The sequence below is a fragment of the Sphingobacterium sp. NPDC055346 genome (genome assembly GCF_053645235.1).
The window spans coordinates 173,014-230,684 of sequence record NZ_JBSHMI010000009.1 but is presented as its reverse complement, the minus strand read 5'-3'; the positions used below and the strand labels follow the sequence as shown (position 1 = coordinate 230,684).

Here is a 57,671-nt window from a genome sequence, read left to right as displayed (position 1 = left end):
GCAAGGGCTTCTTGGGTTGCTGTTTTATAGGCATTGATCAAGCCTGGAACTCCCAATAAGGTTCCTCCAAAATAACGAACGACCACCACCAAAATATTTGTGACATCCATGGAGAGCAAAACATTCAATATAGGTCTCCCTGCAGTCCCTGAGGGTTCTCCATCGTCATTTACCCGGAACACTGCACGGTCTGGGCTAAGCCGATAGGCATAACAATGGTGGCGGGCTTTGGGGTGCATGGATTTCAATTCAGCGATAATATCCTTAAGCTTACTTTCGTCCTTGATGGGATAGGCATAGGCGATAAACTTGCTTCCCTTGTCCCTAAAAATTCCTTCTGAAGGTGCTTCAATAGTTTGGTATGTATCTTCGAATAAACTCACAGCAATGCAATTAATAAAACTGAAATAATGGCCAAAAATAGCCCAATTTTATTGTAAACGCTAAGTTTCTCCTGAAATAGTATCACTCCTGCCATCGCTCCCACCGCAATCACGCCAATATTCATCCCTGTGAAAACTAGGGATGGACTATCAGGCAGTGCTTTGTGTGCTTTCATGTAAAAGACTATGTTTCCAAAATTAAAAACGCCTAAAATAGCGCCGTAAAGGAGGGATTTTTTGTCAAAGTCCTGTTTTTTGACAAATAGGAGGTAAACTAGAAAGAGCAATGCAAATCCTAAAGCCAGGGTAAATACTATCCAAAGGGAGGACATGTAGGTTATCTGGCTGTTTAAGGCTATCTTCTTGAAAAGAATATCAATGATACCCATCCCGAAGAACACCAACAAAGGGTATATCCAAATTTGCTTTCCCTGAACTCGATCATTCTTATTCCAACCTATAGAAAACACGATAGCAACCAATCCTACTGCGATACCAATAAACTTATTGGCTGCAAATTCTTCATTCATCCAGAAATAGGCTGCTAACAATGGAATAAATAGGGATAATCGCTGAGCAACCTCCGTTTTGACAATTCCTCCATAACGGATTGAAAGGGCCAGACATATGAATATAAAGGGTAAAAGGAACCCCAAAGGAACATAGATAGCCCAAGGAAGGTTGGAAGTCCAAGGAACAATTTGGGGTTTCAGCACCAGATAGGTTAGGAAAAGTGCAATGGGATAATTCCAGACCAGGAGTTGTAAGTAGTTCACTCCACGCTGTCTGGCCAATTTGATAATGATGGCAACAGTCACTGAACAGAGAACCGAAATGAGGATATAATGCATTTTTGTACTATTCTTCGAAATGCTACAAATATATCCTTTTCTAGATAGCAAATAGAGTAGGAAAAGGATCAATCAAGCATTGAGAAATCAGAAATTGCTTCAAAACATCATTTTTTTGAATGAGAAATGAGCTGATTTTTGTTAAATTTTTAAATATTTTTTTTACCATTTTTTAGCGCTATTTTTTGGTGTATTTTATGCTTTTTTTTAGACGAATTTTATAAGTCAAAATTTTAACAAAACCACATTAATTTGTCTTTAAGGCATATTTAATAATTTAGATAGACATATTATTCATAATTTACGACTATTTTTTCGGCTATTTTTATCGTAAATTTTAATGTATATTTACGTTATTTTTGATTAGTTTTTATTGCATAAAACAATATTTTTTAAAAAATATTTTGCACTTAAATAAAGAAGCTCTATATTTGAAAACAAATAAACGGGAAATGAACATACAATATACATACACCAACTTTTGGTTCTTTTATTTTAAAGATAAGAGCTGGGACTAGTATATGGTATTTAGAAAATATTGAAGGGTCCCAGCTGAAAAGTTTGGGACCTTTTTTTTGACAAAAAAGTAAAGCATAATAAAGATAATGAGTGAGAAAATAAAGATTGCCATCCAAGGAGTAAAAGCTTCATTTCATGAGGAAGCTGCCTATAAATATTTCGGCAAGGACATAGAAACGCTTGAATGTTCATCATTTAAGAAAACATGTGACCTCCTGAAGCAAGGAAAAGCAGACTATGTCGTGATGGCGATTGAAAATTCAATTGCTGGAAGCATTCTACCTAATTACAATCTTTTAAGGGACTACCGCTTTCATATCATCGGCGAAGTTCATCTTAATATCCAACAGCATCTTTTGGCATTGCCTGGAGTTAAAATTTCAGATGTACAATTTGTCGAGTCCCACCCTATTGCCATTAGGCAGTGTGATGAGTTCCTAAGTGATCACCCTGAGTGGACCATCAAGGAAGGAATGGATACGGCAGCTTGTGCCAAAAAGATCTTGGATGAGAAATTGACCCATACCGCCGCTATCGCAAGTGAAGCCGCCGCAAAACTGTATGGTTTGGAGATCTTGGAAAAGAGAATTGAAACCAATAAAAAGAATTCTACTCGCTTCCTGATCCTTTCAAACGAATTAGAAGAGCAGAAAAATGCTAACAAAGCTTCATTATCTTTCCAGACTTCCCATGCTATTGGTGCATTAGCGATGGTCTTACAATGCTTTGCTGAACAAAATGTCAACCTGAGCAAAATACAATCCATGCCCGTAGTCGGCAGAAGAAATGAATATGATTTCTATGTGGATGTTGAATGGAAAAAACAAGCTGACTATGATGCTGCCATCCGTAAGGTCCTGAAGCACACCGTGAACTTCAGCATCATGGGTGAATACCTGAAAAACGAAAAGATCTAAATCAAAAAATAATTTAACAAGTAAATAATCAAACTAAAATACAATGAAACATTCATTAGACATTCTCCCTTTAAAATCTTGGTTGGATACAGGGGATAAACCTTTAATCATTGCCGGACCATGTAGTGCTGAGACAGAAGAGCAAGTGGTATCTACAGCACATTTATTAGCCAACACTGGAAAAGTGAATGTTTTGCGTGCAGGTATCTGGAAACCTCGTACTAGACCAGGAGAATTCGAAGGAATTGGCAGCATCGGTTTGGAATGGATGAAGAGAGCTAAAGAAGAAACCGGCTTGTTGACCGCAACAGAAGTAGCTACGGCAAAACATGTTGAGGAAGCATTGGCCGCTGGAATTGATATTTTGTGGATTGGTGCTCGTTCTACTGCGAACCCATTTACAGTTCAAGAGATTGCAGATGCATTACAAGGTGTTGATGTTCCTGTATTGATTAAAAACCCAGTGAATCCAGACCTTTCTCTATGGATTGGTGCATTGGAACGCGTAAATAGAGCTGGAATCAAGAAATTAGCTGCTATCCACCGTGGATTCTCTTCTTTCGAAAAGACAGCTTTCCGTAATGAACCAATGTGGGATATCGCTATCCAATTGAAAGCGATCGCTCCTGAATTGCCTATCATCAACGACCCTAGCCATATCTGCGGTAACCGTGAATTAATCCCTTACGTTACGCAAAAAGCAATGGATATGGATATGCAAGGTTTGATCATCGAGTCGCATATCGATCCTTCAGTTGCTTGGACAGATGCTAAACAACAAGTTACCCCTGCAGCTTTGTCTGAACTATTGGATAATGTAGCTGTTCGTAAGCCTGAATCTAACAATCCTGCATTCGAAGATAAATTAGCTGAATTGCGTGGACAGATCGATAAGTTGGATGACCAAATCATCAAACAGATCGCTGACCGTATGAAAATTGCTGAGAAAATCGGAGAGTTCAAAAGAGATAACAATGTAACGATCCTTCAGATCAACCGTTGGGATGAAATCGTTCAGAAACGTATTCAATTAGCGAAGGCCCTTAACCTAAGCGAAGAGTTTACTTCAAAATATTTAGAGTTGTTGCATAACGAATCGATTCGTAAGCAAAACGAGGTTATGAACACTAAACCGGTTGCGGAGGCTTAAGAATGACGGCGAAAAGCTTAATTTTAACCCACCCTTCGCAAGAAATTAAAGGCACGGTTCAACTTACTGGTTCAAAATCAGAGAGCAACCGTGCTCTTATTATCAGAGCATTAAGTAAAGGTGCTGTACGCGTTGAAAATCTATCTGAAGCAGCTGATACCGTAACTTTAAATGCTGCCCTGAACCAAGCTTCTAATCCTAATCCTGGAATCAACAGCATCGATATCGGTCCTGCAGGTACCGCAATGAGGTTCTTGACTTCTTACCTGAACTTGATCAAAGGAAACTTTATCTTAACGGGAACTGAACGGATGCAACTGAGACCTATCGGGATTCTCGTGGATGCCCTAAAGGACCTGGGTGCTGATATCCATTATGAAAACAAGGCGGGTTATCCTCCATTAAAAATTGAAGGTGGAATGATTCAAGGCAAAGAGCAAATTTCAATTCAAGGTAATATCAGTAGCCAGTATATTTCTTCGCTATTGCTGATCGCTCCTTCCTTAAAGAAAGGTTTGACCATTGATATTATAGGCGAATTGACTTCTAGGCCGTATGTAACCATGACTTTGGAAATGCTAAAGGAATGTGGAATCCAATACAATTTTGAAGATAATAAAATCCAAATTGCTAAACAGGATTTTTCTGAGTCAGTGATCTATGTTGAACCAGATTGGAGCGCAGCGTCATATTGGTACTCTATCGTTGCTCTTTCCCAAAACGGGGAAATTGTGTTGCCTGGATTAAAAGAACATAGTTTGCAAGGCGACATGGCAATCGTTGAAATCATGACGCATTTTGGAGTGGAGTCAAGCTTTGAAAAAGATGGTCTCCATTTGAAAAAAGTGGACAGCAAGTCTGAAAAATCTTTATTCGACTTTAAAGAATGTCCTGATCTAGCTCAAACAGTTGTCGTTATTGCTTCAGCTTTAAAAAAGGACGTTTCATTTACAGGGTTAGAAACCTTGAAAATCAAGGAAACAGATAGAATCCTTGCCTTACAGACTGAAATCGGTAAGTTCGGAGCAAAACTGATCGCAGATGGTGAAACTTATCACTTGAAGACCGCTGATGTACAAGATCCAGGAAACCTTACTATTGCAACCTATGAAGACCACCGCATGGCAATGGCTTTTGCTCCACTGGCATTAGTATTCAATCAAGTTACCATTGAAGAACCTATCGTGGTTGAAAAATCATATCCTATGTTTTGGCAGCATCTAGAAGAACATGGCTTCCAAATCACTGAAAAATAATATTATTATAAGCTAAGCAATTTTCATATCTATTTTTATATATTTACGGGCATTATCGAATTATGGCAGGAAATACTTTTGGAGATTTATTTAAGATAAGCACTTTCGGGGAATCACATGGAAAGGCAATTGGGGTGATAGTGGATGGATGCCCAGCGCTGGTTGAAATTGATGAAGAATTCATTCAATCAGAATTGGACAAACGCCGCCCTGGCCAATCCAAGATCACAACCCAAAGAAAAGAAAGCGATACTGCACAAATTCTATCCGGTACTTTTGAGGGAAAATCTACAGGCACGCCCATTGCCATCGTAATTCCAAATGAAGACCAACGTTCTAAGGACTATTCTCACATTCAAGATAAATTCAGACCCTCTCACGCAGATTTCACTTATCAAATGAAATACGGCATCCGCGATTACCGTGGTGGTGGTCGGTCATCAGCAAGAGAAACTGCAGCTCGTGTAGCAGCAGGAGCAATTGCAAAATTATTCTTGAAACAATACGGAATCGAAATAATTGCCCATGTTTCTGCCGTAGGGAATATCCAGGCTCCTAATCTGGAGCTAAATGATTTAAATGGATTGTTGGAAACCAGGGAGAGCAATATCGTAAGGTGTGCTGACCCTGCCAGTGCTTCCGAAATGGAAGAATTCATCAATCAAGTCCGTAAAAATGGAGACACAGTTGGCGGTGTTATTTCCACTGTCATCAGAAAGGTTCCAGTCGGACTTGGAGAGCCAGTATTCGACAAACTTCATGCAGACCTAGCCAAGGCAATGATGAGTATTAATGCTGTTCATGGCTTTGAATACGGATCGGGATTTGAAGGTTCAAAAATGTTAGGCTCAGAGCACAACGACATCTTTGTAAAGGAAGATAATCAAGTAAAAACATTAACCAATTTTTCAGGAGGTATTCAAGGAGGCATTTCTAATGGAATGGATATTACTTTCCGCACTGCATTTAAACCTGTTGCTACGATCATGCGTGATCAGAACACAATAAATGAAGAAGGAAACGAAACAACCATTTCAGGAAAGGGACGCCATGACCCTTGTGTTGTACCTCGTGCAGTTATTATCGTGGAAGCCATGGCTGCCCTTGTAATAGCTGACCATTTATTAAAATATAAGGCCTATTTAAAGAATGCAGAATAGCAATTATATTCTTTCATGTGATATTGGCGGGACACATATCACTTCAGCGATCGTTGAGAAGGATTCTTGGAGAATTCTTAACGAAACCATTACCCGTTCGCATGTAAATTCATTGGAAAATGCTAAATCGATTTTTCTTGACTGGACCACCAACATGAAATCCTGCCTAGAAAAAACTGATTTAGAAGTAGTTAACATTGGAATTGCTGCACCAGGCCCCTTTGATTACGATAAGGGAATTGCCCTCATGAAGGGTCAATCAAAATACGATAGTATTTATAATATCAAAGTTACTGAGCCTATTTTAGAAGGACTTGGTCAACAAGATTTCAAAATTCTATACATCAATGACGCTGCTGCCTTTCTACAAGGCGAGGTCTTTGGATGTGGATTAGACCATAAAGATAGGATTTTAGGAATTACTTTGGGAACAGGTTTAGGGAGCGCAGTTTGGAGTCAGGGAGAGAAAGCATTCGATGCTGATCTTTGGGATACGGTCTATAAGGACTCTATCTTTGAAGAATACCTGGTAACAAGATGGTTTGTAAAGCGATTTGAGGAATTAGCTGGATTTAAGGAAAGCGGATTAAGGGAGATCCTTGAAAAACATGCTGAAACCAAAGAAGTAACTCAATTGCTTTCAGAATATCAGGGACACTTATTGCGTTTTATGGAGTTTTTTAGCCAAAAGCATGATTGCAAGTCATTTGTAATTGGCGGGAACATTGTAAAGGCTTGGGACCGTATTTTTCCAGACAAATCTGTTCTGGAAGGATTTGAGGTTCAGATTGGTCAATACCAAGAGCATGCTGCGATTATCGGAGCGGCATCCCTATTCTCAAACGGTATATAATATTCAGGAACATTTCCTCCTAGAAGATAGGAGGAAATGTTGTTGGATTACTGTCAGACATCATTTGATAAGCCGTTTCCACGACATCATCAACAGCTGGTTTAGTAAAATAGTCACCATCAGAACCGTAAGGCGGACGATGAGCTTTTGCAGTCAAGGTTTTAGGTTGTCCATCCAAATGGTAATAACCACCTTGTTTTTCCAATATTTCATGGGTGATATAAGAAGAGGCTCCTCCAGGGAAATCTTCATCCACCACTAATAATCTATTTGTTTTCTTTAAGGATTCAACAGAAATCTTGTCTCTATCGAACGGTTGCAAACATTGAGCATCAATGATTTCTATGGAAACACCCAATTTATCCAATTCCAAAACAGCTTCTTGCACAATCCTAAGGGTTGATCCATAAGACACTACCGTAATATCAGCACCTTCCCTTATCTTTTCAGCTTTCCCAATCGGAACGGTAAATTCACTGATATTGACCGGCATTTTCTCTTTCAATCTATAACCATTCAGACATTCTACCACTACTGCAGGTTCATCGGATCTAAGAAGCGTATTATACATTCCAGCAGCTTGGGTCATGTTCCTTGGCACACAGATATGCATTCCTCTCAAACCGCCCAAAAGCACTGACATCGGTGATCCAGAATGCCAAATACCTTCCAATCGATGACCACGGGTCCTTACGATCAAAGGAGCTCTTTGCCTTCCTTTTGTTCTATAACTCAAACTCGCTAAATCATCGCTGAGAACAGGCATTGCGTAAATCAGATAATCCAAATATTGAATTTCAGCAATAGGCCTAAAGCCACGAACAGCTAAGCCTATCCCCTTTCCAATTATTGCAGACTCCCGAATTCCGGTATCGAAGATCCTCTGGCTCCCAAATTCTTCTTGCAAGCCTGCGAATCCTTGATTTACATCACCAATCTTACCAACATCTTCTCCGAATGCCAACAGTCGCGCATCTTTATCAAAATTAGCTTTGAAGCAAGCATTCAGTACCTCACGACCATCCACTATAGGAGAATCCTGATCAAATTCAGCAGGAACGGTTTCCACTAACAGTGGAGAATATTTAGTATCAACGAATAGCTTATCGTTGAATCGATCATGGTTAATTTTCTGTTTTTCGCGAAACCAGGATATCAATTCTTCTTTCCCTAAAACATCCACTCCACGAAGCTCCCTAATGACGCGTCTGACATTTACATAAACCTCCTTAAGAGAAGGCTCTGTAGTTGACAACAAGGTTTTTAAAGGTATTTCTGCAGCATGATGATTGATCCCTTCCAACTTAGCAATAGCTTCCTGTAGGTCCACCTGCAGCGTTTTTCTATAATCTGCCCAGGCACGTTTCTGTTCTTTCCTCACAAAATCCTTTGCTTCCGAATCGAGAGCTGCCAATTCTTCCTCGGTAGCCATTCCAGAATCTATCAACCAATCCCGCATTTTCTTATTGCAATCAAACTCGGTTTCCCATTCCAATCGTTCATGGCTTTTATAGCGTTCATGCGATCCGGAGGTGGAGTGACCTTGCGGTTGGGTCATTTCGACAACATGCACCAGGCAAGGTTTACTGTTGTTTCTGGCAAAATCCGCAGCTTTCTCATATACCTCGCAGAGACCGGCATAATCCCAGCCTTTCACGCGAAATATTTCAAATCCAGGACCTGCTTCATCCTCCTGAAAACCTCTCAGCAGAGCAGAGATATCACCTTTGGTGGTTTGGATTTCATTAGGAACGGAGATTCCATAACCGTCATCCCAAATGGAGATCACGACAGGCAGTTGCTTCACACCGGCAGCATTCACCGTTTCCCAAAACACCCCTTCCGAGGTCGCGGCGTTTCCTATCGTACAGAAAACCACCTCTTGTCCATCATTGCTAAACTTATCTTTATGGGAGAGATTAGGATTGTTTTTATAAAGTTTCGATGCCAATCCTAAACCTAGGATCCTTGACATCTGTCCACCGGTGGTGGAAATATCAGAAAAGCAGTTAACCTGCTTGGTTTGGTCGATCCACTCACCGTCCTCATTCAGAAGAGGCGTGGCAAAGTGGGCCACCATTTGTCTTCCCGCAGAAGATGGATCCGCTTCTACATCAGGATTAGCATACAATTGCGAAAAGAAATTATAGACATTGCTGATCCCTAGGGCGAACGCCAAAGTTTGGTCCCTATAATACCCTGATCGCCAATCCCCAGGCTTAAAAACCTTGGATAGAGCAATCTGAGCCAATTCCTTACCATCTCCGAAAATTCCAAATTTAGCTTTGCCTGTAAGCACTTCCTTTCTTCCCAATAGACTGACAAATCGGCTTTGAGTGGCTAGTTTATAATCTTCTATGAGTACCTGGCGGAATTCCTCGTAGCTTATTTTTGATGTATTATATTGCACTGATCGTGTCGTATTTGATTCTGACATTAAAGTGGTTCCTTTTTTAACAAAAATAAGAAAATAAACGAGTTTATCTTACCCTAATTGTCCTTTAAATCCCATCATTTTTGAATAAAACACTTTACATTAAGACAATAATCCTTACTTTTAGCCGTATTTTCAAAGGACTTATGAGTAACATACATTTTTTTGATGCTAATGCGGGATCCGGGAATTTAGGAGATCTTGAAAAAACACTAGTCATTAACAACCTGCTAACAATCCCTTTAGAAAAGAGGAACAATGATTGGGTAGCGGAGTTTATCGATAATATTGCTGAAGCAAACCTAGCGGTATCCGAACCAGAGATCATCATGAGTACGGAGGGCTTCCCCTATTTCAACCTTCGTTCGGTAGAACCGGGAGAGAACTTCCAAGCCTATGTAATTAAGAATAAATTAGGCAACCTTTTACAGAATGGTTTTGGGGTGGCATTGAATACCAGGAAAGAAAATCCTGACTGGATGTTCAGCTATGGAGATTTATTGAACTATGCCTTGCGCCATGAGTTTTATACCGACGAGCACCATTTCTCGATAAACAACCAAGATTTTGTAATCGGCAGTGATGAAGAGCTTTTGGTCGGACAACCAGCCCAAGAGATTTTACCTGATTATGCACGTCGTCAGATCCGCGAATTCCTACAGTATTCAGGAGTGAAGAACCCGATGGTCATGTTGATCGCTAGAAATTATACGGATGAAGAGAAGGTCACACAAGATCTTGTATTCAACATCACTCCAAAAAACTTTTCGAACGAAAAAGAGTACAAACAAGCGATGAATACCATTTCTTGGTTTTTACCAAAACACTACTCCTTGGTTGGCTTAGAAACAGAATCCGTGGATTCTGGTTTCCAACCATTATAATATTGATGGTGAAGGCAGGGATACCCTACCTTCACCTTTTACCAGACTCAGAATTTACAAATTACTACATCTAGATTTTGCCCCTTCCAAGGCAAGATCCAATATTTTTAACTATGTTTTTATTTAATGTTAGGGTTTATGGCATAATGATCAACGAACGTAATGAAGTTTTGATTAGCGATGAACGAACGGAGAATGTATCCTTCACTAAATTCCCTGGTGGCGGGTTGGAATATGGAGAAGGATTGATCGATGCATTAAAAAGAGAATATCTGGAAGAAACCGGGATGGAAGTTGAGGTCATCAAGCATATTTACACCACAGACTTCTATGAAAAATCAAGTTTTAATGATAGTCAAATTATTTCCATATACTATCAAGTAGAGCAAAAAAACAGCGTAGAATTAAACATTAGGACAAAATCTTTCGACTTTACCGAAAAATCCCTAGAAGGAAAACTACAAGCGTTTAGGTTAATTCCTTTAAACGAACTGCAAGAAAATGACTTAACATTTAAAACTGACCAGGTTGCGTGGGTTGAATTTTTAAAAAGTACAGATAAAATTCAATTATAATATAAATGTTGCAACTTTTATTTGATTTTATAATAAAAGGTTTTTACTTTTACAGTGGGTCTTGGAGATAGACTGAAGTCTAGTCTAAGATCTATGTTTTGAAAACACCTAGTTCTATAGGGTTTTATTAATAGTTAGTGTGATTTTAAGGCGATACTCCCCGTATCGCCTTATTTATTTATACCCCCCACACATCCTTTACTGAGCTACTTCTCCCCTAGAATCATTAAACCTTGTTACAAGAACCCAAATAAGCCTCTGGGGACACAAAAAAAGCCTTATCCATTAAATGATAAAGCTTTTTGAAAACCTTTAAAGTTTTTTAACCCGAAACTGTCTTTTTTACTTTCCTTTTTAGAACACTTTTTAATTCATTTTGGTTATTTAATCCAACATAAGGATTAGTCAAAACTAAGCGCTCCTTGAAGTTCAATGGTAGATCATTCAGGGATTTATCATCATCGATGATCAAGACTTCCTCCGGTTTTAATTTATGCCTGCTAATCCAATCAATTATCTCCGTTTTTCTACTGACCGTTGAGGTAATTATTTATAAACATACCTTGACTTGAACAGTCTTATATCCAATAACTATTCTGGACAATAGATTCCTCCAATTTCCCTTGTCAACTCTTCAAATTCTTGCAAAACAGAATAATCTGCCCACCTATCTCAACAGATAAGCCAATAATATCACTATTGCTCCGCCGATGATAATGATCCATTTATTGATCCCACCACCATGAGCACCCTCTTGGCTCTTAAATTTATAGTCCCTTTTAAATTTATTATCGTCCATGTTTTCCTTTACTTTTAATATATGATGCTTTTAATATTCAATTTACATAAAATTACTCGTGATGATAGGGTTCACCTCTCATTATCGTATAGGCGCGATAGATCTGTTCCACAAAGAACAATCGGACCATCTGATGGGAGAAAGTCATCCTAGACAGCGATATCTTCGCATTGGCGCGCTGATAGACCGACTCATCAAAGCCATAAGGGCCACCGATCATAAAAACCAAATGTGTCACACTGGAAACCATTTGCTTCTCTAGAAACGCGGAAAACTCCACGGAGGTATATTCCTTTCCTCGTTCGTCCAGTAGGATGATAAAATCCTGGTTACTGCAATTCTTAAGCAATAGCTGAGCTTCTTTCTCTTTCTGCTGGCTTTCACTTAAGTTCTTGGATTTTTTGATATCAGGGATGGTCACAATCTGAAAGTTCACATAATGTTTCAACCTTTTTGTGTAGATCTCAATCCCCTTCACAATATGTTGGTCATCTGTCTTCCCGATACAGATCAGCGTAATTTTCATTGGCAATGAATTAATTGAATTACAAAAATAAGATATTAAGTCTGTTCCCGAGGGAGAAGCTCACAAAAAAAGCCTTTGATCCATGACCAAAGGCTCTTATTATAGAATTAAATAAAATTATTTATTTGCAACTAAGGTAATGTCGAAGTTGATTTCTTTAGAGATCAAATCATCAGATTTTCCTTCATAAGTTACACCCCAATCAGCTCTAGTGATGTTGAAATTAGCAGTAGCTTTCACTGCAGTTTCAGTAGATTCAACAACTTTTGCATCAAATGTAATGTTCTTGCTAACACCTTTGATAACTAAGTTACCAGAAATGTTCAGGTCTGCATCTGTCGCACCTGGTTTAACCTCAGTGATCGTGAAAGAAGCTTCAGGGAATTTTTCTGTTGCAAAGAAATCATCAGACTTCAAGTGTCCATCCAATTTTCCTTTGAACTCACCTTCTAGGTCAGTCGATCCAATTGTAGTCATATCCAATACTACATTAGCACCAGTTAATTTACCGTTATCAACGTTTACAGTACCAGATTTAACAGTTACTGTACCTGTATGTTTACCGGTAACCTTTGTACCCGTCCATACTACTTTGGATGCAGCTGTATCAACTGTATAGGCATCTCCAGTTACTTCAGTTTGTGTGATCGAAACTGAATCCTTGGTTTCAGCTTTTTTACCTTCTGGGTTTCCAGCGCATGAAGCCAATACTAATGCCGCAACTGCTGATAATAATGTGATTTTTTTCATCTGTGTGTTTGAACAATTAATTTGAGTACAAAATTATATAGACTTAGTAGATTATCCAATTCTGATTCCTTTTTTAACAATAGGCAGACAATTCAGGTTTAATGCCCAGCTGGCTGTGCCTCAACCCTTCTGATGTCTGCACCTAATGCTTTTAGGCGTTCCTCGATATGCTGATAACCTCTTTCTATCTGCTCGATATTGTAGATTACGGACTTTCCTTGTGCCGATAATGCAGCAATTAATAATGATACACCAGCACGGATATCTGGAGAGGTCATCTCAATTCCACGAAGTTTATTTTGCTTGTTCAAGCCGATAACGGTCGCACGGTGAGGGTCACAAAGAATAATCTGTGCTCCCATATCGATTAATTTATCGACGAAGAACAACCTGCTTTCAAACATCTTCTGGTGGATCAATACATTTCCTTTGGCCTGGATCGCTGTCACCAAAACGATACTCAAAAGATCCGGTGTAAAACCTGGCCATGGAGCATCAGAAATGGTCAATATCGAACCATCGATAAAGGTGTCGATTTCATAATTCTCTTGAGCAGGGATAAAGATATCATCACCTCTCAACTCAAACTTGATTCCTAAACGGGAAAATACCGATGGAATAATCCCCAATTCCTGGAAACATACATCCTTGATGGTGACCTCAGACCCAGTCATGGCAGCTAAACCAATGAAAGAACCGATTTCGATCATATCTGGAAGCATTTTATGGCTTGTGCCACCTAATTGCTCTACACCTTCAATTGTCAACAGGTTTGAACCGATCCCAGAGATCTTAGCTCCCATCCTGTTCAACATCTTACATAACTGTTGAAGATAAGGCTCACATGCAGCATTATAGATCGTGGTTACTCCTTTAGCAAGAACGGCAGCCATCACGATATTGGCCGTACCCGTAACTGAAGCCTCATCCAATAGGATATAAGTCCCCTTCAACTGGGTTGCATCCACATTGAAGAAATGGTTCTCTGCATCATAGACAAATTTAGCCCCTAACTTTTCAAAACCTAAAAAGTGGGTATCCAGACGGCGTCTACCGATCTTGTCACCTCCAGGTTTAGGGATAGCAGCCTTTCCAAATCTTGCCAACAATGGCCCAACGATCATGATCGATCCGCGTAGGCTTCCCCCTTTTTTCTTGAACTCCTCCGATTGAAAATAATCTATATTGATATTCTTAGCCTCAAACTCATAGGTATCGTCACTGATTCTGTTTACTTCGACACCCATTGCTGCCAAAAGATCGATCAGTTTATTGACATCCTTAATGTCGGGGATATTGCTAATGGTCATTTTCTCAGCAGTCATTAGTACTGCAGAGATAATTTGTAATGCTTCGTTTTTTGCTCCTTGCGGAACGATTTCTCCTTTTAATGGTTTGCCACCGTAAATTTCAAATGCATTCATAGTTTTTTCATATCAACCATACCTCAGGAATGATTATGCCCAAAGGTCTGTTCAATTCATATCAATCCCACATGAAAAAAGCAATTGTCCCGTTGCGATTCAATTGCTTTCTTCATCCGGTCTTATTTATAACTTTTTTTCTGTCTGTTATTGTTGTTGTTATTGTTGTTCGAGGGCCTCTTATTGTTATTGTTGTTGTTATTGTTGCTCCTCTTGTTGTTATAGCTGTTTTGCGGCTTGTTCTGCTGCTGATGGCCAGTGCTGCTGCCTGAGGATTTAACACGGTTCCCTGGAGGCGGAGTTTTGAAGTCTAGCTTGGTCAGGACAGTATCGCCCGGAAGAACCAATTCTCCATGCGACAATGTTTTCAGGTCCTGAAGGATTTGATCATCCGATACAGAATCTTTATTCCAAGTCAGGTATGCCATTTTCATGAAATTGGCAATGCTCAGGGTCATTTTCAATCTAGCTTCTGGATTGCTGATGTTCAATGTTTTATTGATCATGTCCTCCACCGTATGACCATAATGTTTGAACCTGATATTATGGTTCGGGTATTTTAGAGGCTCCGGTTTATGGTGGATATTTTCCTTGGTAGGAATGGGATATGGGGAATCCACATCGATCTTAAAGTCCGAAATAATATAGAGATGATCCCAAAGTTTATGCTTAAAATCAGATACATCACGTAGATGCGGGTTCAATACCCCCATCATATCGATGACAACCTGGGCTAAGCGGTTTCTTTCTTCCCTATCTGACAGCGTACAGATATAGTCGACCATATTCTGTACATTTCTGCCATATTCTGCCAAAATTAATTTTGGTCTAGTGCTGTTATAATCAAAAATCATATGTTTATTTTGCTTTAACCCTATAAAGGCGTTAAATATGTAATTCTAAATTGGGTATCAATTTACTATTCTAAGCTTGGCAAATTTAAGCAACAATTGCTTCTGTCCCAACTCTTTGAAGAAAATAGTTGCTTTTATGTCCGGTTTGTTTCCCTCAAGGTTAATTACCTTACCAAAACCGAAGCGTTCATGTTCCACTTCCATACCGACCTGCAGGCCTGAAGTATCCGATGGTGCAAAGTCTGCACTCGGCTTATGGGCCTTCGGCAAAATCGATGTGGTCTTTATCACTTTTGGCTTAGGCTTCGAGAACACATCACCGCCGGAATTGCCTTCCTTACGCTGCCATTGCACTCTTTCCGAACCAAAATCATCGTCCATCATCCCGCCTCCACGTGGTTTGAAGTCAAGATCTAGGCAACTTGGATTCAGTTCATCCAAGAACCTGCTCGGCTCACAATTGTTCAAGGTTCCCCAACGGTACCTCGATGTCGCATAGGAAATGTGCAATTTCTTCTCTGCTCTTGTAACGGCAACATAAAACAACCTCCGCTCTTCTTCCAGTTCCGATCTCGAATTCAGGGAAAGTTGCGATGGAAACAGGTTTTCTTCCAGCCCCACGATGTGAACCACTGGAAACTCCAGCCCTTTAGAAGCATGGATGGTCATCAATGAAACCGTGTCCGCATTCGGATCCTTATCCTTGTCATCATTGGTCAATAGGGCAATGTCCTGCATAAAGACATCCAAACCTTTTTCTTCCAGATCTTCTCTTTCCGAAAACTCCTTGATACCGTTCAGTAACTCCTGGATATTCTCATATCTTGCAAGTCCCTCAACAGATTTATCCTCATAGAGATCCTTCAGTATTCCAGAATGCTGCGCGATATGCATCGCAGTATCAAATGCGGTATTGGTTTTTGCAGTCGCCTGGAAACTCTGGATCATCAATCCAAAATTGGAAACCGAGGCAGCGCTTCTACCGTCCAGGAACATTTGGGAATTTGCCACTACATCCCACAAACGCAATTGCTGTTGATCGGCAGCAACCATGATCTTTTCAACCGTTGTATCGCCGATCCCCCGACGTGGATAGTTGATCACACGTTTCAGGGCTTCCTCATCGTTCGGGTTGAAGGTCAGCCTAAAATAAGCAATTAAATCCTTAATTTCCTTACGTTGGTAGAAGGAAGTTCCACCATACAATTTATAGGGGATATTCAATTTCCGCAAAGCCTCCTCCAGCGATCTGGATTGGGCATTCGTCCGATAGAGAATAGCGAAATCTTTATAGTGCAATCCTTTCAGGGATTTTTCCTGAGAGATGGCCTCTGCCACGATCTTTCCTTCCTCATTGTCTGAAAAGGCGCGGCTAACCTTGATTTTCTCCCCATCCTCATTATCCGAGAACACGTTCTTTTCCAATTGATTCTTATTGTTCGCAATAATGCTGTTGGCAGCATTCACGATCATCTTGGTCGAACGGTAGTTCTGTTCTAATTTGAAGACCTTCACATCCGGATAATCCTTCTGAAAATTCAGGATGTTCTGGATATTGGCACCCCGGAAGGCATAGATACTCTGGGCATCATCCCCTACCACACAGATATTTTCATTGACCGCAGCCAATCTCTTCACGATCAGGTACTGCGAAAAGTTGGTATCCTGGTACTCATCCACCATCAGGTATTTGAACTGATGCTGGTATTTATGCAGTACGTCCGGATATTTATTGAGCAGCACATTGGTCTTGAAAAGTAAATCATCAAAATCCATCGCTCCAGCACGGTAACAGCGTTGCGCATAGGCCATATAGATCTGGCCCAATTGCCCTCTACCGTTAGACTGGTCTTCGGCAAGGATTGCCTCATTCTTATTATATTCCTGTGGGGATATTAAATTATTCTTCGCTGATGAAATCCTTCCATATACATGGCTTACGTTATAGAGCTTGTCATCTAGGTTCATTTCTTTCAAAATGGTCCTCAACAAACTCTTCGTGTCATCTGTATCATAGATGGTAAAGTTCTTGGGATATCCCAAAAGTTCTGCTTCGACCCGCAAGATTCGCGCAAACACAGAGTGGAATGTACCCATCCATATATTTTTGGCTTCAGAGCCGACCACTTTCATGATACGCTCACGCATTTCCTTGGCAGCCTTATTGGTAAAGGTCAGCACAAGGACATTGAAAGGATCTACTCCTTTTTGTATCAAATGGGCTACTCTATAGGTAATTACACGCGTTTTTCCAGATCCCGCTCCAGCAACAATCATTACTGGACCTTCTGTTTGTTCAACTGCGGCTCGTTGTGAGGGGTTCAGTCCTGCTAAAAAATCCAAAATACTCTCCTAAATTTATCTTATGTAATGCCTCAAAAATGGGGACTCAAATTTAATAAAAATAGGCATACTATTTTAGAAAATTATCCACAGGGACAAGAAGATAGCAAAAACCTAATCGATTTGATCGAGCAATTGCTGAAATCGTTGCATAAACAGTCCCACATGGTATCCATCGACCAAGGCATGGTGCGCATGTAACGAAATCGCCATCGTTTTTTTTCCGTCACGATCCATTAACTTGGCAAAGGATATCTTCGGACAGGAATCCGGATAATTGAAATTCCTGGCATGAGAAAGCGAGCTAAATTCTACCCAAGGCAAAGCAGAACAATGCACCTCATTGATCCTGGCCCCACTCAGATCTAAGCCAGAAGAAGCCTTCATTTTTTCAACAGCGATATCTGCTCCTTCCAAAAACTTAGCCTCATCTTCATGAAAATCGATATACGAAAAACCAAAGGTGTTATCTGACCTTAACACCGTGCTGGAGATATGGACCTGATCATAGAGATAGAGTTCTCCAGCATCGATCCTAAGCCTGAAATTATCAATTTCATTCATGGCCTTCAACGCTCGGTACAGGTAGTACATAAAGAAAGACTGTGATTTCTGCTTGGCCTGTTGGTAGGCAATACTTAGGTCCAACTCGGCCGTAATCCCATGGAACGGTTCGGGAAACTGCGAAAAGAATTCAAAGTGCTCTCTTCGTGCCCAATTTTCTACATCAAATTTCTTTCTCATATTGCGACAAAACTAATCATTACTCTTTTTTCCGAAAAACGATTGTGGATAATTCCCTAACAAAAACCAAAACCTCCATAGAAGGTTTCAAACTACTAAAGGTTTTTTACATTTGTCCTATAATCATCATAACCATAGATCATGAATAATAGATATGCTTTCCTCATACCACTTTTGGCACTCAGCTTACTTTTTTCCTGTGCTACACAACGGGAGATCCCCAATTCATTTGTCAACCTGAAAGAACAGATTCCAAATCTTGAAATCGACTTAAGGTATTATGGAAGCCATAACTTCCTGGGAAGACCGGTAAAAGGCTATGAAGCCAACAAGGTATTTATCAGCAAAGATGCCGCCAGTGCATTGGTCCAGATCCAAAAAGAACTGAATGCACAAGGTTTAGGTATCAAGGTTTTTGATGCCTATAGACCGCAACAGGCAGTAAATAACTTTAAGGAATGGGCTTTGGATATTGCCGACACGGCAGCAAAAAAAGAATTCTATCCCGATGTGGACAAACGGAACCTGTTTAAATTGGGTTACATCGCCGAAAAATCTGGACATAGCCGCGGCAGTACCATCGATCTAACCATCATTAACCTGAAAGACAAAAAAGAACTGGACATGGGAACCGGCTTCGACTATTTCGGCGAACCCTCTCACCATGATTACAGCAACCTCAGTCCTCAGCAAAAAGCAAACCGAAAACTACTCAAGAACATCATGGAAAAACATGGATTCAAATCCATCGAAGAAGAATGGTGGCATTATACCCTGAAAAATGAGCCCTTCAAGGATCAGTATTTTGATTTTAAGGTAAGGTAGGTTTGGGCTTGTTTTTGAACCAGGATTAAAGGGATAAGAGGATAGACCAAGATCATGGTTTGAACCAGGATTATGATCAAAATATAGTTGGAAAGTCCAGCATACTGTAAGGACGTATTGCATACGCCCGCCATATACAAACCATCAATAAACACCCATTTTGGGGTAAGCTCATATTCAATTTTTCAAAAAAAAGCACCCTTCCGGGTGCCGTTATATTTTCTTTTCATGATGCGGGCGTATGCAATACGCCCCTACACTGTTTTTCAAGTTCTAAAACGGTGCATCATCCGGCATATCATTCATTCTGGATGGCATGGTTATACCTCCGCCGAAGTCGCCGAAATTACCTGATGGTTGGATTGCATTGCCCATTCCACCGCCGAAATCATTGAAGCTACCACCTTCAGGACCCATTCCGGAGAAATCATCCTCAAGATCGACGAACTTCACATATTTACCTACGAAGCGTAATGGTACAATACCCGTTTCACCGTTACGGTGTTTGGAGATAATTACCTCTCCTACCCCTACGGTAGAACGGCCTTCCTCATCTTCCAACAATCCATAGTACTCTGGACGGTAAAGGAACAGTACCATATCGGCATCCTGCTCAATTGATCCAGACTCACGTAAGTCGGATAACATCGGACGCTTACTGTTTCCTGGTCTAGACTCTACCGCACGACTTAATTGCGATAAAGCCAAAACTGGAATGTTCAATTCTTTCGCTACTGATTTTAGGGCACGTGATATACTACCGATCTCCTGTTCACGGTTTCCGCCACCTTTACCATCGGCTTTACCATGCATCAGCTGCAAGTAATCGACGATTACCATCTGTATATCATACTGAGCCTTCAAACGTCTACACTTAGCACGGAATTCAAACACGTTCAGTGCCGGTGTATCATCAATAATCAAAGGGGCTTCAGTCAAACGACCGATCCTAGAGTGCAATTGCTGCCATTCATGGTCGGCTAGATTTCCTTTTTTCAGTTTCTCCTGTTCAATCTCAGTTTCACCAGCGATCAAACGATTCACCAACTGTACGGATGACATCTCCAAGGAGAATACGGCTACCGCTTTATTATGGTCAACTGCTGCATTTCGCGCTACGGATAACACGAATGCCGTCTTACCCATTGCAGGACGAGCCGCAATAATAACCAGGTCAGAAGGTTGCCATCCGGAGGTCATTCGGTCCAATGCAGTCAGACCAGAAGGAATACCGGTCAAGCCATCTGTCTTCTCACGCAGGGATTCCAGCGAGGAAATTGCTTCACGCATGATATCGTCCATCTTTCTGGAATCTCTTCGCAGGTTGTTTTGGGCAATATCAAAAAGTGATTTCTCCGCATGGTCCAATAGGTCGAAGATATCCGATGTTTCATCATAGGATGAATTGATGATTTCCGTAGAAACCTTGATCAATTCACGCTGAATATATTTTTGTGAAATAATACGGGCATGGTATTCAATATTGGCCGCTGATACCACACGGTCTGTCAACTGCGTGATATAATAGGCACCACCTACCATTTCCAACGCTCCCATTTGGCGAAGTTCTGCCACTACGGTCAAGATATCGATCGGGGAAGTCTTCTGGAAGAGGTTATAGATAGCCTGAAATATCTTCTGATGCGACTCTTTATAGAACGATTCTGGCTTCAGGATATCGATGACTTCACTTAGTGCATTTTTCTCCAACATCAGGGCACCCAACACTGCCTCCTCTAAGTCCAATGCTTGTGGAGGGAGCTTGCCTAATCCGGAGACTAAGTTATTTAAGCTCGTTCTTTTCTTGTTGAAATTTGCACGACTAGGTTGTCCTGACGTACTGTTGTTAAATTCGTTTTCTAAAGACATACTAAAAAATATTTCTCGGCTTGATTCACCCTGTTTTCAAGGATAGGGTAACAAATGTAAGAAAAATAAAAGTCGCCCTACCATCAAGTTTTGAACAGTAAAATTTAGGTGCTTCAACAATCATGCAATAGCAGTTGTAAAACAGGGACTAATAATTAACATCAAATGTGAAGAACCTGTTAATAACTAAATATACGCATTAAAAATCAAGCCTTTACCCGAATGTGGATAAGATGGACCGTTGTGAATAACCTACACGAAAGGGTCATTCAAACAGTTATTTTAAGGCCTTTTGCCCTCTTCAATTCATAGTCAGCGAGTTAAGCTCCTTCAGGTAGTCTTTAAGTTTATGAAAGCATTCCGGGTATCCGTAATTTTTGGTCTTTTGTTGTATATTTGTTGTGTATCAAATAACGCATCTACGGAAAATCCAGACCTCGATTCTGGAAAAAAGTATGAAGCCAAGTAAAATAAATTTCAATAAAATGAGGACAGTTTTAATCACGGGAGCCAGCTCTGGAATCGGAGAAGCTTGCGCCCTGGAATTGGCAAAAGAAAATAAATACAGGTTTCTTTTATGTGCCAGAAGAGTTGAAAAACTGGAAGAATTGATCCAAAAAATCAAAACCATCAACCCTAATACCGAAACCCATAGCTTCAAATTGGATGTCCGCAATGCGGAAGAGGTAGAAACCACCCTATCCAACCTTCCAGCAGCATGGAAAAAAGTCGATATCTTGATCAATAATGCTGGACTCAGCCAAGGTTTGGATTCCATCCAAGATGGACAGATTGGCGATTGGGACCGCATGATCGACACCAATGTCAAAGGCTTACTGTATGTCAGCAAATATGTCATCCCTTTGATGGAAGGCAGCGAACAGGCTCATATCATCAACATGGGATCCATTGCCGGCAAAGAAGTCTACCCCAATGGCAATGTCTATTGCGCAACGAAACATGCCGTGGACGCTTTGACCAAAGCGATGCGCATTGATCTCCTAGCCAAAGGGATCAAGGTCAGCAGCATTGACCCGGGCATGGTAGAAACCGAATTCTCTGAAGTAAGGTTCCATGGCGACAAGGACCGTGCAAAATCAGTTTACAAAGGATTGACTCCACTATCGGGACAGGACATTGCAGAAATCGTCTCTTTTATCCTTTCCAGACCCAAACATGTCAATATCAACGACCTGTTGGTTATGCCAACAGCTCAGGCAAACGGAACACTAGTTATTAGAAAATAAACAAATCATATATGTCATTAGAAGCAAAAATAACCCAAGATATCAAAGCGGCCATGATCGCAAAGGACAATGTTAGATTACGTGGACTGCGTGCCATCAAAGCGGCAATCCTATTGGCTAACACTGAAAAAGGCCATAGCGAAACATTGACCGAAGACGCCGAAATCAAGGTCTTACAGAAATTAGCAAAACAACGCAAGGAGTCTGCCGAAATCTATCAGCAACAGGACCGTAAAGACCTATATACCATCGAAATCGAAGAATTGGAAGTTATCGAAGAGTTCCTTCCAAAACAATTGGACCGTGAGGCAATAGAAAACGTTGTGAAAGGCATTATTGCTGAAACAGGTGCTTCATCGATCAAGGATATGGGTAAGGTCATGGGCGCGGCAAACCAGAAACTTGCTGGTCAAGCTGATGGCAGAACGATTTCTGAAGTCGTAAAATCACTATTAAGCTAATCCATATATGGACTGGAGAATAAAGTCCTTTTCAGAATTAGACTCCCTGGAACTCTACAAGATTTTGCAGCTCCGGATCAATGTCTTTATGCTGGAACAAGATTGTCTTTATCCCGAATGTGATGATAAGGACCTCAAAGGGAAACATCTCTTTGCGATGGACCAAGAAACCTGCATTGCTTATGCCAGGTTATTGCCCCCTGATGTCTCCTATCCGAAATGCAGTTCCATAGGAAGAGTGGTGGTCCATGCAGACTATCGGAAGCATCAATACGGTCAGCTCCTGATGAACAGAGCCATTGAACAGATCAAAATGGACTATCCAGACCTCCCTATCCGAATAAGTGCACAGGAATACCTGAAACGATTCTATACCGGTCTAGGATTCCAGATTGAGAGCGATGTCTATCTGGAGGACAATATCCCCCATTTAGAGATGGCCTTATATCCATAAGACTTAATGCATTGCAGTTCATAAAAAAGCCCTCGATGTTAATCATCGAGGGCTTTCTATATTAATGATAAAATTTTATCCAATTTGTTCCGGTATTACCTTCTGCTTTGGCTTTACCCTTGTTCGAGGCATATTCGGAATTTTCAAAATATGTCTCGAATAAAACTAAACTGAGGTCAATAAAAATAGCCAAAAAAAAGGTGTTTTTTATCCATCAGACTATCTTGCTTTTACGGGACGTTGGCCAAAATGCCTATCTCTTTCAAAGGTCGACATATGCCTTTCTTTTTTTGCAGGATAGATATCATCCAAGGTAATCATAATACCAGTTTCTTCAACTTCTCCAAACTCATTGTTCCTAGCTGTTCCAAAAACACGCATGGTCGGTGAAAGATTCATATAGGTATTGATCAATGGAGGAATATTCTCATCCAGCTCCCTAACTTTGGCATTCAGCACTTTATAACCTTCCTTATAGTCCAGACCGTCAAAAATGCCTTCATGTTTGGTGATATCAGTTTTATAACCTAAATAAAGATCCTTTACAGGTTCTACCAAATTGTCAGGATCTGGAAAATAATGATTCATGAAATAGATCAGCAAATCCCTAGCTTCCTGATTATAATGCGGATACATGGTCACCTTTCCGAACAGGTATTTCACGTCCGGATTGATCAGGACCAATGCACCAAGACCATCCCAAAGGTTATCCAAGGAGAAAATTCCCTTTCTATTGTCGATTGCCGGTTGGTATTTGGGTTGAACCCAAGAACGTCCCAATTCAATGGTATAAGGCAGGAAATCTTTTTTGAATTTTTCGGAAAAGTCAAAATAATGTGCTGTTGAAAGGTGAATTTCACCATCCTCAGCCGTTGCTTGATCACATTTTATCACGCGGTACCCAGCAATGATTTCTTCATCTTCTGGATTCCAAGCGATCAGTTGATCGTAATTATGTTTAGAAGTATCGTTTTCGTCAATATCAAGAGGTAGACCTGTACCGCCGCCAGCTCCCCTAAAGGTCAGCTCTCTCAATCTACCAATCTCGCGCATTATATGAGGTGCGGTATGATAGTTCACTAGATAGACCTCATTACTGCCGTTATTGGTATAACGGACAAAGGCTTCCTTAGTAAGTTCTTTCTTGATTAGATCTCTATCTACCGGTTGAATTATTTCTTGCATAAATTATTTTTTACCATGAGCCATGGCATAAACCATTTCTTTTACTTCAGCTGCCCATTGACGTTCATTCTTACTGGTGTCAAAATGGGTATAGGGAATCTTCTCCCCAATCCTGATGGTTATGTCCTTTCCTCTTTGGGAGAACATCTCATCAGGTAAATATAACATTTCAATATTTGCTTTTAATCCTATTTTGTGTCTTATTCTTGATAGGTTGTAAAAGAAATTCGAGTTACGTCCTTCAATATAGACAGGAACGATATCTTTTTTATATTTTTTGGCTTTCGATATAAAGCTTTTTTTCCACTCGAGGTCTACGATCTCCCCTTTAATCTTCCTTGAGACAAGTCCAGCAGGGAAAACAAGCAAAGCATGGTCCGATGCATAGGCATTCTCAATTGCAGCAATAGCTGTTTTACTTTGACTACCGACTTTATTTACAGGAACGAATAAGGGTTCGAGGTTGCGGACATTCATCAGAATGTCATTGACCAAAAATTTCACATCTTTTCTATACTTCCCGATGGCCTGCATAAAAGCTACCCCATCTAAACCACCTAAGGGGTGATTGGAAGCAAAGATGACACTTTCATCTAAAGGAATATGCTCAGCGCCTTCCAAATGTACGTTAACCTTAAGCTCTTTTAATAATGAGTCTACAAAATCTAATCCCATGTCATCATGATACGTTCTCATGATGTAGTTTATCTCATCTTCGTGGATTGTCTTTGTTAAATAACTCAATAATGGCTTGGGTATCCATTTGGCTAAACCTGGACTTTTCTTTCGTATTACTTCCCTGATTTCAATAAACTTCTCTTGCTTTTGTAAGCTCATATTCTATAATACACTTTTATAAAAGTTTTGTAAAATTACATAATTAGTTTTAAGATGACTAAAACATCTTTTTATTTTATATCAAAATAATATTTTCACTACCTTAGCGATAATCGCATATTTAAACTAAAATTAAACGTTTTGCGTTTATTGTAGTTTAATAAATAAAAGGTTTCATGTATATCGGTGAAAACATATCAACGCTCTATACCGAAGTTCACCCGAACGATACGGTTGCTTTTTCGTTAGATAAAGTCAATGAGCTGCATTTCCATCAACTTCCTGTAGTTAAGGGTAAAGAATACCTCGGGCTTATTACCGAGGAGGACCTGCTATCGGCTGAAGATGAGGAAACTTTGATCAAGGAACTGAAACTTACCTTTCCATTTATCTATCTATACGATTATCAGCACATCTATGATGCCCTACAATATCTGGAGACCTATCAGTTTGACCTTTTGCCTATTGTCAACAAGCAAAAGGAATATGTTGGGGTCATTACCCAGAAAGATCTATTGAGATCGGTCAACCAAACGATCTCCAACCAGGATAAGGGCGCGATCATCGTCCTAGAGATGGAAGATCGGGACAATAGTTTGACCCATGTGGCCCATATCATAGAATCTGAGAACAGCAAGATTTTGAATACGGGAATCAGACCGATTGAGAATTCCAGCAAGGTTGAACTCACCATCAAGGTCAACAAAAACAATATTTCCTCAGTCTTGGCCTCTTTATGGAGACATGACTATGTGGTAAAAGCGACCTTCAACGATGGCTCTGATCAGAATGATATCCAAGAAAGATATAATCTTTTAATGAACTATTTGAACATTTAATTCTTAGAATTTTTCATCTTTGCGCAAAATATTATCAAAAGCATGAAAGAGCTGTCCATAGCAGTATACGGTCGAGAGTTTAACCAATCCGTGATTGGATATGTCATTGAACTATTTACCTACCTGCGTGAAAAGAATGTGCAAGTTTACATCCATCAGGATTTCCACAGTTTCCTTAAGCGCTTATGCAAGCTAGATTTTACCTTTAAGAAATTCAAGTCCCATAAAGATCTTCCTGCGGACATTGCCTTTATGCTCAGCCTAGGGGGTGATGGTACCATGCTCTCTGCCGCAACGTTGATCAAAGATTCAGGTATTCCATTGGCGGGGATCAATTTCGGTCGTTTGGGATTTTTGGCGAATATCTCCAAAAACCACATGGAGGAAGCATTGGACCAAATCCTTTCCAACAATTATCAGATCCAAAAACGTGCCTTGTTACAGGTAGAAAGTTCGGATGGTACCTTTATAAAGGGGGAGGATTTTGCACTGAACGATATTACGGTCTTTAGGTCGGACTCTTCCGCCATGATTACGGTACATGCAGTTTTGGACAATGAACTGTTGAACTCTTACTGGGCTGATGGTCTGATCATCGCGACCCCAACGGGTTCTACAGCTTATTCCTTAAGCTGCGGCGGCCCCATCATAATGCCTGGCAGTGGGAATTTTGTGATTACCCCTATTTCTCCACACAATTTAAACGTACGTCCTATCGTGGTGAACGAGAATATGCAATTGCGTCTTGAGATAGAGAGCAGGACAGAGAAATATATTTTGAGCTGTGATTCAAAAAGCCATACTTTGAGTACCAAAACCAGCTTATTGATCACAAAGGCACCTTTTAGTATAAACCTTATCCGATTGGCAAATGACCAATATTTTGGCATCTTGCGTGAAAAATTGCTCTGGGGTATCGATGTCCGAAATTATTAATAGGAGCTTCTATTCACTTTAATTCAATAAAATTTTTACAGGGATAATCTTAAAACCTGTATCTTTACGATAAAATCTGAAACTATTGGGACCAACATTCGAGATGAAAAGCGAATCAATTTTATTTTTTAATTCATTTGCAATCATTCCTATCATAAAAATTTTAGGACAAAAACAGCTTGGCCTCCTGATTGGATTACTTAACCTACATCATCAACTCCTTCTAGATTTACGATGCTTGATTGGCGATTCTGGATTTCCAGAAAGTCGAGTGGCATGGTCTGGATTAGGGTCGACACAAAACTATTCAAGCATAAATGAAATTATCTAATGAGTTTTAAAGATAAGATAGATAAAAACAGATTACCTCAGCATATTGCCATCATCATGGACGGCAATGGCCGTTGGGCAAAGGAAAAGGGCGAGCTTCGTGTCTTTGGCCATAAAAACGGCGTTACTGCAGTCCGTGAAGCATTGGAGGCATCTGTTGAAATAGGCCTCAACTATTTGACCTTATATGCCTTTTCCACAGAAAACTGGAACAGACCGCAATTTGAGGTGGATGCCTTGATGGAACTCTTAGTAAACTCATTGAACCAAGAACTACCCACTTTCCAAGAAAACAATATCCGTGTCAACAGTATTGGCCGCATGTCCGACTTACCTGCCCATTGTCAGGTGACGCTTCAATCTACCATTGAACAAACCAAGAACAATACTGGCTGTACATTGACCCTTGCCTTGAGCTATGGATCCCGCCAAGAGATCCTGGATGCGACAAAAACGATCGCTGAAAAAGTTAAAAAAGGTGAAATTTCCGTAGATGACATCAATGAAGAAATGTTTAGCAACAATCTTTATACACATGGCATCCCCGACCCTGACCTATTGATCAGAACCAGCGGTGAAGAGCGCATTAGCAACTATATGTTGTGGCAAATAGCCTACTCTGAGCTGTTTTTCCTCCCTATCATGTGGCCTGAGTTTTCTAGGGAAACTCTATTTGAATGTATTTACCTATATCAAAATAGAGAAAGAAGATTTGGGAAAACTAGTGAACAATTATAAGAAATCATTACTTTTGCAACATTTTAATTTCGACAGGCTTACTGTCAGAAATTCGTAATATTTCTTTTAACAAAAATTAACAAGACTTTGCTGTACTTTAGCAGACATAATAAAAAGTAGATGAAGCGTATAATTAAACTTTCTATTTTACTCACCTTCTTAATTTGCAATTTCGCGCAGGCTCAGATAACAGGAAATAGGCCTTTGAATTTGAACAATCCAGATGACATTACTTATTTGGACCCTAAAAACTATGTTATCGGTGGAGTAACCGTTACTGGAGCACAGTACCTAGACTCCGAAGTCCTCGTCACCATCTCCAAATTATCAGTTGGGCAATACATCGAGGTTCCGAGCGAACAAACATCAAATGTAATCAAGGATTTGATGGCGCAAAACCTATTTGAAGACGTTCAATTATATGCTACCAAAATCCAAGAAGAAACGATCTTCCTAGAAATCAGGGTGGTGGAAAGACCACGATTGACCAGGATCGACATCAATGGACTGAGCAAATCGCAAACAGAGGAAGTCCGCAAGCGGTTAAATACCAATGCCGGTAAAATTGTCAATGACAACCTCCTATTAACGACCAAAGCCACTATCGAGAAATTCTTAAGGGAAAAATCCTTCCTTTATCCTGATATCAAGATTACGACGAAACCTGACTCTGCTCAAGCAAACAACGAAATTGTCGTGGTGGATGTGGAAAGAAATAAAAAGATTAAAGTCAACAGTATCAATTTCACTGGAAATGAAGAATTCAGCAATAAGCAGTTGACTAAATTCATGAAAGGTGTACGTCCTAGAGCATGGTTTAGAGTATTCGGACCAGGGAAGTTCAAGGATGATAAATATGAGGAAGCAAAAACAAACCTGGTTGCCAAAATGCAAGACAAAGGTTTCCGTGATGCTCAAATCTTAAAAGATACCGTAAGACGTCATGACAACAACGAAGTTGCCATCGACATCGATGTATATGAAGGTCCTAAATATTACGTAGGTAATATCTCATGGTCAGGAAACTCAAAATTCAAAGACTCTACCTTAAATATCCTATTGGGTATCCAACACGGTGATGTTTACAGTGAGGAAAAATTAAACTCCAAATTGAGTGGTCCGACCAGGAACTCGGATGATATCGCTGCGATTTACCAAAACGACGGTTACTTAACATTCAGTGTTCAACCTGTGATCAAACGTATCTACCAAGATACCATCGATCTGGAAATCCAGATGTTTGAGGGTAAGCAATATACGATCAACAATGTAATCCTGAAAGGTAATGATGTGACGAACGACCGTGTTGTCCTACGTTCTATCTATACCAAGCCGGGTCAAAAATATTCGCGTGAGCTATTGGTAAGAAGTGTTCGTGAGATTTCCCAATTAGGGATGTTTGATGAGCAGAAGGTTCAACCTATGCCGACCAACCTAAACTACGAAGAAGGTACGACAGACATTGAATTCTCGGTGGCTGAAAAACCATCCGATCAGGTTGAGCTATCCGGAGGTTATGGTGCTGGTCAGGTAATCGGTACATTGGGTCTGACCTTTAACAACTTCTCTACCAGCAATTTCTTCAAGAAAGAATCATGGAAACCACTTCCAAGAGGAGACGGACAGAAATTGAGCATCCGTGGACAGACTTCAGGAAAACGCTATCAATCTTATAGCTTCTCCTTCTCAGAGCCATGGTTAGGTGGTAAGAAACCTATTTATTTTGGTTTGAGTGCGTATATCTCGAATTCACAATTACAACGTTATAACTATTTGGAAAACCGTTATGAGGATTATGAGGGTATCCCTAAAATCCAGATGCACGGTGTGACTGCGACATTAGGTAAACGTCTTCAATGGCCAGACAACTATTTCCAGATCAACAGTTCATTGTCTTACCAACGTTACTTCTTGGATAACTATGGTGGTATCTTCGTTTTCTCGGATGGTACAGCATACAACATCAACTTTACCCAAGAGATCAGCCGTAACTCTATCGATGCGCCGATCTATCCTACTTCTGGTTCACATATCAAGTTCTCGGTTCAATTGACGCCTCCATATTCAATGTGGAACAACATGAACTATGAAACTGCTCCAGACAATGAAAAGTATAAATTCACGGAATACCATAAATGGAAATTTGATTCCCAATGGTATACCAAGATCGCGGGTAAATTGGTATTGAAAGCACAGGCGCAGTTTGGTTACTTAGGAAATTACAGCTCACAGGCACCAATTTCCCCATTTGAGCGTTTTAAATTAGGTGGTGATGGTATGCAAGGGTTTGACTTCTTACAAGGATCTGAGATCATTGCGATGCGTGGATATGCGAATGGTGCGTTGATTCCAGCATCTACAGGAAGCAACCAACAAGGTATCGCCATCCAGTCTGGTAGCCCGATTTATGCGAAGTACCAGATAGAATTACGTCACCCGATCATGTTAAATGACCAAGCAACGGTATTTGCCTTGGCATTTGCTGAAGCAGGTAATACTTGGAACAAATTTGATGAAGTAAATCCATTCAAGGTTCGTCGTTCAGTAGGTGTTGGTGCACGTATCTTCTTACCGATCTTCGGTATGTTGGGTATTGACTACGGTCATGCATTGGATCCAATCCCTGGATTGACTACGGATCGCTGGAAACAAAACTTCACATTCAGTATTATCCAAAATATGGGTGGGTTCTAATTAAACTTTTTAATAATTAAATTGTCTTAAACATAGAATTTAAAAAATAATATGTCGATGAAAAGAATAGGAATATTAATCGTGATGTTAACCATGTTGGGTTCAGTTTCGTTTGCCCAGAAATTAGCATATGTAGATTCAGAATATGTCATGAAACATATCCCTGAATATAATTCAGCTCAGAAGCAATTAGATGATCAATCTAAGGTATGGCAAGCTGAGGTTGATAAGCAATACGCAGAAATAGAACGTATGTATCAATCCTATCAAAAGGATCAGGCGAACTTAAATCCAGATATGCGCAGACGCCGCGAGGACGAGATCGTAAATAAAGAAAAGGCAGTAAAGGAATTCCAACGCAGCAAATTTGGTTTCGAAGGAGAACTTTTCAAACAACGTGAAAACTTGATGAAACCTATACAGGCTCGTGTTAGCAAAGCTATCCAAGATGTAGCAGCTGCAGGTCAATTTGATTTCATTATGGATAAAAGAAGTGAAAATGCGTTCCTTTATGCCAATCCAAATTTGGATAAAAGTAACGATGTTATCACGAAATTAGGGTTGAAACCTAATCCTTCTTTAGCGAACTAATAATTTTTATTATAATTGCGAACTAATTTATTATTTAACATAAAACAAAACAAGAATATCCTTATATCCGAAAATATAAGACTAACAAAAAAAGCATGAAAAATTTATTGAAAAGTGTAGTATTAGCAACAGGAATTTTATTGGCGGGTAACGCAGTAAATGCACAACAAAAAATTGGACATATCAACACAGCTGAAATTGTTCAGTCTACCAACGAGTTCAAAGCTGCTGAAGGTCAAATGCAAACCTTACAAGAGACTAAGCAAAAGGAAATTCAAGGTATGATCAGTGAGTACCAAAAGCAACAAAACAATGCGAACGAGAAATTGAGAAACCGTAGTGAAGCGAACAAAGAAACTGTAGATGCAGAGGTTCAAACTATCGCTAACACTATGCGTGAAATGGAAACTCGTATCCAAAGTGTTCAACAAGCTGCACAAGAAGAAATTGGTAAAAAACAACAAGAATTATACGCTCCTATCGAGCAAAAGGTAATGACTGCTATCAATGCTGTAGCTAAGGAAAAAGGCTATGCATATGTTTTTGACATCTCTTCTGGTAGTGTTCCTTACTTCCAAGGTGGTGACGACTTGACTGCAGACATCAAAACTAAATTAGGTGTTTCTGCTACTGCTGCACCAGCTGCTGCTCCAAAGAAATAATTCCGAAAGCTAAAGGATAAAAAAAAGATCAACCCCTGGGTTGATCTTTTTTTATTTCCATCCGATTGGACCGGGAATGATCAGCTTATAGATTTCCTTTTTTCATTTCATCCATGGCGAAATTGGCTGCGCGAGCTGTCAAGGCCATGAAGGTCAGGGAAGGATTTTGTGTGCCGGTCGAAGTCATGCTGGCACCATCCGTGACAAAAACATTCTTACAGTCATGTACCTGATTCCATTTGTTCAGAATGGAAGTTTTAGGGTCGTTCCCCATCCTCGCTCCTCCCATTTCATGGATATCTAATCCTGGGTTCTGCTGACTGTTGTGCTGACTGATATTCTTCGCACCGATATAATCTAACATCTCCGCTCCTTGATCCAGGAAGTCTTGCATGCTCTTTTGGTCATTATCGTCATAGCCAACATGAAAGATGAGCTGCGCCATACCGTATTTATCTTTAAGGTCAGTACTTAAACGAACATGGTTTTCCGCTTTTGGAATGGTCTCACCTTGCATCATCATACTGATCCCCCATCCACCTACTTCAGAAAGACTATCTTTAAAGTCTGCCCCAACTTGCATCTCACTACTTCCTCCACGGCCACGATAGGCACAAAAGAAAGAGGCATAACCACGAAGGAAGTCCATTTCCTGTTTCTTCACATTCCTGAAGTTGGGAATAATTGGTTGTGTAGGTCTGCGACCGTAATAATACATATCCTCAAAACCATCAATGTTCGCGGAAATTGAACCCAGGTAATTATGGAAAGCGATATATTTACCAAGTAGACCCGAGTCATTACCTAAACCATTTGGAAACCGCTTGGAGGTCGAGTTCAATAAAATCTGGTTACTTGCGATGGTAGAAGCATTCACAAAAATCACCTTCGCGAAATATTCGGAAGTTTTCTGGGTTTCGGCATCAATTATCCTCACTCCTGTGGCTTTCTTTTGGTCCTCACTATAGATAATAGATTCCACGATGGAATTAGGCCTGATGGTTAAATTTCCTGTTTTAGCGGCCCATGGCAAGGTAGATGCATTGGAACTGAAATAACCGCCAAAGGGACATCCCCGTTGACACATGGTCCTGTTCTGGCACTTGGTCCTTCCCTGTGCGATATGGATTGGCTGAGGGTCCGTAATATGGGCACAGCGCCCAGCAATGACCTGCCGATCCTTATACTTGCTCGGTAATTTCTTTTGGATCATCTGTTCCACGGCATTTAGGTCAAATGGAGGAAGAAATTCACCATCGGGCATGGCTGCATTGCCATCTCGATTTCCCGAAACTCCAATGAATTTTTCTACGTGACTATACCAAGGGGCAATATCGGCATATCGGATAGGCCAATCTACGGCAAATCCATCCCTGGCAGGCCCTTCAAAATCATGATCGCTCCATCGCTGTACCTGTCTTGCCCATAACAGCGACTTACCGCCTACATGATACCCCCTGATCCAATCAAAGGGTTTTTCCTGCACATATTCCTGATCCTTGTCCTTGGTAAAGAAATGCATGGCATCCTCATTGAAGGCATAGCATCTGGAGGCAATAGGATTCTCCTGTTTAATTTTAAGCGGCACCCGATTATGATGATCAAATTGCCAAGGATCCATATATGCAGTTGGATAATCCTTGACATGCTGCACATCAAAACCACGTTCCAAGACCAAGGTCTTGAAGCCTTTTTCACAGAATTCTTTTGCTGCCCATCCTCCTGAGATCCCCGATCCAATGACGATAACATCAAAGTTGTCGTTACTATTTGCCATCTCTTGATTGTTTGTAAGATTTTAGCCTGTACCCAAAATAGCCTGAATGATCAGATATTCACCATATTTGACACAGGAAGCTTGTTTTTTAAGGTTGATAATAGCTTGCAATATACAAAATGGGGCTTAATTATCAGGGCTATTTGTTGTATCAATTATTATACTTAACTTGATTTCCAGGCTCTTAATCATTATTGAATCCTGTCAATTATTTTTAATCTTTCTAAATAATTTATTATGCATGCATAGTATAATCTGATTAATTATATTTGTTAACCTAAGTATTAAACTATGATAAGTCAACTCATTTTTGGTATTATCTTACTGGCGGCCTTGGTCTTATTTTACAGGAACGCGAGTAAAATCTATAGAAATATAAAGCTAGGTAAATCGGTTGATCGCTTTGACCAACCTGGAGAACGCATCAAGATTATGCTGTTAGTAGCTTTTGGACAGAAGAAGATGTTCAAGCGCCCCATCCCAGCTTTGCTCCATTTATTTGTGTATGTAGGTTTTGTCATCATCAATATCGAGATGCTGGAAATCGTGATTGATGGGTTATTTGGCACCCATCGTGTATTTTCAGAAGCATTGGGCGGTCTATATGATTTCCTGATTTTCTCGTTTGAGATCTTGGCATTCTTGGTTTTGATGGGATGTGTGGTCTTTATGATCCGCAGAAATGTGCTGAAGGTCAAGCGCCTGAATCAAAGCGAACTGAACAATTGGCCAAAAACGGATGCCAACCTGATCCTTACAGCAGAGATCTTATTGATGGCTGCCTTTTTAACGATGAATGCTGCAGATCTAAAATTACAGGTCCTTGCAGTTGATGGCTATCATGCAGTGGGTTCCTTTCCAATCAGCTCCTATTTAGTTGGCATCCTTCCGGATTCGCCGGAGGTATTGATTGGGATTGAAAGATTCTGCTGGTGGTTCCATATCATTGGGGTCTTGGCTTTCCTGAATTACTTACCGATCTCCAAACATTTACATATCCTATTGGCATTCCCAAATACCTATTTCAGCAGATTGGAACCAAAAGGCGAGTTCAACAACATGCCATCTGTGACCGAAGAGGTGAAAGTGATGTTGGATCCTAGTCTCCCGCCCCCTACTGGCGAACCAAGCCGATTTGGGGTCAAGGATGTTCAGGACCTGACCTGGAAGAATCTTTTGGATGCCTATACCTGTACGGAATGTGGCCGTTGTACATCGGCATGTCCTGCAAATATGACCGGGAAATTGCTGTCTCCACGAAAGATCATGATGGATACCCGTGACCGTGTAGAAGAGGTTGGAAAGAATATAGACAAGAATGGAAGCTTTGTAGAGGATGGAAAGGCCTTATTGGACACTTATATCAGCAGAGAGGAAATTTGGGCTTGTACAAGCTGTAATGCCTGTGTGGAGCAATGTCCAGTCAATATCAATCCATTGGAGATTATCATAGGACTAAGGCAGTATGCAGTGATGGAAGAATCACAGGCCCCATCCAGCATCAATAATATGTTCTCTAACTTAGAGAATAACGGTGCACCGTGGAAATATGCACAGGCAGACCGTGCGAATTGGGCAAATCAATAAAATTTAAAATCATGGAAAATCAACTACATATACCTACAGTTGCAGAATTAGTTGCCAAGGGCGAAAGTCCAGACCTGTTGTTCTGGGTTGGCTGTGCAGGAAGTTTTGACGAACGTGCGCAGCGCATTACCAGGGACATCTGCAAGATCCTCCAACATGTAGGCATCAAATATGCCATTTTAGGGACCGAAGAAAGCTGTACCGGCGATCCGGCAAAGCGTGCAGGGAATGAGTTTTTATTTCAGATGCAGGCAATGATGAACATCCAGGTTCTGGATGGTTATGAAATCAAAAAGATCGTTACGGCCTGTCCGCATTGTTTCAACACCATCAAGAATGAATATCCAAGCTTAGGCGGCCATTACGAAGTGATCCACCACTCGCAGTTGATCCAATCCTTGATCGATGAGGGAAAACTGAGACCTGCCGATGGCCATGAATTTAAAGGGAAGAAGATCACCTTCCATGACCCTTGTTATCTAGGACGTGGGAACGGGGTATATGAGGCCCCTCGCAAAGCACTAGAGGTACTGGATGCTGACCTTGTGGAACTAAAACGCTGTAAATCGAACGGACTGTGCTGTGGTGCTGGAGGTGCCCAGATGTTCAAGGAACCTGAAAAGGGTAACAAGGATATCAATGTAGAGCGAATTGAAGACGTCATTGAATCCAAAGCGAGCATCGTTGCTGCCGCATGCCCATTCTGCATGACCATGTTGAGCGATGGTGTCAAAGTAAAAGAAAAAGAACAGGAAATCAAGGTGCTGGATATTGCGGAGATTACGGCAAAAGCCAATAACCTGTAGGGAAACATAATGGTCCAGTAGTAAGGCCTAAAAAATCCCCTTTGTTGATAATCAAAGGGGATTTTTTGTTGGGGTTAATATAGGGGAACAAAAAAAGAAGCTATCTAAGCAAGATAACTTCTTCTATCATTTTCAGAGTGCCCAGGAGCAGATTCGAACTGCCACACCCAATCGGGCGCCACCCCCTCAAGATGGTGCGTCTACCAATTTCGCCACCTGGGCTTAGACATCGCAAAAATACTCTTTATTTTGATTTTTGCAACGAATTTAGACCTTTTCCTTCTTCAGATTTTTATTGATCAATGTTTGGATTATTCCATCAGCCAGACCGATACGTGGCGCCATGATATTCTTCAGGTGCCCTACTTTCATAATGGTCAAGAAGATCTCGGAGGCCGGAATAATAACGTCAGCCCTATCTTGCTTTAATTCAAGCACATTGATCCTATCTTTCAATGAATAAGAGTTCAGGTATACATATAAAGCTTTCAGTTTCGCATATGAAATTGGCTTATCAGCTTTTTCATTAGCTAAACGAGATAGCTTGTTGATGTTACCTCCACTTCCTATACCATAAATATTCTTATACCCTTTGGTAATGTTCTTCACCCATAACTTCATATCATCCCATGTCTCCGGACTATCTTGATTATCCAAGATACGGATAGTACCTAGGTTAAAGGATCTAGAAGCCACCAAGTCACCATTGGCGAACAATGATATCTCGGTACTACCGCCACCTACATCGATATATAGATAAACCTTATTTCTGTCCATGCTGGTATGGCTATGCACATTGTATATGATCTGGGCCTCTATTGCCCCATCAATAATATCAATGTCTACGCCTGCTTCCTTACATGCCTTGACAACATCCTTTCCATTGTCTGCATCACGCATGGCAGATGTAGCGCAAGCCATATAATCGGAAACCTTATAGACATCCATGAGGTTCCTGAAAGCACTCATGGTCTTGATCATGCTCTCAAACTTTCCTTCAGAAATATGTTGATGTATAAAGGCGTCGTCTCCCAATCGAAGGGGAACCCGAAGTAAAGTGTTTTTGTTAAATGTGATTTCGTTCTCTCTTACAATAATATCGGCAATCAACAGGCGGACTGCATTTGAACCGATATCAATAGCGGCATATCTCACGTTATATTAGATTTGAAAAGTTTAACAATGTTAAAAATCCTAAATTAACTAAATGTAAACTTTATATTAAATAGAAGTTTTATTTATTTGGTTCTAGAATCTCTAACTGCCAAAGAATTTGGTCTTTAGTGACAAAGTAAGGTTCATCTTCCCGAATTGTGCGATAGACTTCATCGAATAATTCCATGTAATTCCCTAATTCAGCAGGAACAAACCTAGAAACCAAATTACCTTCTTCATCCGGACTGGTCAAGACCCCTTCCATTCCTTCAGGCTCGATTCCATAGGCAGGATTGTTAGGGAGCATCCCATCGATCAATTGTGCTTCTTGCACGTCGGTTCTATTTTTGATGAAACTACCCTTGGTGCCATGGAGCACAAAACTAGCTTGAGGATTGGCCACTAAAAGACTAGCCGTGATATACACATTCAAGCCAGAGGTATAATTCAGGATAATACAACCATAGTCATCCACAATGGAACCTGGCCTATAAACGCCCCGAACCTTGGTCATCGCTTTAGGCTTGCCAAATAAGGAAATAGCCTGGTCAAGTAAGTGTGAACCGAGGTCGTAAATGACCCCTGATGCTGGGATTTTAGTTTCTTTAAACAGCTTTGGACCCAACTCTGGTTTAAAGCGATCAAAGCGAATGTGCAATTCGATTGGACGCCCAACCTCATTGTTCTCTATGACCTTCTTCAGTGCCAGGAAATCGGCATCAAAACGGCGGTTATGGAAAGGTAAGATATGTTTTCCCATATCATTTGCCACCTTAAAGAGCACATTTGCTTCCGGTGCAGTTGGTGCAAAAGGCTTTTCGATCAGCACATGTTTGCCGGCCTTCAGAGCTTTTAACGCGAACTCAACATGGGTATCGTTGGGAGTGTTGACAATGACCAATTCAATCTCAGGATCGTTGATCAAGTCGTCTACTGAATCATAGCTGATGATATTTGGGTATCTATCCTGCGCCAATTTCTTGGATCGCTCTACAATTCCTCTTAATTCGAAGTTTGGGTTAACCTCTATAAATGGCGCATGGAATACCCTTCCGGACATTCCATACGACAATATACCTGTAACTATCTTGTTTTCTGTCATTTATCTTTGCTTAGTGATGCGCATGGGCATCTGCTTTACCACCTACGGCAGTAAACAACTGAGCAACAGTTTCTGTTTGGGATTGTGCAAAATCACGCAAATCTTTATTGGTATTACGAGAAAGTCTTCTGAATTGTTCTTTTACCAAAGCAACTTGATGTTGGATATGGCTTAAGTACTCCTGGTCAGAATAAACTTTAGCATGTTGTAAAGCCAAAGGAGCTGCAGAATCTGCGATAGTAGAATCATTAACAACAACTGGAGCTTCATTCGGTTCAACGGCAATATTTTCTTGACCTTCACCTGTGAATTTCTCCGTTCCTAGGATTGGGAAATCAACATGGTATTTAGTCGCCAATGAATCCATTTGAGGAAGGATATCAGAGAAAAATTTAGCAGCTTTTGCGGCAGCATCTTTCGCCTGTGCATTACCCACTGTAGCTACATGCTCTGCGTAGGATACCTCATAAGGTGCGATGGACCCTACTTGTCTGAAGAAAGCATACGCATCACCATCAACCAATGTCGTATGTGTGTATTTCAATTGGTTTTCATCAGCCGTTTTGAAAACACAAGAAGATAAAGAAGTACTTGCAAGAACTGCTGCAACTAATAATGTATTTAATTTCATCGCTTTATTATTTTAAAAACACACAAAAATAAAAAAATATCCCTATTAATGCCTATTTCTATCTAATTCAAAATCAATCTAAGCTAAATTTCTTCCTGCATTCACCACTCCATAAATGGTACGGCCGATTAATTTGCGGTATGTTTCTGCTTTAGACTCTTCCATTTTCTGCTTTTCAAGCAAACGGATGGCATAATGCTGGATAATCAACAATGGAAGGATAATTTTTTCTCTCTCTAAAATAGAAGCTCTTTCCACTGGATAATTTTCCATTAATTCTTTCATGCCGGTCAGTTTTAACAGATATTTCTTGGTTAAATCGAACTCATCTTTCAACATTGTCCAGAATTCACCAAATCTTGCATCGTCTTTCATGTAGGACGTGATATCAAAATTGGACTTTGTCATGGACATCATACAGTTGTCGATTACCGTATTGAACATACCTGAAGTTTCGTACAGGTTCTTCACATAAGACCAAAGGTTATTGTCCTCTGCCCATTGCAAAGCCGAACCTACACCAAAGAATCCAGGGATATTCTGTTTCAACTGGCTCCAGGAAGTCACAAAACTGATGGCACGAAGGTCTTCCAACCTCAATTCCCTACCCGAATTTCTCTTCATCGGCCTGCTGGAGATATTCATGCTGGATAGTGATTTCAATGGACTTAAGGTTTCCAGATATTTCAGGAACAAAGGATGATGCCTTAATTCCAAGAATTTCTGATGGCTCTCTGCTGCCATGCGATCGATTACATCCTTCTGCTTTGCTGTCAATGTATCGCCTACCCTTTGCTGCAGATCAGAGATCAAGCCTGCATGTAGCAATTGTTCAATATTATATTTTGCAGAATCCAACGAGCCATACTGACTACTGATGGTCTGACCTTGGATCGTCAATTGAATGTGGTTGTTTTCGATCTCCTTACCCATGGAAGCATAGAAACGCTGGGTTTTACCACCGCCACGCGCTGGAGGGCCACCACGACCGTCGAAGAATATCAGATCCACATCATACTCCCTTGAAATGGCTGTCAATTCGATCTTAGCTTTATAGATCGACCAGTTGGCCATCAGGTAACCGCCATCCTTGGTGCTATCAGAGAAACCCAGCATAATGGTCTGTTTGTTTCCTCTTTTCTTCAGGTGAGCAGCATACACGGGATTTGAATATAAGCTGCGCATTACGTCGGCTGCATGCTTCAGATCATCAACGGTTTCGAATAGAGGAACAAAATCCATGGTTAGATCTTTCTTGGTCCAGCCCTCCCATAGGAATAGCTGCATCAAGCCCAAGATATCGGATGCCTGTTGGCAATTGGAAATTATAAAGCGTTGAACAGCTCTTTCACTTCCTGTGGATTGGATTTCCTTGATCAATCGGATAACCTTAATGGTATCTTCGACAAGTGGATCTATGCCATCCTGCAATTCTAGGTTTGCTTCGGTGAATTTGATGTGTTTTTCCTTCTCTTCTTCCGAGCCTTCAATCTCTTTTAGTTTAATTCCCGTCTCTTTGGGATAGGTTTTTACCAACCAATCAAAGGTACTACGCAAGGCACTGCTGTCTTGGCGGATATCTAAAGTCGTGAAATAGCAGCCGAAAGTTTGGACTTTTCGTCTCAAATCTTCCACGATCTCTACAAACAGTCCGTCATGGTTTTCTTTCAGTACGCGAATGATCTCGGTCAGGTTGTGCAAGATCCTTTCTGTTTCATCGACAGGTTTATCACTTGGGTTGAAGCTGTTTTCATAGAACAGCTCTTGAAGCTCTTCCATGTACTGTTCCACCCCACGGAAGGTAATCCTTCTTTTTACGATCCTGAAATCACGATAATAACATCTAAAGAGAATGGTTCTCAACAGATTTGCCACCTTTTTCGTGCTTTCCCAGGTCACATTTGGATTCCCGTCACGGTCGCCACCTGGCCAAAATCCTAACTCGATAAGGTGATTGACATCCTTAGGATTGATTTCCAGCTCATCTTCTATTTTAGCTTCGATTCCCGATGCAACACTATAAAAGACGTTTTCAAGGAACCAAGCCAAACTGATGGCCTCATCCACCGGAGTCGGACTTTGCTTATTGATAAATGGGGTTTTCCCTAATTGCTGAAGCAACAGGTGTATGGTTGGAATATCGTTTTTCTTGAGTTCATCAATCAGGTCATTGATGATGGACAGCACTGGACCAGGATAGAACTGGGTCGGGTGTGCGGTCAAAACTAACCTAACGGACATATCCTTTAATCTGGAAACGACCTGTTTCTTTAATTGGGGATTTGTCTGGGCAAGATTGAAAATGGATTCCAATCCGCCGGTTTCATCGCTTTTTCCAACGGCCCTGAAGGCAGAATCTTCCACCGCATCAAATAAAACAACCTGACGTTCTATATATTGAACAATGCGAAATAACAAGTCTAGACGGTCATCTTCCTGAACGTACTGCTCATATTGACCGAAGAAACTATCGATGATAACCTCAGGCGATAAATGCTCCTCCACTCCTTTTTCACAATGGGTCGTAAAAAATGGTAGAATAGTCCCCGTATGCTTTACCCTTTGAAAGGGCAAAGTCAAGAACAAACTTTTATATAAATCGAACCTCGTGAGGACTTCATTCTGAAAAGCTATTGTCTTTTGGCTTAATCTCATAGTAAGTAACGTATCTTGATTTTTGATAGTTGATTTGTGAACAAACACAAATATATCATTTTAATATCTTTTTAAGTAACTAATTGTATTATTTACACTAACTAAACAAAAATATTGCTATTTTGATAATGTAGGCTATGTATTTAAATATGGAAACTTTAAAATCTATCTCATATTTCCTCAGTTTAAGGAACGGATCATTAAAATTTTCACGACATGGGTTCAATCGCTTGGATAATTAAAGATTTTATTGAATTTCATGCATTTTACTCCATTATTTAACCACTGCTTACGTATCTTTGTTTCGACAAAACATGAAAAAAACCAAAGAATTAAGCAATTTCTTCTACAGTCAGTATTTTGCTGACGGTCTTCGCATTACCATTGGTTGTGTTGTTCCCATTTTGATCTGTGCCTCTTTGGGCAAATTCCTCTTGGGAACCTATATTTCTTTGGGGGCATTATTAGTGGGACTTTCCGACACACCTGGAGCTCCATCGCATCGCAGGACCGGGATGATCGCTTGCTTAATCGTATGTATCCTGACCCAGTTCATCACCTTTTTAGCCAATGGGAATATTTGGATCATGGCTGTCGTATTGGGCTTTCTTTGTTTTACCTATTCCATGTTTGCCGTCTTCAATGCACGGGCAGCCACCGTTGGATCGATGGGGATCCTGATCATGCTGATCTATGTCGATGATGTGAACAGCTTCCAAGAGGAAATCATGCTCCTCTTCTATTTCTCCCTAGGTGCTATTTGGTATATGCTCATCAGTTTCTCGATTACCCAGGCTAGACCCTATCGATTGGCCCAACAGGAGCTTTCAGAAACCATTAGGCACGTAGGTGATTTCATTAGACTTCGCGCAAATTTCTATGATATAAATAAATCTATTGATGAGAACTACACTAAACTCATCGATAAACAGATTGAAGTACATGAGCATCAAGAAAATGTGCGGGATCTGCTTTTCCAAAGCAAAAGGTCCATTAAGGACACCACCAAAATTGGCCGGTACCTGACCTTGACCTTTAATGATGTAGTAGATCTATTTGAACAGTCCATGACCACCCATTATGATTATGAATTGATCAGAAAGGAATATGGCCATACGGGCATCTTAAAGGATTTTAAGCACCTATTGCTTAAGACAGCAAACGAATTGGACCACCTTGCCTATCAATTGAATGCCAATCGTGTCCCAAAGCCGCTGTACAATTTTAAGGAGGATATTGAAAACATCATGCGCTCCATCGATGCGCTCGAGAAAAAAGAAAACATCAATAGTATCCCGCTGAAAAAGATCTTGATCAGCGTGAGGAACATCAGCATTTTTATCCATAACATCTATAATTATGCGGTTGTAAGACCGAACAACATCAAGAAACAGGAAATCGAGGAAGCATCTAAGTTTATCCAAACCGAACATATTGACTTGAGAAAATTGAAGGATAACCTTTCCTTCAATTCAAGTATTTTCCGGCACGCTCTACGGATGGCTATCGTAATGGCCATTACCTATGTCGTTTTCAATCTGGATTTTTTCAATATCGGCACTATGGGAAGTTATTGGATATTACTGACCATTATGGTGATCTTGAAACCAGGGTTCGGATTGACCAAAGAAAGGAACTTCCAACGCCTCTTGGGGACTATCATAGGGGGTATCATAGGCGCGATAATCTTGATGACCGTACATTCGGAGGTAGCCAGGTTCGTTATTTTGATATTCTTTTTCTTGATTGCCTATAGCCTATTTAGGGTCAACTATATTATGGCAGTCATGTTCATGACACCATACGTCTTGATTATGCTGAGCTTTTCAGGACTCAACACTTTTGAGGTTGCTAAGGAAAGGATTTTCGACACGTTCCTGGGTGGTATGATCGCCTTCTTATCGAGTTATATTATTTTTCCAAATTGGGAAAGTTTCCAGGTCAAGAACAATATCAGGCAATTGTTGATTGCCAATTATAAATACCTCGCTCAGGCGGTTAGGATTTTATCAGGCGAAGAGATCACGGTGACCAGCTATAAGCTTTCGCGCAAGGAACTCTACATTGCTTCTGCCAATATGGGTTCTACTTTCCAGAGAATGCTCTCTGAACCTAAATGGAGGCAAAAGAGCACCAAAGAGGTCAATAGATTGGTTATCTTAAACCATATCCTTTCCTCCTATGGAGCCACCTTGCTAACGCAATTAACGGAAGCTACAGATACTAACTACACCAAGGAACACTTGACACTCTTGAAAAAGGTGCTTCAGAATGTCAGCAAATCTATCGAGGCTGTTCCCATTAAAGGTGCAGATGAATTTATTCCTGTAAGTGATTTTCCCGAGATTACGCCTGAAACGTTGAACCCGGTGGAAACCAAATTAATTACAGAACAATTGCAATTTTTAAATAAAATTTCCTCAGATTTATACAAATCTACCTTGGATGTGATGGAGAAAGAAAGCACTATCCATCCTGGACAAATAGAAATGGCAAATGGACAACTTAATTGATGTATTGATAGTAGGCGGAGGTCCGATTGGGATCGCCTGTGGAATTGAAGCAAAGAAAAACAACTTAAGCCATGTAATCATTGAAAAGGGCTGTTTGACAAACTCCCTATACAATTATCCGATCAACATGACTTTTTTCTCCACCTCGGAGCGATTGGAGATCGGCGACACGCCTTTTGTCACAACAAACCCCAAGCCCAGACGTGCAGAAGCTTTGGAATATTATCGTCGGGTAGAAAAGAAGTTCAATTTAAAAACCCATCTATTTGAAGAGGTATTAACCATCAACAAAATTGATGGCACTTTTCAGGTCACTACCACCAAATCGATCTATAGAGCCAAAAATGTAATCGTAGCTACAGGTTTTTATGATATCCCAATGTACCTCGGAGTACCGGGTGAAGGTTTGGATAAGGTAAGGCACTATTATGATGACCCTCATTATTATGCTAACCAAAAAGTTATTGTCGTTGGAGCCAGCAATTCTTCCATTGATGCAGCACTTGAAACCTATAGAAAAGGTGCAGATGTTACATTGATCATCAGAAGCAAGGAAGTAAGTCCAAGGGTAAAATATTGGGTCCGCCCAGATATCGAGAACCGCATTTCAAATGGAGAGGTTAAGGTCCATTACCGATCAAATATTGTAAGTATCGGGGAAAGAGAAGTTCAGGTCTCGACTCCAAAAGGACTGATCAGTATCGAAAATGATTTTGTTTTGGCACTGACAGGCTATCGACCAAACTTTGAATTCCTTGAAAAGGTCGGTATCGATGTTCCTACAACGGCACCTTGTATTCCCGCCCATAATCCCGAAACGATGGAAACAAACGTAGAAAACCTCTATCTGGCTGGAGTCGTTTGCGGAGGATTGAACACGCACCTATGGTTCATAGAAAACTCTAGGATCCATGCTCACCTCATCGTGAAAAATATTGTGGAAAAGAACCTAAACTCTTAGGCCATTGATAAAGATTTTTGCCAATTTTTTCTGAAGGTTCAGGATATAATCAAACTCTTCTTTGGATGGTGGCAGGAAAAGATTCTTAAATTCCTGAAGGATACCTATACGCATCCCCAATAAAGAAATCAACAAGATCTTGGCGGTTATTTCAATTTCTTCGACTTCGATCTCTTTGGTCTCCAAACCTTTTCGCAAAACGAGGCAGACCTGTTTGATTTCCTTTTCGAACAGAGAAGGTAAAATCGCTTCGATATCTGGTGGCATCTCATTTCTTAGCGAATAACTGAATTCGAACAGATTAAAGTTGTCTTTGATAATGCGTAATCTGGTACAGAGGAAAGCATCCATAGCTTCATTGACACTTTTGGATTGGGAGATTTTTTCCGTGGTTTCATTCACGATCTCATCAACCGCCATTTCAAATACTGCGGCGTATAATCTGTTTTTATCCGGAAAGTAATAGTAAAGTAAGGCTTTAGAAAATGATAGATCTTGGGCAATCTCTGCCATGGTCGTTTTTGCTAATCCATAATGTGCAAATCTACGCTTTGCCGCCTCCAATATCTTCACCCTTTTCGCATCTGCATTTTTTGCCATACACAATAAAATTAGTTTATAATTTGCCGTTTACCTATCTTTACAGCCTTGTAAACTAAGATAGATTAATTTTTCGAACTTTTAAAGGATTCGGTCAAAAAAATGAAAAACGCGACTCAAGAGAATAAATCCCTAAAAAACCTAAATACTTTTGGTATTGAGGCCATGGCAAATCAATATATTAAAGTAGAAGATGAGCAGGTTTTAAAAGACTTATTTTCTGCAGGAGCTTTTGAAAACGAATTTTTCATCTTAGGCGGTGGAAGCAATGTACTTTTCACCAAAGACTATCTAGGACTCATCGTCCATGTGGCCAATAAAGGGATACAACATTTCATTGAAGGAAACCAAGTATTCGTCACTGCTGCTGGCGGAGAAGTTTGGAACGACCTCGTTTGGTACTGTATAGACCATGATTTCCCAGGTTTGGAAAACATGGCCCTGATTCCAGGAACAGTTGGCGCATCCCCTATCCAGAACATCGGCGCCTATGGACAGGAATTGATGCATATCTTCTATTCATGCCGTGCATTTGATTGTAAAACTGGGGAGTTTATCACTTTCAACAATGAAGATTGCCGATTCTCCTATCGTGACAGTATCTTCAAAAGGGATTATAAGGGTAGATTCATTATCTGCAGTGTGACCTACAAGCTTGAACTGTTTGGAAAGATCAACACGAGCTATGGAGCCATTGAAAGCGAATTGGAGAAAAGGGGAATTCGTACTCCAAGCATCAAAGATGTCGCAGAGGTGGTATCCTATATCCGTGTTGAAAAACTTCCTGATCCTTCCACTATAGGCAATGCAGGCAGTTTTTTTAAAAATCCAATTATCACGAAAGCACAATTTTCAGAACTTCAAAAACAATTTCCCGATATCGTACATTATACCATGGACCCCGACCATGAAAAGCTTGCGGCAGGTTGGTTGATAGAGCAATGTGGCTGGAAGGGAAAATCGGTTGGACAGGTTGCCGTGTGGAAAAATCAGGCTTTAGTCCTCACAAACATCGGAAAAGCATCGGGTAATGAAATATTTGAAGTATCGTCTACTATTGTGGACGATGTCAATACACAGTTTGGAGTACTTTTAGAACGTGAAGTAAACATACTATAAAAGTTTTCCACATTTTCGTGACTCCGATATTTTTTTTATTATAAAACAATAATCATCGATTATAATACAATAAAAGGCGATACAGGTTTTTAATCTACTTTCGTATTGCGAAAATTCCTTCTACTAAAATATCGATATCCACAATTTTATTAATTTACTGCACAAGAATTGTACATAGTAGCGTAGAAATATTATGGCTTAATAATTTTTTCGGTTGTTCAGCTTAAATCAGGCTCTTGCCTGAAACACATCGCATCATTTAACTATACTATAATCGCTAATTGTATGAACAAGATCGAATTTAACTCACTAGTTGTTAAGCACTCTGAATCACTTCGAAGTTATGCCAGAAACTTCACCCGTGATCATGAAGATGCTAACGACTTAGTACAGGACACCTTACTAAAGGCCGTCACGTACTTCAAGAACTTCAGGGACGGAACCAATTTGAAAGGTTGGCTTTATACCATTATGAAGAACACCTTTATCAATAATTACCGTCGCATAGTAAAAACGAATTCCTTTATCACAAAGGAGGAAGAAATCTCACAAATTAACCTAGTTGTATCTGCAGCAAAAAACAATGGTGAAAACAAATTCATCATGGAAGACATCAACTATGCTCTTTCCAAGTTATCCGATGAATATTATGTTCCTTTCACCATGTATTTCGAAGGTTATAAATACCATGAAATATCTGACCATTTGCAGATTCCAATAGGAACAGTAAAAACAAGGATACATGTAGCAAGAAAGTCCATGAAAAAGACACTTACTGCATATAAATTCAAAGAGAATTAATTCTCTTTAAGCATCCGAAAAAAAATATTATTAAAGGTTTAGGTAGATTAAGCCATATCCCCTTAAAACTTTTACGCTAATTTAAGGGAAGCCTAAAAAGAAATTCGAGATAAGCTTATTCGCTTATCTCGAATTTTGAAAGTTTTACAAACTCCTGAATACGCTCCGAAATTTCTTCACTGCTCAAATTCTGCAATCTTTCTGTTCCGAATTTCTCCACACAAAAAGAAGCCAAAGCAGATCCAAAAATAATCGCGTTCTTCATATTGGTAAAATTAACGGACTGTAGCTTTGCTAAATATCCGATAAAACCACCTGCAAAAGAATCTCCGGCTCCTGTTGGATCAAACACATCTGCTAATGGTAATGCAGGCGCTGAAAAGATTTGTCCTTCTCCAAACAACAAAGCTCCGTGCTCACCTTTTTTAATGATCAGGTACTGAGGTCCCATCTGAAGGATCTTCTCTGCTGCTTTCACCAATGAGTACTCTCCAGACAATTGTCTCGCTTCTGCATCGTTAATTGTCAACACATCAACTTGCTTCAACACCTCTTTCAACTCATCTAATGCCACATCCATCCAGAAGTTCATAGTATCCAATACCACTAACTTCGGTTTCTTATCCAAACGTTTCAAAGTTGCCATCTGTACCGCTGGGGTCAAGTTACCCAACAACAGATATTCACAGTCTTGATAAGAAGCAGGGATTTTAGGGTCAAAATCAGCCAATACGTTCAGTTCAGTGATCAATGTATCACGGCTGTTCATATCATTATGGTATTTTCCAGACCAGAAGAAAGATTTTCCTCCAGGAATAACTTCAATACCTTCAACATTGATCCCTCTTGATTTGATGATGTTTAAGTTATCATCTCCAAAGTCTTCACCAATTACAGAAATTAATTTAACATCTGGGAATAGATAAGATGCTGCTAATCCAGCAAATGTTGCTGCTCCACCTACGATTTTATCTGTTTTGCCAAATGGGGTTTCAATGGCATCGAAAGCAACTGTTCCAACGATTACTAAACTCATGGATATAAATTATGTTATAAAAAAAATGCCGGCGATTGGCCGGCTGTTTTATCTTGCTCCTGAAGCTGGGCTCGAACCAGCGACCCTCTGATTAACAGTCAGATGCTCTAACCAACTGAGCTATTCAGGAATTCGAATTGATAAGGTTGCCCTCATCTTCAAAGTGGTACAAAAATAGGTTTTTAATAATTAATTCACAAACAAAAAATTGAAAATTTATTAATAAAAAGCCTTTCAATACGTAATCCACTCATATCCAACGAAAATTATCTTATCAATTCGATCTACTAAATATAACGATTGACTAAATTCTCCAGGAATTCTTGTTTTCCACTTCTCATTTCTGGCTCACCGTTCTCTACCGCATAGCTTCTCAGATCCTCTAAAGTCAATTTGCCTTGTTCATACTCCGCTCCTTTTCCTTTGTCAAAACTTGCATAACGATCCTTACGGATTTTTTTGAACTCAGATTTCTGAAGGATATTATCTGCTGTAACCAATGCTCTGGCAAAGGCATCCATCCCGCCAATATGAGCATAGAACAAATCTTCTGGGTCAGTTGAATTTCTTCTGATCTTCGCGTCGAAGTTCACTCCACCGCCTTGTAAGCCTCCTGCTTCCAAAATAATCAACATCGCTTCTGTCAATTCATTCAGATCATTTGGGAATTGATCGGTATCCCATCCGTTTTGGTAATCCCCACGGTTGGCATCGATTGAACCTAACATTCCTGCATCCGCTGCAACCTGTAATTCATGTTGGAAAGTATGACCAGCTAATGTTGCATGGTTAACCTCAATGTTCAATTTAAAATCATCCAAAAGATCATATTGCCTTAAGAAGCTGATAACCGTCGCGGAGTCATAATCATATTGATGTTTTGTTGGTTCACATGGCTTCGGCTCAATAAAAAATGTTCCTTTAAATCCATTTTTACGAGCATAATCTTTTGACATATGTAGGAATTTTGCCAAATGCTCCTGTTCGCGTTTCATGTTGGTATTCAACAAGGACATATACCCCTCTCTACCACCCCAGAACACATAGTTTTCACCTTTTAGGGCTATTGTTGCATCTAAAGCTGCTTTCACTTGAGCCCCAGCATGCGCCAAAACATGGAAATCAGGATTGGTGGAAGCCCCATTCATATAACGATGGTGGCTGAAAAGATTGGCTGTACCCCATAACAACTTAATTCCACTTTCTTTTTGTTTTTCCTTCGCATATTCGACGATTGCAGCCAGATTGGAATCATTTTCATTGACATCATTACCATAGTCCACCAAATCTACATCATGGAAACAGTAATATGGCAATTGCAATTTCGTCATAAACTCAAAAGCGGCATCCATCTTATCTTTTGCGCGATCTAGTGTTTTCGATTTTTCATCCCAAGGAAAGAAATGGGTCTGCCCACCAAAAGGATCCGCTCCGTTTCCATTGAATGAATGCCAATAGGCACATGCAAATTTAAAATGCTCCTCCATAGTCTTTCCGCCGATTACTTTTTTAGCATCATACCAGCGAAATGCCAATGGATTATCGGAATCTAAGCCTTCGTACTTGATTTGCCCGATATTCTTGAAATACTCTTTTTCTCCAATTAAAACTTTCATATTTATAGTTGATTATAATTTCTGTAATAAACTTTCCTTCCAATTTGCATAGAGGTCATTATAGATATCCTTCTGCTGAGGTTCGATGGTCTTTATCTTTTTCAAGCCCGAGAATGCCTCTTTTTTATCTTTATACAGCTGTGCTCCAATTCCTGCTCCTAATGCCGCTCCAACGCTTCCGTCATTCTCATAAAGTTCTACTGGTACATTGGTTACACCAGCAAAGGATTGCTGAAACACAGGGCTCAGGAACATGTTGGCATAACCGGCCTTAATAACCGTAGGATGGATTTCATTTTCCTTAATGATATCTAGACCATAACGAAACGAATGGGCTATCCCTTCTTGGACGGCACGCCAAATATGGGAAGCGTCATGTCGCACAAAGTCGAGATTCTCAATATGCCCATTAACAGTTTTATTGTTCAGCATGCGCTCAGCACCATTCCCAAATGGCAATACTACAATCCCTTCAGAACCAATAGCGACTCCAGCGGCTTTTTGGTTTATCTGATCGTAATCCAGGCCTTGAGCTGTCAGCTTTTTGATCCAACTATTTTGGATACCGGTTCCATTAATACATAATAGCACACCGATATTACTTTGTTCTTTACTATGGTTGACATGGGCAAAACTGTTCACCCGTGATTGCTTATCAAAAATCAAATGGTCTGCAACCGCATAGATCACACCAGAGGTACCGGCCGTTGCAGCGACTTCTCCAGCATCAATTACACCAAGGGATAAAGCATTATTAGGTTGATCTCCTGCCTTATAGCTTACTATAGCTTTCTCCGAAAGTCCTAATTCAGTGGCTACAGCCTTATCGATGGAACCATAGTTTGAAAAGATTGCTTGCACTTCAGGGACTAAAGACTGATCTATACCATAATAATCCAATAAAGTATCTGATAAGGTGTCTTTTTCGAAATCCCAAAGAATGCCTTCAGAAATGGAACTCGGATTAGAATTGATCTGCTTAGTCAGGCACATACATAAAAAATCGCCTGGAAGCATAAACTTATGAACCCTTTCATACAATTCAGGCTCATTGTTCTTTACCCAAGACAGTTTTGATGCCGTAAAATTACCAGGAGAGTTAAGATGGGATCTTAGAAAACCTTTAGGTTCCAAGGATTGGAAAGCCTCGTTTCCAATTTCCACTGCCCTACTGTCACACCAAATAATGGAATTGCGCAGTACTTTCTGGTCCTTATCAACCAGCACTAGGCCATGCATTTGATAGGCAATTCCAATGGCAGCGATATCCTTCGGATCATATTGACCACTAGCATTGGCTTTCAATATGGCTTTCTTGGTATTTTGCCACCAAAGTTCAGGGTCTTGTTCAGCCCAACCTTTTTGCTGCGAAATGATTTCAGATTCCGTCTCTGGATATTGGGCAGAAACAATTCGTTTCCCGGTCTGTGCATCCAACACGGAAACTTTAATAAAAGAGGTCCCTAAGTCAATCCCTAGTAATAGCATAAATTGTTTATAATGGATAAGTTGATTCCACAATATAATTATTTTTAAAATAAGACCTATACTCTATTATGAAATCATGAAAAGCACAGTTTTATCAACGCCCTTCCAAACCTAAAGCTAAAAACACACAAAACACTGATAATCAACCAAAAAACACCTCATTCATTCACTCTTTTCAACTATAACGTTTTCGTAAATAAAGATATAACGGTTTAGCAAAGTCAGTTACTTTATTGGTTATTATTGTGATATAAACCATTACAGATCATTCATTATCTAACTCCATTTTCCGCTTCCTAAGCCTATTTACCAAGCTTTCGAAAAGGAAAATGAATTGTAAACCTTAAACTCTTTAAATTATGACAAAACAGTATGTTTTACTCATCCTATTCTCGTTTTGGATGATTCTGCTCTCTGCAGACCCCTGTTTTTCACAGCAAAACCAAAACCTCATACGAGGGACCGTCAAATCAACGGATGGCACTCCTGTTGAAGGAGCCAGCATCATGCAGACAGGTACAAAAAATGGAACCTTATCTGATGGAGACGGAAAATTTGAACTGGAATTAACAAACGGTACTAGAGGAACCCTGACAATTACCCACACGGGCTTCAATACACAGACCGTTTCAATCAACAGTCAAGATTTACAGATTTCTTTGCAACCTAAAGCAGAAGACTTAGATGAAGTCGTTGTAGTAGGTTATGGTACTCAAAAACGAAAGGACCTTACTGGTGCCGTTGCTTCTGTACAAGCCGAAAAGCTTGAAAAAGAAGCCCCTAGGTCGGTCCAAGATCTATTGAGAGGAAATGCTGCAGGTATTGTAATCAGCCAAGGAAATACAGCGAAGGGCGACGCGGATCTTCTGGTAAGAGGAAGAGGAACCCTAAAAGCTGGCGCTAGCCCACTCAATGTAGTAGATGGGGTTATCTTTGATGGAACATTTGCTGATATCAACCCAAATGACATTGCTTCCATCGATATCCTAAAAGATGCAAGTGCAACTGCAGTTTATGGTGCTAGAGCAGCAAATGGCGTCGTATTGATCACTACCAAACGCGGTGCTTCCGGTAAACCAACCATTACGTTGAATGGCAATTTTGGCTTCGTAGAAAACTCCTACATGCCAAGAGTCATGAATGGACAGGAATTCCTAGCCTATCGCTATGATTATGAAATGGGTAAAAGAGCCCAAGATTACCACGACAAATATCCTGAAATGTTTGTGGATCCAAGAAAATTGACAAATGTGGATCAATTGGCATGGTATAACTATGACCAAAAAGACCCTGCAACAACCGTAACGGAAGAACAATTGATCCGTTCTTGGTTAGCAAGGTTAGAAATGAGATCTCCAGAAATTGAAAATTACCTGATTGGGAAAGAAACAAACTGGCAAGATCAAGTTTTTCACAAAGGAATCCAGCAAGATTATACAGCAAGTATTTCCAATAAAACGGATAACCTAAACTACTATTTCTCCCTTAACCATGTAGATCGCGAAGGCTTTATCGTTGGAAACCGGTTCAAGAACTTCAGGACCAGGATCAACTTGGAATCCAAGATCACCAACTTCTTGAAAGTTGGAACCAACGCCAACTTTGCTGCCAGAAACGAAGGTTTCCTACAGGCAGATTGGGGGCAATCAGCAATTATTCCTCCATATGGGTCTAACAATATCGATGATCCGAACAGCCTTTACAGAAGATTGCCTACGGGCGATGTTACTCCAGTAAACCCATTCTTCGATAATATGTTTAGAGACCGTGTGGATCGCTATAACACTTTAAATGCAACTCTATACGGCGTTATCACATTACCTTATGGATTTGAAATCCAATCCAACTTTACGCCATCATTCATCTGGAGAGAATACTACAATCACGATTCTTCCCTGAACCCAGAATGGGCAGCTAAGGGCGGAACGGCGGAACGTTCCTTCTTCAGGACCTACAACTGGCAGATTGACAACGTCCTGCGTTGGAAAAAAGCCTTTGGAGATCACAACTTTGAGGTTACTTTACTTCAAAATGCTGAAAAAGGTCAATATTGGAGAACCAAAGCTACGGCTTCCAACTTCGTTCCTAGCGATATCTTAGGCTGGCATAGAATACAGGCCGGAACGGTTCCTTTGAATGAAAGTGATGACACTTACCGCACTGGAGATGCCTTAATGGGTCGTTTATTCTACTCTTTCAAAGACACCTACCTTTTCACCGCATCGGTACGTCGTGACGGTTATTCTGCATTCGGTTCTCAAAACCCTCGTGCAACCTTCCCTGCACTGGCCTTCGCATGGAATTTCACGAATGAGAAGTTTATGGAAGGAACTAAATCTTGGTTAGACTACGGAAAACTAAGATTGACTTGGGGAAGAAATGGTAACCGCGATATCCCACAGTATGACGCACTTTCTGATATGACCTCAGGCTTACATCCATATATCGACTCCAAAGGAAATGTTTACCTAGGCTCACAATTGTATGTGAACCGCATGGCCAACCTGGGGCTAAAATGGGAAAACAAAGCCTCTTATAACTTAGGTTTGGATTTCGCGATGTTCAAGAACCGCCTATCTGGTGCGATTGACCTGTACACCGCAACAACCCATGACCTATTAGTTGACCGCGAACTACCTGAAATTATTGGTTTCAGCAGCGTAGCAGCCAATTTAGGAGAACTTAAAAGCCATGGTATCGACGTGAGCTTAACTGGAAACATTATCCAAAAAGAAACCTTTAACTGGTCTTCTAACTTCATTTTCATGCTAAACCGCAGAAAGATCGTAACTCTTTATGGCGACATGGTGGACATTAAAGATGATGCCGGCAATGTTATTGGCCAGAAAGAAGCTGATGACATCAAGAACAGATGGTTTATCGGACAAGACCCTGACCGTATCTGGGATTACGAAAGACAAGGAATCTGGCAACAAAATGAAATTGATGAAGCTGAAAAATTCGGATTACAACCTGGAGATTTCAAATATATTGACCAGAATGGCGATGGCGTGATGACTGATGCTGACCGTATCTTCCAAAGGTACAAAACACCGCGATTCCGTTGGTCTTGGAGAAATGACTTCAACTATAAAAACTTCAACCTTTCTGTGTTCATTTACTCCAATTGGGGACAAACTGATGGATTCAACCGTGCAGCAAACAACAGTAACTTCGCAGACCGAACCACTGATTATGTGATGCCTCGTTGGACTCCTGAAAACCCAATCGATGATTATGCGAGAATCGGTTCAAAGAATATCGGATCAAATTACATCAATAAGTCCTTTGTTAGGTTAGAGAACATTTCTCTTTCATACTTGGTGCCTTCCAACATCTTGGAAAAAGTAAGCATCCGAAACCTGAGGATTTCCGCTTCTGTAAGAAATGCCGCCATGTGGGCTCCACATTGGGAATTTGGTGACCCAGAAGGATTTCCTGTTCCTAGAACCTACAACCTAAGCCTTAATTTCTCACTATAACCTATTGATCATGAAAACTTATAAGAAACTATTATATATCGGCTTATTTGGCACTGCTTCCATCACCTTGATGGAAAGCTGTAGCAAAGATTGGCTAAAACCTCAACCCCTATCCTTCTATGCCCCTGAAGTAGCCCTATCTACACCTGAAGGACTTTACTCGGCACTGACCGCCTGTGAGCGGAATATGCGACATGAATTTTTTGGAGATGGCGCACCTATCCTGACCGAAATCATCCAATCGGATGTGGCTGTTGAAGGGACTACGGACAAAGCCGGTCCTCAAATGAACATGGACATCGCACTCCTACCTGATGCACAGCTTAACCATGAAAACAATACGCGTGTGGGTTGGTATTGGTATGAAGCCTACAAAGGGATCAAATATGCCAATACGGTGATCGCCAGAATAGACAATGCAACCTTTAAGGATGACGCTGAAAAGAACGCTATCCTGGGTGCAGCCTATTTCCAACGTGCTTATCGCTATTACAAATTGGTTCATCAATTTGGAGATGTCCCTTTCCTGGACTGGGAAATCAACGAGCCTAAATACGATTTCTATTCTTACGATCGCTGGAGCATCTTAAAAAGACTGAAAAAAGATCTAGAATTTGCATACCAATGGGTACCGGAAATAGTTGATCGTGGAAGGACCTCGAAAGCAGCTTGCGGAATCCTATTGATGAAAGTAGCTATGGCACTTGAGGATTTTGATCTGGCCATCAAAGTTGGAAACGAAGTAGTAGCCAAACATCCTTTGATGAAGAACAGGTTTACCGTCAACCAGAACCGACCTAATACAAACTTGATGTTTGATCTCCACAGTGTTGAAGCAAAGCTGGACATGAGCAATACCGAAGGTCTAATGTATGTAGTTGCCTATCCAGAAGCAGAGGGTTCAGCTAGAATCGAAACCATGCGTAATGCCGTTCCATTCTGGAATAATGGAAATATCAAAACACCAGATGGCCAAACAGGAACCAATGTAAACTTGGCCCCGGGCGAAACCGACCCATCCATGGACCTCAACAAATCCTATGGAAGAGGAATTGGAAGGTTGAGACCTACATGGTATTTCAGCAACTCGATCTGGAGAGCCGACAAAGAAAAGAACGACCTACGCGGCATCCACAATATGAACAGCTGGAAACGCATGGAAGACTTGAAATATAACAGCCCAGACCTAAAAGCTAAGGGAAGTCAATGGTATGGAAAAAACTTCGTCAAAAGCCCTAGTATGAGCCCAGAAGACACCATCCGTCTTTGGTTCTCATGGCCACATTACAAGGTTTTTGTACCAGATCCTTTGAGCTCCACTTGGACAGGCGGGGAAACCCCTTGGTATGTATATCGTTCGGCTGAAGTTTATTTGCTTTTAGCGGAATCATATTACTGGAAGAACCAACCTGGAATGGCTGCAAATGCGCTTAATGAAGTTAGGACAAGAGCCGGCGCAACCCCTATACAGGCAGGAGATGTCAATATCGGGGAAATCCTAGATGAACGCGCAAGAGAGCTTTACTACGAAGAAAACAGGCACGTAGAATTGGTCCGGATGTCATATACCTATGCTAAGACCAGAAAGCCATGTGAAATTTTTGGAGGAAGGGTCTACAGCCTTGAAAACATCAGCGGACCAGGAGGTACCAATTCCAACATCAAACAAAATGGGGTGAACTTCTGGTATGACCGTGTGGTAGCAAAAAGCAATTTCTACAACAAAGGCGTAAAACATAAATGGGCAGAATACAAAATATCCGTTCACCATATCCTTTGGCCGGTTCCAGCTGGAGCGATCAACACTAACCTAAAGGGAATTATCAACCAGAACATTGGTTACCCTGGCGCGGAAAGAAATGAAAAACCATTAATCGTGCCTGATGAAGGAACAGTATTGGGTCCTAAAGCAGAATAAGAGAAAATTACATGTTGAATACCATAAAATAGCAATCAATGAAAAGAAAAACGATTATCAGATCCATCTCCTCAGTAGGGCTCGCCCTATTACTATCCGCCCAGGCAAATGCACAATCCAGCGATAGCAAAGGTTTTAAACCTCTGTTTGACGGAAAAACTCTGGCTGGTTGGAAATCCGCAGGTGGTGCAGCACCATATACCGTTGAAGACGGAGCAATAGTTGGAAGAATGACCAAAGGAACCCCAAATTCCTTTCTGATCACGGAAAAAGAATATGGCGACTTCATCCTTGAACTCGATATCAAACTGGAAGGCGATAAAACCAATTCGGG

49 protein-coding genes and 2 tRNA genes (2 of these 51 only partly in view) are annotated in these 57,671 nt (G+C 40.5%); 26 read left to right on the top strand and 25 right to left on the bottom strand.

Annotation, left to right across the window (positions count from 1 at the left end; translation table 11 throughout):
• Positions 1-383 carry the 5' portion of an IMPACT family protein gene (locus ACWICE_RS17910; protein WP_454298923.1) on the bottom strand. The gene continues 235 nt to the left of window position 1, outside the view, so 383 of the gene's 618 nt are visible here — the first part of the coding sequence; its start codon is at positions 381-383; the stop codon falls past the left edge of the window.
• Complete coding sequence (locus tag ACWICE_RS17905) at positions 380-1,234, bottom strand: EamA family transporter (RefSeq protein WP_454298922.1); 855 nt, start codon at positions 1,232-1,234, stop codon at positions 380-382. The genes ACWICE_RS17910 and ACWICE_RS17905 overlap by 4 nt, the downstream gene beginning before the upstream one ends.
• A 605-nt stretch (positions 1,235-1,839) precedes the next feature.
• Between ACWICE_RS17905 and ACWICE_RS17900 the strand changes: the two genes are divergently transcribed.
• The 5 genes from ACWICE_RS17900 (at position 1,840) to ACWICE_RS17880 (ending at position 7,089) form a co-directional block, all read left to right on the top strand.
• On the top strand, positions 1,840-2,670 hold the full coding sequence (locus ACWICE_RS17900; RefSeq protein WP_185214007.1) for a prephenate dehydratase: 831 nt from the start codon (positions 1,840-1,842) through the stop codon (positions 2,668-2,670).
• A gap of 43 nt (positions 2,671-2,713) precedes the next feature.
• Positions 2,714-3,820, top strand: a complete 1,107-nt coding sequence (locus ACWICE_RS17895) for a chorismate mutase (RefSeq protein ID WP_185214008.1) — start codon at positions 2,714-2,716, stop codon at positions 3,818-3,820.
• A 2-nt stretch (positions 3,821-3,822) separates the two neighbouring features.
• Positions 3,823-5,076: a 3-phosphoshikimate 1-carboxyvinyltransferase gene (aroA, locus tag ACWICE_RS17890; RefSeq protein WP_454298921.1), complete on the top strand. Its 1,254-nt coding sequence runs from the start codon at positions 3,823-3,825 to the stop codon at positions 5,074-5,076.
• Between the two features lie 62 nt (positions 5,077-5,138).
• Positions 5,139-6,236 (top strand): chorismate synthase, encoded by a 1,098-nt coding sequence (gene aroC, locus ACWICE_RS17885; RefSeq protein WP_454298920.1) that lies wholly within the window; start codon positions 5,139-5,141, stop codon positions 6,234-6,236.
• The gene (locus ACWICE_RS17880) at positions 6,226-7,089 is read left to right on the top strand and encodes an ROK family protein (protein ID WP_313261193.1); all 864 of its coding nucleotides are present in this window, start codon (positions 6,226-6,228) and stop codon (positions 7,087-7,089) included. The genes aroC and ACWICE_RS17880 overlap by 11 nt, the downstream gene beginning before the upstream one ends.
• 19 nt (positions 7,090-7,108) lie before the next feature.
• Here the strand turns inward: ACWICE_RS17880 and ACWICE_RS17875 are convergent, their stop codons facing one another.
• A complete protein-coding gene (locus tag ACWICE_RS17875) occupies positions 7,109-9,526 on the bottom strand; it encodes an alpha-ketoacid dehydrogenase subunit alpha/beta (RefSeq protein ID WP_454298919.1) in 2,418 nt (805 codons plus the stop codon).
• Positions 9,527-9,669: 143 nt separating this feature from the next.
• Here ACWICE_RS17875 and ACWICE_RS17870 point away from each other — a divergent pair, with 143 nt between their 5' ends.
• Entirely contained in the window at positions 9,670-10,407 is a 738-nt protein-coding gene (locus ACWICE_RS17870) for a hypothetical protein (protein WP_185217594.1), read from the top strand.
• Positions 10,408-10,520: 113 nt separating this feature from the next.
• Complete coding sequence (locus ACWICE_RS17865) at positions 10,521-10,982, top strand: NUDIX domain-containing protein (protein WP_254528076.1); 462 nt, start codon at positions 10,521-10,523, stop codon at positions 10,980-10,982.
• A 322-nt stretch (positions 10,983-11,304) separates the two neighbouring features.
• Here the strand turns inward: ACWICE_RS17865 and ACWICE_RS17860 are convergent, their stop codons facing one another.
• From ACWICE_RS17860 to ACWICE_RS17825, 8 genes are all read right to left on the bottom strand, one after another.
• Positions 11,305-11,529 (bottom strand): HAD domain-containing protein, encoded by a 225-nt coding sequence (locus tag ACWICE_RS17860; protein ID WP_454298927.1) that lies wholly within the window; start codon positions 11,527-11,529, stop codon positions 11,305-11,307.
• A gap of 120 nt (positions 11,530-11,649) precedes the next feature.
• On the bottom strand, positions 11,650-11,781 hold the full coding sequence (locus ACWICE_RS17855; RefSeq protein ID WP_262890811.1) for a hypothetical protein: 132 nt from the start codon (positions 11,779-11,781) through the stop codon (positions 11,650-11,652).
• A gap of 52 nt (positions 11,782-11,833) precedes the next feature.
• Positions 11,834-12,307, bottom strand: coding sequence for a 23S rRNA (pseudouridine(1915)-N(3))-methyltransferase RlmH (gene rlmH / locus ACWICE_RS17850; protein ID WP_454298918.1), 474 nt, complete (start codon positions 12,305-12,307; stop codon positions 11,834-11,836).
• A 117-nt stretch (positions 12,308-12,424) separates the two neighbouring features.
• Positions 12,425-13,057 carry a YceI family protein gene (locus ACWICE_RS17845; protein ID WP_185214016.1) on the bottom strand — a complete coding sequence of 211 codons (633 nt, stop codon included), beginning with the start codon at positions 13,055-13,057 and terminating at the stop codon, positions 12,425-12,427.
• A gap of 98 nt (positions 13,058-13,155) precedes the next feature.
• Positions 13,156-14,481, bottom strand: coding sequence for a UDP-N-acetylglucosamine 1-carboxyvinyltransferase (gene murA / locus ACWICE_RS17840; RefSeq protein ID WP_454298917.1), 1,326 nt, complete (start codon positions 14,479-14,481; stop codon positions 13,156-13,158).
• 122 nt (positions 14,482-14,603) lie between these two features.
• On the bottom strand, positions 14,604-15,335 hold the full coding sequence (locus tag ACWICE_RS17835) for a DUF4290 domain-containing protein (protein ID WP_185214018.1): 732 nt from the start codon (positions 15,333-15,335) through the stop codon (positions 14,604-14,606).
• A gap of 57 nt (positions 15,336-15,392) precedes the next feature.
• Positions 15,393-17,678, bottom strand: coding sequence for an ATP-dependent helicase (locus ACWICE_RS17830; protein ID WP_454298916.1), 2,286 nt, complete (start codon positions 17,676-17,678; stop codon positions 15,393-15,395).
• 114 nt (positions 17,679-17,792) lie between these two features.
• On the bottom strand, positions 17,793-18,422 hold the full coding sequence (locus ACWICE_RS17825; protein WP_454298915.1) for a CatA-like O-acetyltransferase: 630 nt from the start codon (positions 18,420-18,422) through the stop codon (positions 17,793-17,795).
• A gap of 141 nt (positions 18,423-18,563) precedes the next feature.
• Here ACWICE_RS17825 and ACWICE_RS17820 point away from each other — a divergent pair, with 141 nt between their 5' ends.
• Positions 18,564-19,247, top strand: a complete 684-nt coding sequence (locus tag ACWICE_RS17820) for a M15 family metallopeptidase (RefSeq protein ID WP_454298914.1) — start codon at positions 18,564-18,566, stop codon at positions 19,245-19,247.
• Positions 19,248-19,520: 273 nt separating this feature from the next.
• Here the strand turns inward: ACWICE_RS17820 and dnaB are convergent, their stop codons facing one another.
• Positions 19,521-21,116 (bottom strand): replicative DNA helicase, encoded by a 1,596-nt coding sequence (dnaB, locus tag ACWICE_RS17815; RefSeq protein WP_185214022.1) that lies wholly within the window; start codon positions 21,114-21,116, stop codon positions 19,521-19,523.
• Positions 21,117-21,601: 485 nt separating this feature from the next.
• On the opposite strand from dnaB, the gene ACWICE_RS17810 reads away from it, so the two are divergent.
• From ACWICE_RS17810 to ACWICE_RS17800, 3 genes are read left to right on the top strand one after another with little or no spacing between them, the layout of a single operon-like run.
• Positions 21,602-22,363 (top strand): SDR family NAD(P)-dependent oxidoreductase, encoded by a 762-nt coding sequence (locus ACWICE_RS17810; protein WP_185217599.1) that lies wholly within the window; start codon positions 21,602-21,604, stop codon positions 22,361-22,363.
• 11 nt (positions 22,364-22,374) lie between these two features.
• On the top strand, positions 22,375-22,824 hold the full coding sequence (locus ACWICE_RS17805; protein WP_185214024.1) for a GatB/YqeY domain-containing protein: 450 nt from the start codon (positions 22,375-22,377) through the stop codon (positions 22,822-22,824).
• A 7-nt stretch (positions 22,825-22,831) separates the two neighbouring features.
• Positions 22,832-23,278, top strand: coding sequence for a GNAT family N-acetyltransferase (locus ACWICE_RS17800; RefSeq protein WP_454298913.1), 447 nt, complete (start codon positions 22,832-22,834; stop codon positions 23,276-23,278).
• Positions 23,279-23,497: 219 nt separating this feature from the next.
• On the opposite strand, the gene ACWICE_RS17795 is transcribed toward ACWICE_RS17800, so the two are convergent.
• Both ACWICE_RS17795 and ACWICE_RS17790 read right to left on the bottom strand, forming a co-directional pair.
• Positions 23,498-24,463 (bottom strand): GNAT family N-acetyltransferase, encoded by a 966-nt coding sequence (locus ACWICE_RS17795; RefSeq protein WP_185214026.1) that lies wholly within the window; start codon positions 24,461-24,463, stop codon positions 23,498-23,500.
• 3 nt (positions 24,464-24,466) lie between these two features.
• Positions 24,467-25,300, bottom strand: a complete 834-nt coding sequence (locus ACWICE_RS17790; protein WP_185214027.1) for a 1-acyl-sn-glycerol-3-phosphate acyltransferase — start codon at positions 25,298-25,300, stop codon at positions 24,467-24,469.
• A 176-nt stretch (positions 25,301-25,476) separates the two neighbouring features.
• On the opposite strand from ACWICE_RS17790, the gene ACWICE_RS17785 reads away from it, so the two are divergent.
• From ACWICE_RS17785 to ACWICE_RS17760, 6 genes are all read left to right on the top strand, one after another.
• Positions 25,477-26,139, top strand: coding sequence for a CBS domain-containing protein (locus tag ACWICE_RS17785; protein ID WP_185214028.1), 663 nt, complete (start codon positions 25,477-25,479; stop codon positions 26,137-26,139).
• A 42-nt stretch (positions 26,140-26,181) separates the two neighbouring features.
• Positions 26,182-27,075, top strand: a complete 894-nt coding sequence (locus ACWICE_RS17780) for an NAD kinase (protein ID WP_308214528.1) — start codon at positions 26,182-26,184, stop codon at positions 27,073-27,075.
• Positions 27,076-27,405: 330 nt separating this feature from the next.
• Positions 27,406-28,143, top strand: coding sequence for an isoprenyl transferase (locus tag ACWICE_RS17775; protein ID WP_185214029.1), 738 nt, complete (start codon positions 27,406-27,408; stop codon positions 28,141-28,143).
• Between the two features lie 120 nt (positions 28,144-28,263).
• Positions 28,264-30,837, top strand: a complete 2,574-nt coding sequence (gene bamA / locus ACWICE_RS17770) for an outer membrane protein assembly factor BamA (RefSeq protein WP_254528084.1) — start codon at positions 28,264-28,266, stop codon at positions 30,835-30,837.
• A gap of 57 nt (positions 30,838-30,894) precedes the next feature.
• Positions 30,895-31,428, top strand: coding sequence for an OmpH family outer membrane protein (locus tag ACWICE_RS17765; protein ID WP_185217602.1), 534 nt, complete (start codon positions 30,895-30,897; stop codon positions 31,426-31,428).
• Positions 31,429-31,535: 107 nt separating this feature from the next.
• Positions 31,536-32,090: an OmpH family outer membrane protein gene (locus ACWICE_RS17760; RefSeq protein WP_254528086.1), complete on the top strand. Its 555-nt coding sequence runs from the start codon at positions 31,536-31,538 to the stop codon at positions 32,088-32,090.
• A gap of 85 nt (positions 32,091-32,175) precedes the next feature.
• Here ACWICE_RS17760 and ACWICE_RS17755 read toward each other — a convergent pair whose 3' ends face one another.
• Positions 32,176-33,867 (bottom strand): GMC oxidoreductase, encoded by a 1,692-nt coding sequence (locus ACWICE_RS17755; protein ID WP_454298912.1) that lies wholly within the window; start codon positions 33,865-33,867, stop codon positions 32,176-32,178.
• A gap of 291 nt (positions 33,868-34,158) precedes the next feature.
• On the opposite strand from ACWICE_RS17755, the gene ACWICE_RS17750 reads away from it, so the two are divergent.
• The gene (locus tag ACWICE_RS17750) at positions 34,159-35,454 is read left to right on the top strand and encodes a (Fe-S)-binding protein (protein ID WP_185217604.1); all 1,296 of its coding nucleotides are present in this window, start codon (positions 34,159-34,161) and stop codon (positions 35,452-35,454) included.
• 11 nt (positions 35,455-35,465) lie between these two features.
• Positions 35,466-36,260, top strand: coding sequence for a (Fe-S)-binding protein (locus ACWICE_RS17745; protein ID WP_185214035.1), 795 nt, complete (start codon positions 35,466-35,468; stop codon positions 36,258-36,260).
• Between the two features lie 138 nt (positions 36,261-36,398).
• Here the strand turns inward: ACWICE_RS17745 and ACWICE_RS17740 are convergent.
• The 5 genes from ACWICE_RS17740 to ACWICE_RS17720 form a co-directional block, all read right to left on the bottom strand.
• A tRNA-Leu gene (locus ACWICE_RS17740) sits at positions 36,399-36,482 on the bottom strand.
• 45 nt (positions 36,483-36,527) lie between these two features.
• Positions 36,528-37,415: a Ppx/GppA phosphatase family protein gene (locus ACWICE_RS17735; protein WP_185214036.1), complete on the bottom strand. Its 888-nt coding sequence runs from the start codon at positions 37,413-37,415 to the stop codon at positions 36,528-36,530.
• Positions 37,416-37,494: 79 nt separating this feature from the next.
• Positions 37,495-38,517: a Gfo/Idh/MocA family oxidoreductase gene (locus ACWICE_RS17730; protein ID WP_185217605.1), complete on the bottom strand. Its 1,023-nt coding sequence runs from the start codon at positions 38,515-38,517 to the stop codon at positions 37,495-37,497.
• Between the two features lie 10 nt (positions 38,518-38,527).
• Positions 38,528-39,148 carry a hypothetical protein gene (locus tag ACWICE_RS17725; RefSeq protein ID WP_185214038.1) on the bottom strand — a complete coding sequence of 207 codons (621 nt, stop codon included), beginning with the start codon at positions 39,146-39,148 and terminating at the stop codon, positions 38,528-38,530.
• Between the two features lie 78 nt (positions 39,149-39,226).
• A complete protein-coding gene (locus ACWICE_RS17720; RefSeq protein WP_454291255.1) occupies positions 39,227-41,803 on the bottom strand; it encodes a phosphoenolpyruvate carboxylase in 2,577 nt (858 codons plus the stop codon).
• A gap of 314 nt (positions 41,804-42,117) precedes the next feature.
• Between ACWICE_RS17720 and ACWICE_RS17715 the strand changes: the two genes are divergently transcribed.
• Positions 42,118-44,316: an FUSC family membrane protein gene (locus tag ACWICE_RS17715; protein WP_454298911.1), complete on the top strand. Its 2,199-nt coding sequence runs from the start codon at positions 42,118-42,120 to the stop codon at positions 44,314-44,316.
• Positions 44,300-45,277 (top strand): YpdA family putative bacillithiol disulfide reductase, encoded by a 978-nt coding sequence (locus ACWICE_RS17710; protein ID WP_454298910.1) that lies wholly within the window; start codon positions 44,300-44,302, stop codon positions 45,275-45,277. Before ACWICE_RS17715 ends, ACWICE_RS17710 begins: the two co-directional genes overlap by 17 nt.
• Here the strand turns inward: ACWICE_RS17710 and ACWICE_RS17705 are convergent.
• On the bottom strand, positions 45,266-45,877 hold the full coding sequence (locus tag ACWICE_RS17705) for a TetR/AcrR family transcriptional regulator (protein ID WP_185214042.1): 612 nt from the start codon (positions 45,875-45,877) through the stop codon (positions 45,266-45,268). The genes ACWICE_RS17710 and ACWICE_RS17705 overlap by 12 nt on opposite strands.
• Positions 45,878-45,979: 102 nt before the next feature.
• On the opposite strand from ACWICE_RS17705, the gene murB reads away from it, so the two are divergent.
• Together murB and ACWICE_RS17695 are read left to right on the top strand one after the other, a co-directional pair.
• Positions 45,980-46,996: a UDP-N-acetylmuramate dehydrogenase gene (gene murB / locus ACWICE_RS17700; protein ID WP_454298909.1), complete on the top strand. Its 1,017-nt coding sequence runs from the start codon at positions 45,980-45,982 to the stop codon at positions 46,994-46,996.
• Between the two features lie 285 nt (positions 46,997-47,281).
• Entirely contained in the window at positions 47,282-47,797 is a 516-nt protein-coding gene (locus ACWICE_RS17695; protein ID WP_185214044.1) for an RNA polymerase sigma factor, read from the top strand.
• A gap of 115 nt (positions 47,798-47,912) precedes the next feature.
• Here the strand turns inward: ACWICE_RS17695 and ACWICE_RS17690 are convergent, their stop codons facing one another.
• From ACWICE_RS17690 to ACWICE_RS17675, 4 genes are all read right to left on the bottom strand, one after another.
• The gene (locus tag ACWICE_RS17690) at positions 47,913-48,833 is read right to left on the bottom strand and encodes a PfkB family carbohydrate kinase (RefSeq protein WP_454298908.1); all 921 of its coding nucleotides are present in this window, start codon (positions 48,831-48,833) and stop codon (positions 47,913-47,915) included.
• Positions 48,834-48,889: 56 nt separating this feature from the next.
• Positions 48,890-48,963 (bottom strand) — tRNA-Asn (locus ACWICE_RS17685).
• A gap of 157 nt (positions 48,964-49,120) precedes the next feature.
• The gene (gene xylA, locus ACWICE_RS17680; protein ID WP_185217608.1) at positions 49,121-50,449 is read right to left on the bottom strand and encodes a xylose isomerase; all 1,329 of its coding nucleotides are present in this window, start codon (positions 50,447-50,449) and stop codon (positions 49,121-49,123) included.
• Between the two features lie 12 nt (positions 50,450-50,461).
• The gene (locus ACWICE_RS17675) at positions 50,462-51,937 is read right to left on the bottom strand and encodes a xylulokinase (protein WP_454298907.1); all 1,476 of its coding nucleotides are present in this window, start codon (positions 51,935-51,937) and stop codon (positions 50,462-50,464) included.
• A gap of 359 nt (positions 51,938-52,296) precedes the next feature.
• On the opposite strand from ACWICE_RS17675, the gene ACWICE_RS17670 reads away from it, so the two are divergent.
• The 3 genes in view from ACWICE_RS17670 to ACWICE_RS17660 are tightly spaced (at most 38 nt apart) and all read left to right on the top strand, a layout consistent with a single transcriptional unit that may run on beyond the window.
• Positions 52,297-55,419: a SusC/RagA family TonB-linked outer membrane protein gene (locus ACWICE_RS17670; RefSeq protein WP_454298906.1), complete on the top strand. Its 3,123-nt coding sequence runs from the start codon at positions 52,297-52,299 to the stop codon at positions 55,417-55,419.
• 10 nt (positions 55,420-55,429) lie between these two features.
• Positions 55,430-57,337, top strand: a complete 1,908-nt coding sequence (locus ACWICE_RS17665; protein ID WP_185214049.1) for a RagB/SusD family nutrient uptake outer membrane protein — start codon at positions 55,430-55,432, stop codon at positions 57,335-57,337.
• Positions 57,338-57,375: 38 nt separating this feature from the next.
• Positions 57,376-57,671, top strand: the 5' portion of a protein-coding gene (locus ACWICE_RS17660; protein WP_454298905.1) for a 3-keto-disaccharide hydrolase. The gene runs 1,093 nt beyond the window's last position; 296 of the gene's 1,389 nt are visible here — the first part of the coding sequence; the start codon lies at positions 57,376-57,378; its stop codon lies beyond the right edge, outside the window.

Coding starts and splice junctions, on each gene's coding strand:
- ACWICE_RS17905 (WP_454298922.1), bottom strand. CDS start 1,234: ATGCATTATATCCTCATTTCGGTTCTCTGTTCAGTGACTGTTGCCATC.
- ACWICE_RS17900 (WP_185214007.1), top strand. CDS start 1,840: ATGAGTGAGAAAATAAAGATTGCCATCCAAGGAGTAAAAGCTTCATTT.
- ACWICE_RS17895 (WP_185214008.1), top strand. CDS start 2,714: ATGAAACATTCATTAGACATTCTCCCTTTAAAATCTTGGTTGGATACA.
- aroA (WP_454298921.1), top strand. CDS start 3,823: ATGACGGCGAAAAGCTTAATTTTAACCCACCCTTCGCAAGAAATTAAA.
- aroC (WP_454298920.1), top strand. CDS start 5,139: ATGGCAGGAAATACTTTTGGAGATTTATTTAAGATAAGCACTTTCGGG.
- ACWICE_RS17880 (WP_313261193.1), top strand. CDS start 6,226: ATGCAGAATAGCAATTATATTCTTTCATGTGATATTGGCGGGACACAT.
- ACWICE_RS17875 (WP_454298919.1), bottom strand. CDS start 9,526: ATGTCAGAATCAAATACGACACGATCAGTGCAATATAATACATCAAAA.
- ACWICE_RS17870 (WP_185217594.1), top strand. CDS start 9,670: ATGAGTAACATACATTTTTTTGATGCTAATGCGGGATCCGGGAATTTA.
- ACWICE_RS17865 (WP_254528076.1), top strand. CDS start 10,521: ATGTTTTTATTTAATGTTAGGGTTTATGGCATAATGATCAACGAACGT.
- ACWICE_RS17855 (WP_262890811.1), bottom strand. CDS start 11,781: ATGGACGATAATAAATTTAAAAGGGACTATAAATTTAAGAGCCAAGAG.
- rlmH (WP_454298918.1), bottom strand. CDS start 12,307: ATGAAAATTACGCTGATCTGTATCGGGAAGACAGATGACCAACATATT.
- ACWICE_RS17845 (WP_185214016.1), bottom strand. CDS start 13,057: ATGAAAAAAATCACATTATTATCAGCAGTTGCGGCATTAGTATTGGCT.
- murA (WP_454298917.1), bottom strand. CDS start 14,481: ATGAATGCATTTGAAATTTACGGTGGCAAACCATTAAAAGGAGAAATC.
- ACWICE_RS17835 (WP_185214018.1), bottom strand. CDS start 15,335: ATGATTTTTGATTATAACAGCACTAGACCAAAATTAATTTTGGCAGAA.
- ACWICE_RS17825 (WP_454298915.1), bottom strand. CDS start 18,422: ATGAGAAAGAAATTTGATGTAGAAAATTGGGCACGAAGAGAGCACTTT.
- ACWICE_RS17820 (WP_454298914.1), top strand. CDS start 18,564: ATGAATAATAGATATGCTTTCCTCATACCACTTTTGGCACTCAGCTTA.
- dnaB (WP_185214022.1), bottom strand. CDS start 21,116: ATGTCTTTAGAAAACGAATTTAACAACAGTACGTCAGGACAACCTAGT.
- ACWICE_RS17810 (WP_185217599.1), top strand. CDS start 21,602: ATGAGGACAGTTTTAATCACGGGAGCCAGCTCTGGAATCGGAGAAGCT.
- ACWICE_RS17805 (WP_185214024.1), top strand. CDS start 22,375: ATGTCATTAGAAGCAAAAATAACCCAAGATATCAAAGCGGCCATGATC.
- ACWICE_RS17800 (WP_454298913.1), top strand. CDS start 22,832: ATGGACTGGAGAATAAAGTCCTTTTCAGAATTAGACTCCCTGGAACTC.
- ACWICE_RS17795 (WP_185214026.1), bottom strand. CDS start 24,463: ATGCAAGAAATAATTCAACCGGTAGATAGAGATCTAATCAAGAAAGAA.
- ACWICE_RS17790 (WP_185214027.1), bottom strand. CDS start 25,300: ATGAGCTTACAAAAGCAAGAGAAGTTTATTGAAATCAGGGAAGTAATA.
- ACWICE_RS17785 (WP_185214028.1), top strand. CDS start 25,477: ATGTATATCGGTGAAAACATATCAACGCTCTATACCGAAGTTCACCCG.
- ACWICE_RS17780 (WP_308214528.1), top strand. CDS start 26,182: ATGAAAGAGCTGTCCATAGCAGTATACGGTCGAGAGTTTAACCAATCC.
- ACWICE_RS17775 (WP_185214029.1), top strand. CDS start 27,406: ATGAGTTTTAAAGATAAGATAGATAAAAACAGATTACCTCAGCATATT.
- bamA (WP_254528084.1), top strand. CDS start 28,264: ATGAAGCGTATAATTAAACTTTCTATTTTACTCACCTTCTTAATTTGC.
- ACWICE_RS17765 (WP_185217602.1), top strand. CDS start 30,895: ATGAAAAGAATAGGAATATTAATCGTGATGTTAACCATGTTGGGTTCA.
- ACWICE_RS17755 (WP_454298912.1), bottom strand. CDS start 33,867: ATGGCAAATAGTAACGACAACTTTGATGTTATCGTCATTGGATCGGGG.
- ACWICE_RS17750 (WP_185217604.1), top strand. CDS start 34,159: ATGATAAGTCAACTCATTTTTGGTATTATCTTACTGGCGGCCTTGGTC.
- ACWICE_RS17745 (WP_185214035.1), top strand. CDS start 35,466: ATGGAAAATCAACTACATATACCTACAGTTGCAGAATTAGTTGCCAAG.
- ACWICE_RS17730 (WP_185217605.1), bottom strand. CDS start 38,517: ATGACAGAAAACAAGATAGTTACAGGTATATTGTCGTATGGAATGTCC.
- ACWICE_RS17725 (WP_185214038.1), bottom strand. CDS start 39,148: ATGAAATTAAATACATTATTAGTTGCAGCAGTTCTTGCAAGTACTTCT.
- ACWICE_RS17720 (WP_454291255.1), bottom strand. CDS start 41,803: ATGAGATTAAGCCAAAAGACAATAGCTTTTCAGAATGAAGTCCTCACG.
- ACWICE_RS17715 (WP_454298911.1), top strand. CDS start 42,118: ATGAAAAAAACCAAAGAATTAAGCAATTTCTTCTACAGTCAGTATTTT.
- ACWICE_RS17710 (WP_454298910.1), top strand. CDS start 44,300: ATGGACAACTTAATTGATGTATTGATAGTAGGCGGAGGTCCGATTGGG.
- ACWICE_RS17705 (WP_185214042.1), bottom strand. CDS start 45,877: ATGGCAAAAAATGCAGATGCGAAAAGGGTGAAGATATTGGAGGCGGCA.
- murB (WP_454298909.1), top strand. CDS start 45,980: ATGAAAAACGCGACTCAAGAGAATAAATCCCTAAAAAACCTAAATACT.
- ACWICE_RS17695 (WP_185214044.1), top strand. CDS start 47,282: ATGAACAAGATCGAATTTAACTCACTAGTTGTTAAGCACTCTGAATCA.
- ACWICE_RS17690 (WP_454298908.1), bottom strand. CDS start 48,833: ATGAGTTTAGTAATCGTTGGAACAGTTGCTTTCGATGCCATTGAAACC.
- xylA (WP_185217608.1), bottom strand. CDS start 50,449: ATGAAAGTTTTAATTGGAGAAAAAGAGTATTTCAAGAATATCGGGCAA.
- ACWICE_RS17675 (WP_454298907.1), bottom strand. CDS start 51,937: ATGCTATTACTAGGGATTGACTTAGGGACCTCTTTTATTAAAGTTTCC.
- ACWICE_RS17670 (WP_454298906.1), top strand. CDS start 52,297: ATGACAAAACAGTATGTTTTACTCATCCTATTCTCGTTTTGGATGATT.
- ACWICE_RS17665 (WP_185214049.1), top strand. CDS start 55,430: ATGAAAACTTATAAGAAACTATTATATATCGGCTTATTTGGCACTGCT.